This window comes from Streptomyces sp. NPDC017056, from assembly GCF_044332485.1.
GTDB lineage: Bacteria > Actinomycetota > Actinomycetes > Streptomycetales > Streptomycetaceae > Streptomyces.
Map to the genome: position 1 here is coordinate 164,673 of NZ_JBIRPD010000001.1, position 55,813 is coordinate 220,485.

Below are 55,813 nucleotides of genomic sequence, written 5' to 3' on the forward strand. Positions count from 1 at the left end.
AGGTCGGCGGCCGCCGCGAAGAGCCGCCGTCCGGCCGCCTCCCCGTAGGTGCCGCGGAGCATCGGCTCGACCTCGTGCTCCAGGTAGCGCACCAGTGCCTGGCGCGCGTGCCCGCCGCCGTAGGCGTGGTCCAGCGCGCGGAACAGTTCGCCGACCGACCTGAGCGCCTTGATGTCACCGGCGGACACCCGGTAGCCCGCCGACCGGTCGGAGCGTTCCGCGCGCTCCGGGCGCTCGGCGCGTTCCGTGCGCCCCGCGCGGTCCTGGTGACCGGGGCGCTCCATCTGCCGCTGCCGGGGCACCGACACCTGCATCCGGCCCGGCGCCGGCAGCCGGCCCGCGGCCTCCGCCGCCTCGCCGTGCGCGACCCGCTCGTCGGCCCGGCCGATCAGCCAGTCCCGGCTGGGCACCACCAGCCCGGCCGGGGTGAAGGCGATCTTGCGCAGCTCCGCGTGGCTGCCGGAGTCCTTGCGCCACAGACCGCTGACGATGTCCACCGCCTCGCTCGGCGTGGACGCGAATTCCAGCCCGGCGTACACCGGCGCGCAGGCGTCCAGGCCGAGATCCTGTGCCGACAGCCGCCGCCCCAGTCTGCGGGTGAAGACCTCGGCGATCAGTGCGGGCGTGGTGCCTCTGGGTTGCTGCCCGCGCAACCAGCGCGTGACCGACGTCTTGTCGTACCGGAGGTCAAGACCGTGCTCCAGTCCCAGCTGATCGACTCGCCGGGCCAGCCCGGCATTGGAGAATCCCGCCTCCGCGATGAGCGCGGCGAGCTGTCGGTTGGGCGTGCGCTGTGGGGGTCGTTCCGTCATCAGCTTTACCGGTCTCCTGCCTTCCGGGCTGAGCTGCCCGGGTTCGGCTGACCCTGTCCGGCGCTGCTCCCTGCCCTCGTGGAACGGCGTGAATGTAACGGCCCGCGACGGCTTTCTCGTCACCTTCGCCACGCGTTCATCCGATCGTGTGAGCAGGGCTCGCACTGTCCTCCACGACTCTCCGAGGGTTCCCGCCCCGAGGCCGCACCGGCGGCCCCACGAGCGCCTCCGGGGCTCCCGGGTCACGTGCGTGCGCCCGCGTACCGGGACCACGCGCCGGGCGCCTGCGGGGGCCGTCCGCCCCCGCCGTACAGTTGGCGTGGGCGCAAAGGACTCAACAAAAGTTCGAAGAGGAGCTGCCGTGACTGCGATCTCTCGGGGGGACACCCCCGCACCCGAGGGGCTGCGCTTTGTCCAGCTGGGCTTCGGCGCCGACGCCGTCGAGTACGAGGCGGCGTGGCAGGAACAGCGCAGGGTGCACGCCGCCCGGTTCGCCGACGAGATCCCGGACACCTGTCTGCTGCTGGAGCACCCGCCCGTCTATACGGCGGGCCGGCGCACGGACGACAGCGAGCGCCCCTTGGACGGCACCCCGGTCATCGACGTCGACCGCGGCGGCAAGATCACCTGGCACGGCCCCGGCCAGCTGGTCGGCTACCCCATCCAGAAGCTCCCGCGCCCGGTCGACGTCGTCGCGCACGTACGGCGCCTCGAAGAGGCCATCATCCGCACCTGCGCCGAGTTCGGCGTGGAGACCACCCGGGTCGAGGGCCGCAGCGGCGTCTGGGTGCTGGGCGACCCGGTCGCGGACCGCCCGTCCCTGGGCGGCCTCTCCCTCGACTTCGACCCGCGTACGGCGGACGAGGAGTTCGACGCCCGGCTGAACGGCCCGGAGTACGCGCCGTCCAACGCCGGCCAGCGCCGCGAGGACCGCAAGCTGGCCGCGATCGGCATCCGCGTCGCCAAGGGCGTCACCATGCACGGCTTCGCGATCAACGTGAACCCGGACAACACCTCGTTCGACAAGATCGTGCCGTGCGGCATCCGGGACGCCGGGGTGACCTCCCTGGCGAACGAGCTGGGCCGGGACGTCACCATCGCCGACGTCGTGCCCGTCGTGGAGAAGCACCTGCGCGACGTCCTGGAGGGCGCGGAGCTGCTGCCCCGGGCGGTCTGAGCCAGCGGTCCGATCCGGTCCGCGGACCGGCCGGTCCGGCCTCTTCGGACCGGCGAAACCGACCTCACGGAATGCGCCCCTGCCATACGGGGTTGGCCTGCACGTAAAGACGTGCGAATTGACGGGCGTACCCTGGTGTACGCCGAAGAAACGAAGTCGTAGGGAGCCGGACGTGTCCGCTGTCGCACCCGACGGACGCAAGATGCTGCGCCTGGAGGTCCGGAACAGCCAGACCCCCATCGAGCGCAAGCCCGAGTGGATCAAGACCCGGGCGAAAATGGGTCCCGAGTACAACCACCTGCAGAGCCTGGTCAAGAAAGAGGGCCTGCACACGGTCTGCCAGGAGGCGGGCTGTCCCAACATCTACGAATGCTGGGAGGACCGCGAGGCGACCTTCCTCATCGGTGGTGACCAGTGCACCCGCCGCTGCGACTTCTGCCAGATCGACACGGGCAAGCCGCAGGAGCTGGACCGCGACGAGCCGCGCCGGGTGGCCGAATCCGTCCAGACGATGGGGTTGAAGTACGCCACGATCACCGGCGTCGCGCGCGACGACCTGGAGGACGGCGGCGCCTGGCTGTACGCGGAGACCGTACGGCAGATCCACGCGGCGATGCCCGACACCGGCGTCGAGCTGCTGATCCCCGACTTCAACGCGGTGCCCGAGCAGCTCGCCGAGGTCTTCTCCTCGCGCCCCGAGGTGCTCGCGCACAACGTCGAGACGGTGCCGCGGATCTTCAAGCGCATCCGCCCCGGCTTCCGCTACGAGCGGTCGCTCGAGGTCATCACCAAGGCCCGCGAGGCCGGCCTGGTCACCAAGTCCAACCTGATCCTGGGCATGGGCGAGGAGCGCGAGGAGATCAGCCAGGCGCTCCGCGACCTGCACGACGCGGGCTGTGAGCTGATCACGATCACGCAGTACCTGCGCCCGTCGGTCCGCCACCACCCCATCGAGCGCTGGGTCAAGCCGGCCGAGTTCGTGGAGCTCAAGGAGGAGGCCGAGCAGATCGGCTACGCCGGCGTCATGTCCGGCCCGCTGGTCCGCTCCTCCTACCGCGCCGGCCGGCTGTACCAGCAGGCGGTCGAGCGCCGTCAGGTCGAGGAGTCGGCCCAGGCCGTCTGACCCGGACGAGGCCCGTCCGGCCCATGGACCGGAATGTGAAACGTGGCACAGAGTGTCATGACGCGGCCCGTACCTCCCCAGGCAGGGGCGGTGCGGGCCGCGTCAAGGTTTCATCGGTGTTTGACCGCTCGGTCATCAGTTGGTAACACCGATCCGTAACGATGGCTTCACACACCGCATCCATCATTCCTCCAGAAGGGGAACCCGTCATGCAGGCCGCGCCCGCTCGCGCCACCGCCGCACTCCCCCTCCCGTCGGTCACCGATGCCCTGCGCGCAGTGGAGTCACTGCTGATGCGCGGCGGGCAGCGCACCGCCCGCCGGAACGCCTGGACAGCGGTGCTGGAGGACCGGCGCCGCGCCATGGACCGGCGGGAGGCCGAACACGTACTGGAGGCCGTGGCGACCGAGGGTCCGAGCGACACGTAAACTGCGCCTCATGGCGAGGAAGGCAAAAGCAGACAGCGCTGACGGCGCTGCGAACACCGGGCGACTGAAGCAGATCGCCCAGACCTACAAGATGACCCGTCGGGTCGACCCCAAGGTCGGTCTTGTCGTCGCCGGCGTGGGCATCGTCGTATTCGGCGTTCTCCTCGCCCTCGGCTTCCTGATCGGCCACCCCGTCTACGCGGGCATCCTGGGCTTCGTGCTGGCCTTCCTCGCGATGGCGATCGTCTTCGGCCGGCGCGCCGAGCGAGCCGCCTTCGGACAGATGGAGGGCCAGCCCGGCGCGGCGGCCGCCGTACTGGACAACGTCGGCCGCGGCTGGACGGTCACCCCTGCCGTGGCGATGAACCGCCAGCAGGACGTCGTGCACCGCGCCGTCGGCAAGGCGGGCATCGTCCTCGTGGGCGAGGGCAACCCGAACCGCGTACGCGCCCTGCTGGCCGCCGAGAAGAAGCGGATGGCCCGCATCATCGCCGACGCGCCGGTCCACGACTACGTGGTCGGCGACGGCGAGGGCCAGATCCCGCTCAAGAAAATCCGTACGACCCTGCTGAAACTGCCGCGCACCCTGCCCGGCCCCCAGGTGACCGCCGTGAACGACCGCCTGCGCGCGCTCGGCGACCTGATGAGCAACATGCCGGTCCCAAAGGGCCCCATGCCCAAGGGCATGCGGATGCCGAAGGGCGGCGGCGGCAAGATGCGCTGACCCATGGCGCGCCGCACCACAACGGCGGAGGGGCCCGGGACCTGATCGGTCCCGGGCCCCTCCGGCTTTTCAGCTGTCCACTGCCACGGTGGTGCGCGTGCGCCGGGGCGGGCGGCCTCTACGGCCCCTCTGCGGGCTCCCGCCTACCCCGGCGGGCTCCCTCTCTGCGGGCTCCCGCCCGGCCTGCCCCTGCGGCTCAGATACGCACCTGTACGGCGCGGGCGAGGCGGTCGTGGAGGCCGCGGCCGTCGCAGTCCCAGATCACCGCCGGAATGATGATGACGAGCAGGACCGTGCGCAGGGCGACGCGCCACAGCGGCAGCCGCCCGCCGTCCTCGGCGACGACCCGCAGGCCCAGCAACCGCTTGCCCGGCGTGAAACCGACCGTGCCCACTGTCAGCAGGCTCAGTACGGCGAAGACGGCCAGCGCCCAGTTGCTGGTCGCGTTGGCCTTGCCGTCGCTGAGCAGCCCGTACGCCACGAGCATGCACAGCGCCCAGTCGACGAAGAGGGCGGCGAAGCGCCGGCCGGGACGCGCGATCGAGCCCGGCCCCTCCTCCGGGAGCCCGAGCCGCTGCCCGCGGTAGCCGAACTCGACACCCATGTCCTCGGCTGCCGCGCGGGGCCCGGAGATCCACGATCCGATTGCTTGCCTGTTGTCCACCCGTCCACGGTACTGCGACCGCATACGTTCCCCCTTTCGCGGGGCACCGCTGAGAGCCCTCTCACCCTCCGTACGCCCGCCCCTCCGGGCGGCGCGGCCGTACCGCCGCTCTCCCCGCCGCACCGCGCGCGTCCCGGCCCCCCTCCCCCGGAATGATCAATTCCGCCCGTCCCCTCCCCCGCACATCACGCCCCGAAAAGGGCCGCGCGGCGGTTAACCTCGGCGAAACAAATGGGTCATGCTTGGGAAATCCCGCCTGCCTATGGTCGGGCAAGCGCGCCACCGCACATGGTGCGCTCCGAGTAGCAATCCCGCGTCCGCCGACCGCCGGTGACCGGGCTAGGAGGAGTTGGATGTTCCAGAACGCCGATGAGGCCAAGAAGTTCATCGCGGACGAGGACGTCAAGTTCGTCGACGTCCGGTTCTGCGACCTGCCCGGTGTGATGCAGCACTTCACGGTTCCGGCAGAGGCGTTCGACCCGACCGAGGAGCTCGCCTTCGACGGCTCCTCGATCCGCGGCTTCCAGGCCATCCACGAGTCCGACATGGCGCTGCGCGCCGACCTCTCCACCGCCCGCGTGGACCCGTTCCGCCGCGACAAGACGCTCAACGTCAACTTCTTCATCCACGACCCGATCACCGGCGAGCAGTACAGCCGTGACCCGCGCAACGTGGCGAAGAAGGCCGAGGCGTACCTCGCCTCCACCGGCATCGCCGACACCGCGTTCTTCGGCCCGGAGGCGGAGTTCTACGTCTTCGACAACGTCCGCTTCGAGACGTCGGCGAACCAGTCCTTCTACCACATCGACTCCGAGGCCGGCGCCTGGAACACCGGCTCCGAGGTCAACAACCGCGGCTACAAGGTCCGCTACAAGGGCGGCTACTTCCCGGCTCCCCCGGTCGACCACTTCGCCGACCTGCGCGCCGAGATCTCCCTGGAACTGGACGCGGCCGGCCTCAAGGTCGAGCGCCAGCACCACGAGGTCGGCACCGCCGGCCAGGCGGAGATCAACTACAAGTTCAACACCCTCCTCGCCGCCGCCGACGACCTGATGCTCTTCAAGTACATCGTGAAGAACGTCGCCTGGCGCAACGGCAAGACCGCGACCTTCATGCCCAAGCCGATCTTTGGCGACAACGGCTCCGGCATGCACGTCCACCAGTCCCTGTGGACCGGCGGCGAGCCCCTCTTCTACGACGAGCAGGGCTACGCGGGCCTCTCGGACACCGCCCGCTACTACATCGGCGGCATCCTCAAGCACGCCCCGTCCCTCCTGGCCTTCACCAACCCCACGGTGAACTCCTACCACCGCCTCGTCCCCGGCTTCGAGGCCCCGGTCAACCTGGTCTACTCCCAGCGCAACCGCTCCGCCGCGATGCGCATCCCGATCACCGGTTCGAACCCGAAGGCCAAGCGCGTCGAGTTCCGCGCCCCGGACCCGTCCTCGAACCCGTACCTCGCCTTCTCCGCCCTCCTCCTCGCGGGCCTGGACGGCGTCAAGAACAAGATCGAGCCGGCCGAGCCGATCGACAAGGACCTCTACGAGCTCGCCCCCGAGGAGCACGCGGGCGTCCCCCAGGTCCCCACCTCCCTCCCGGCCGTCCTCGACGCCCTGGAAGCCGACAACGAGTACCTCCAGCAGGGCGGCGTCTTCACCTCCGACCTCATCGAAACCTGGATCGACTACAAGCGCACCCACGAAATCGCCCCGATCCAACTCCGCCCCCACCCCCACGAGTTCGAGCTTTACTTCGATCTCTAAGAGGCGGTGGCCTACGGGGGGACCCCGACAGGCCGCTTGATCCACATACGAGAGGGCCGTCATCCCGCGTCTCGCGGAATGACGGCCCTACGTCGTTCCAGGGTCACCTGCCCGGCTGGCCAAGAAGATCCGCAGCCAGACCGCGCTCACCCAGTCGACCGCCTCACGGCTGGCGAAACAGCTGCACACTTACACCGGCTCGCCCGTCGCCGATGCTCCGGATCACAAACACCGCAGGCTGGAAGCGCACGCGGCACACGTTCTGGCCACCGCCTTCCAGGATCGCCAGCTGAACGGGGCACTTCTCGGGGTAGCGAGTGCGCGCCCAGACGCCACCCACAACCTGGCGCTACGCCTCGAACCCGAAATGGCGGACGAGGTGCTCCACGTACTCTTCCCTTACTTCGACGAAGATTACGGCGGCCTGCGCGGCGCTCCTGGCTCAGGACTTCATAAAAAACGTGCCGCGACATGAAGCATGCAAGCTGATCCCCCCTCACGCGGCCCGATTGGGCGGTTACACCGTGGTACTACGCCGCCAGCCGGACTGCGTGCTCCCCTGTGACCTATTCGGCGAGCGCGAGATCGCCAAGAGGGTTCATGCAGGTTACGCCTCATGACCCTGGTGCTGGTCCTGTCGGCGGTCACGCTTTATGGAGTTTTCGCGGTCGCGATGCGCTACCGGCGTGACATGGCGGTACTCCGTCGACTTGATCATCTAATGGCCGGCTGCACCTCCGGCGAGCGCATCGAGGTCTGTCGCATTCTTGCCGCCTCGCTTACGCAAGGGGCTTGTTCCGTCCCTCCAGAAGGTCCACTCTCCGGCAGTGGCGCTGCTCAGGAGATGGCGGATCTGACACGCAGGTGAAGGCCTCAGCGCCTGGCATTTCCTTGGCGCCCCTCGCTTGCAGGCATGACCGACGACAAGTAATCAGGTCACTAGTTCGAATTTCGTTAGGGTGCCGACACGCGCGACCAGGCAGCCGTCACACGTACTTGCGTTCTGTCAAGACGATGGATAAGCGTCCGGCGGGATGGGTAGTGCTGCCCCGCCGGACGGGGCAGCGTGGGCGGTTGAGCGGGGGCTTGCCTGGCCTGGTGCGGGGGTGTCCCGTGGGGTGGAGAGTCGGACGAGGAAAGGATTTTGCAGTGGCAGCGCAGCCGTTTGAATTGCCGGGGTTTTATCTGCCGTATCCGGCTCGGTTGAATGCGCATGTGGAGGCGGCCCGGGAGCACTCCAAAGGGTGGGCCCGGGGGATGGGGATGCTGGAGGGGTCGGGGATTTGGGAGGAGGGGGATCTTGATGCGCATGATTACGCCTTGTTGTGCGCGTATACGCATCCGGATTGCTCGGCGGATGTGCTGGCGTTGGTGACGGACTGGTATGTGTGGGTGTTCTTCTTCGACGACCATTTCCTGGAGGCGTTCAAGCGGACGCAGGACCGGGTGGGCGGGAAGGCGTACCTGGACCGGCTGCCGTTGTTCATGCCGATGGATCTGGGGGCGGCGGTGCCGGAGCCGAGTAATCCGGTGGAGGCGGGGTTGGCCGATCTGTGGGCGCGTACGGTGCCTTCGATGTCGGCGGACTGGCGGGCGCGGTTCCGGGAGAGCACCGAGCATCTGCTGAACGAGTCGCTGTGGGAGCTTTCGAATATCAACGCGGGGCGGTTGCCGAATCCCGTCGAGTACATCGAGATGCGGCGGAAGGTGGGAGGCGCGCCGTGGTCGGCCGGGCTGGTGGAGTATGCGGCGGGGGCCGAGGTGCCGGCTTCGGTGGCCGGGTCGCGGCCGTTGCGGGTACTCAAGGACGCGTTCTCGGACGCGGTGCATCTGCGGAACGACCTGTTTTCGTATCAGCGGGAGACCGAGGAGGAAGGGGAGCTCAGCAATGGGGTGCTGGTGCTGGAGAACTTCCTCGGGTGCACGACCCAGGAGGCGGCGGACGCCGTCAATGACCTGATCACTTCACGGGTTCAGCAGTTCGAGAAGACGGTGGTGACGGAGCTGCCGGTGCTTTTCGCCGAGGAAGGGCTGACGCCGCAGGAGTGCGCGAGTGTGCTGGCCTATGCCAAGGGATTGCAGGACTGGCAGGCTGGTGGGCATGAATGGCATATGCGGTCCAGTCGGTATATGAATGGGGGTGGGGCGGCTGCTGAGGAGGGAGGCTGGTCGCGCTGGTCGCCGTTTGTGTTCGGAGGGGTTGGGACTTCGGCTGCTGATGTGCGTCGGGCGGTGGCGGTCACCGGGGCGAAGCGGGTGCGGAATTCCACGCATGTGCCGTTTCAGCGGGTGGGGCGCTCGCAACTGCCCGAGTTCTATATGCCGTTCAAGACGACGCTCAGCCCGCACTTGGACGGGGCGCGGGTGAACGCGGTGGAGTGGGCGCGGCGGATGGGAATGCTGCGGCCGCAGGCGGGGGTGCCGCTTTCGGATGTCTGGAGCGCCGAGAAACTGGCGGACTACGACTTTCCGTTGTGCGCCGCCGGCCTGCACCCGGAGGCGACACCGGAAGAGCTGGACCTCGGGTCGCAGTGGCTGACGTGGGGGACGTACGGGGACGACTACTACCCGGCGGTGTTCGGGGCGACGCGGGATCTGGCCGGGGCGAAGGCGTGCACCGCGCGGCTTTCTGCGTGTATGCCCGTGGAGGACGGTGCGGCCCCGCCGGAGCCGGCGAACGCGATGGAACGCGGGCTGGCGGACCTGTGGGCCCGTACGACGGAGGCGATGGATGCCGCCGCGCGGAGGGCGTTCCGGGACAGTGTGGAGGTGATGACGGCCGGGTGGATATGGGAACTGGAGAACCAGGCGCTGCATCACATTCCCGACCCGGTGGACTACATCGAGATGCGGCGGGCGACGTTCGGTTCCGAGATGACGATGAGTCTGAGTCGTATCGGGCATGGGCGGCGGGTTCCGGAGGAGATTTACCGCAGTGGGCCGATGCGTTCGCTGGAGAAGGCCGCCACCGACTATGCGACGCTGCTCAACGACGTGTTCTCGTACCAGAAGGAGATCGAGTACGAGGGCGAGGTGCACAACGGGATCCTCGTGGTGCAGAACTTCTTCGGCTGCGACTATCCGACAGGGCTCGCGATCGTCCACGACCTGATGACGTCCCGTATGCGGGAGTTCCAGCATGTGGCGGCGAACGAACTCCCGGTGCTCTACGACGACTTCGACCTGTCGGGTGAGGCGCGCGCCTTGCTGGACGGGTATGTGAAGGAGCTGGAGAACTGGATGTCGGGGATATTGACGTGGCACGAAGGGTGCCGGCGTTATCGCGAGGAGGATTTGGTCCGGCACAAGGGGTACGGAAAGGACTTGGGTGGGAGAGATGGTGCCGGGGTGCGGGAGTGGGTCGGGCGGCCTACCGGGCTGGGGACTTCGGCTGCCCGGCTGGTGCCGTGGCCGGCGGGTGTGAGCACCACCGTGAGCACCAGCGGGTAACCGTTTCCGCGCGCTGGACGGCGTGCGGGCACGCCGGAGGCCCCTCCCGGGTCGTGGCCGGGAGGGGCCGAACAGGTCAGGTCAGGTCTGGTCAGCTCTGGTCTGGTCTGGTCGGGCCCGGTCAGGTCAGGTCCGGAGGCCGGTCAGGGTCGGTTGGAGTCGTCACCCGTGGTTGCGCGCCGCTGCGGCGCCTGCCGCCTCAGCGGGCGTTCTCAATGATCAGGGAACGGACCATGCGGCAGGTCGTATTGGAGGGCGGGTGCACTCCGATACGGGCCGCGGTGGAGCGGATGGTGCGGTTGCGGGCGCGCTCCGGGGTGTAGACACCGCCGTCGAGCAGGGCTATCGCCAGGCGCATGGCCTTCAGGCGGCGGTTGTGGGCCTCGTACCACTCGCGCGGGAGGCCGGCGGGCAGCGGCTTCTTGGCCATGGGCCTGGCCGCCGCGGGGGTGCGGACCGTCCGTCGCGTGGCGGTCTTGCCGTACCTGCTCGGCTTCGGTACGGCGGGGTTCGTGGACAGTGTGGCTACGGCCATCGGCAACCTCCTGGGACGGTGAAGAAGCGGTCCTGGACAAGTCCGGGACTGCTTCCTTACTGCTGCCAATTTTAGTCGCCACCACTGACAAAGCCCCCTGGTCAGGCATTGCTTGGGGGCCGACGGGCGGGGGTTCCGTCAGCGCGTCGCGGGGCCGCCGGAGCCGCCGGGGGCAGGGGTGGACGCGGGTGGTGCGGAGGAGTCGGGGACGGCGGTCGGCAGGGCGATCCCGTTGCTGGAGCAGCGCAGCGTCCAGGGGGTGCTCCGGCTCGCCGGCTCGTACATGCGCACGTCCACTTCGGTGGCCGGGCGATCGCCGGGGAGGTCGGCGTTGGCGGCGGTGCAGGCGATCTGGTGGACGGCGGTCGCCTCCATGCGGGAGACCGGTACGGGGAGGAAGACGCTTACCGCGCCGCTCGCGGGGACGGCGGTGAGCCGGCCGGGCAGCGGCGGCAGCGCGCTGACCAGGCCGCGCGCCCGTTCGGCGGCGGTCGGCCCCTTCACCAGCATGTCCAGGGCCTCCTGGGGGGCGACCGGGCCGTCGGCGGGGCGGGCGGCGGCGTGGATGCCGACGGGCGAGAGGAAGAAGATGCGGGCGGTGTAGGCCGAGCTGCCCGGTTGCGGAACGCCCTGGGCGGGGGCGCCTGCCTGTACGTAGCCGGTGGGGGTGATGCCGCAGCCGGCGAGGAGGGACAGCAGGAGGGCCGCCGTGGCGGTGAAGAGGGCCAGGTACAGGGCCGCGGACGGGGTCGGCCGGGTCGGGCTGCTCCTCATGAGCGGTCCTCGGACGCGGGGTCGGGGGCGGGGACGGAGGCAGGCCCGGGACCAGTACCGGTACCGGTCCCGGGGACAGGGCCATTGGCGGAGCCGGGGTCGGGGGCGGAGGGGGGCTGTCCGGGTCCCGCCAGCGGATCGAGCGGCACGTCCACGCTGAACACCGCTCCCCCGTCCGGCGCGTTGGCCGCCCGCAGGGTTCCCCCGTGCAGCCGTACGTTCTCCATCGCGATGGCCAGGCCCAGGCCGCTGCCGCCGGAGCGTGCGCGGGCGGCGTCGGCCTTGTAGAAGCGCTCGAAGACGTGGGGCAGGGCTTCCGGGTCGATGCCGGGGCCCCGGTCGGCGACGTCGATACGCAACCGTCCCGTTCTGGCGTACGCCGTCAGCCGTACCGGCGTGCCGCCGTGCCGCAGCGCGTTGCCGACCAGGTTGGCCACGACCACGTCGATGCGGCGCGGGTCGAAGCGGGCCCGCAGGCCGTCGGGCAGCTCGGTGTCGACCTGGTCCTGCCAGCCGCGCAGCTGGAGCGTCTTGCGCAGCGCGACGGCCACGTCGATCTCGTCGAGGTGCAGGTCGGCGGCGCCCGCGTCGAAGCGCGAGACCTCTATCAGGTCCTCCACCATGCGGGCGAGTTTGGCGGTCTCGCTACTGATGAGGCGTACGGCGTCCGCCGTGTCGGGGTCCAGCCGGGCGGCGTCCTCGTCGAGGACCTCGGTGACCGCGGACATCGCGGCCAGCGGGGTACGCAGCTCGTGCGAGACGTCGGCGGCGAAGCGGCGTGCGTTGGCCTCCATGCGGCGCAGTTCGGCGTCGTCCTTCTCCAGGGCGCGGGCCATGTCGTTGAAGGTGGCGGTGAGGTCGGCGAGTTCGTCCCGGCCGGTCACCGGGGAGCGGGTGTCCAGCTCCCCCGAGGTGATGCGTTCGGCGGCCTCGCGCAGCCGACGTACGGGCAGCAGTACGCGGCGGGCGGCGAACAGCGCGGGGACGACGGCGAGCGCGAGGGCGGGCAGCGCGCCCGCCTGTGCGGCGGTGACCAGGGCGTCGACGTCGGCCTTCTCGTCGGCGAGGCTGAACTCGGCGTAGACCACGAGACCGGAGGGCTTGCCCTTGCCGGACGCGGCGGAAGGCTCGGAGGAAGGCGCAGGGGAAGGCGTGGGGGAAGGCTCGGAAGAAGACGCAAGGGAAAGCTCGGCGGAAGACGCAGGGGAAAGCTCGGAAGAACGCGCGGAAGAACGCGCCGCGGAGCCGGGCGGCCCCGCGCCCCGCTCGCCCTCCAAGGAGCGCCCTTCGCCCCCCGAGGAGGGCCCCTCGCCCTCCGGGGAACGCCCCCCGCCCCCCGAGGCCCCCGCGTCGGTGAAGTCCACCGGCATGCCGATCGCCAGCCAGGGTTTCCCCCCACGGTCCACGCGCTGGAAGACGGGCGCGTGGTGGTCGCGGACCGACTCGCGCAGCCCGTCGGTGACCGCGTCACGGCCGTCGCGCCACGGTTGCGGGACGACCGGGCCGTCCTCGTACTGCGCGTAGGTGCGCCAGTTGCGGGAACCGCCGGCCCGGTCGAGCTGCACGACGAGGTTCTGCAAATCCTCGCGCCGGGGCGGAAAGGGCAGGTCGGGTCCGAGGGACTCCATCTGGGCGCGCAGGTCGTGCACGGCCGTGTTCTGGGTGCGGGCCAGTATCGCGGTACGGGCCTGCCGGAAGGTGAGCGCCGCGGTGATCAGCGCGCTGAGCGCGGAGACGATGAGGAACCCGACGATGAGGCGGGTGCGCAGCCCGCGGAAGCGGGTGTACGCGGCGGCCAGCCGCTCCCGGCCGCGCGGCGGCGAAGGCCGTGCCGGACGGCCGTCCGGCGGCGTCTCCTCCGCGCGGGTGCTCAAAGGGGCCCGAAGCGGTAGCCGAATCCGCGTACCGTCTGGACGTACACGGGTGCGCGCGAGTCGTCCTCGATCTTGGCGCGGAGTCGCATCACGCACGCGTCCACCAGCCGCGCGTCCCCGTAGAAGCTGTGTTCCCAGACCTGTTCGAGGAGCTGCTGGCGGCTGAAGACCTGGCCGGGCGAGTCGGACAGGAAGAGCAGCAGCTTCAGTTCGCTGGGGGCCAGCACGACTTCCTCGCCGTTCTTGGCGACCAGCAGCGCCGAGCGGTCGACGGTGAGCGCCCCGTACGTCTGTGAGGAGGGGGCGGCGGCCGTGCCGGGTGGGCCGGGCTCCCGCGCGTCGGCCCCGGCCCGGTCCTCCTCCCCCGGCAGCGCCACGCGCCGCAGCACCGCGCGCATCCGCGCTTGGAGCACCTCTCCGCTCGCCGGCTTGACCACGTAGTCGTCCGCGCCGGCCTCCAGCCCGACGACCATGTCGATGTCGTCGCCGCGCGCGGAGAGGATGATGATCGGGATCTGCTGTGTCTCCCGGATGCGGCGGCACACCTCCAGGCCGCTCATGCCGGGCAGCATCAGGTCCAGCAGCACCAGCTCCGGCCGGAAGCGCTCCAGCGCGGGGAGCCCGGCCTCGCCGCTGGCGGCCGCCTCGACCTCGTGGCCTCGGCGGCGCAGCGCGAGGACGACGCCCTGGCGTACGGCGGGGTCGTCCTCGATCAGGAGCACTCGTGTCATGGGGCGGGTTCTCCGAAGCGGATGGCGAGGCGGACGCTCGTCGAAAGCGTACGGCGGGAGGGGTCGCCACCATGGTGCGCGACGCTCGTGACGCCGTGTCTCGCATTGTGTGAGGAATTGATGACGGGTGAGCAGCAGCCGCCCGCCCGACGGGTGAGCGCGCGCCGCCGCCCACCCGGCCCCGCCCCCGGGCCCTTCCCCTCCCCCAGCCCTTTCCCTCCCCCGGCCCCCGCCCTTACCGCACTCCGTCCCCCCGCCCCAGCACGTCCGCCTGGAGGCGCTTCTTGTCGGGCTTGCCGACGGAGGTGAGGGGGATGCTGCCGACCTGGTGCACGGCGCGCGGCGCGTACATGGCTCCCTTGTGCGCCACGACGAACTCGGTGATCGCCTCGGCGTCGACCGTGCGTCCCGGTGTGGGGACGACGGCGCAGTGCACCTCCTCGACCCGGTCCTCGGTGGCCACCCCGAAGACCGCGCAGTGCGCGACGTCCGGGTGGGTGTGCAGCAGGTCTTCGAGTTCACCGGGGTAGACGTGGCCGCCCACGACGATGATCACGTCCTTGACCCGGTCCATCAGGTAGAGGTAGCCGGCCTCGTCCAGGTAGCCGACGTCACCGGTGCGTACCCAGCCGTCGCGGATGACCTGCGCGGTCAGCTCGGGCTTCTTCCAGTAGCCGGTCATCATGCCCCGGGAGCGGACGTACACCTCGCCACTGGTGTCCGGCGGGAGGCGGTGTCCTTCCTCGTCGCGGATCTCGATGTCCACGCCGGGTACGGGCCGGCCGACGGTGATCTGGCCGCCGTGTCCGGTGATGCCGTGCTCCGCCGGGCCCATCTCGGTGAGCAGCAGTGCCTCGGACTGCCCGTACCAGCCGTACAGGACCGGGCCGAGCTGCTCCAGTGCCTGGCGCAGCCGGGCGGGGGACGACGGGGAGCCGCCATAGGTGATGCGGGTGAGGCTGCTGAGGTCGGTGGTGGCCAAGGAGGGGTGGTCAAGCAGTTGGTAGAGGAGGGGCGGCAGTAGCCACAGGTGGGTGATGCGCTCCCGCTCAATCGCGGCGAGGACCGCGCCGGGGTCGAAGCCTTCCTGGAGTACGACGCTGCCGCCGGCCGCCAGCGTCATGTCGGACAGCTGCCCGGCCAGGTGGGCGAGCGAGGTGCAGACGAGCAGGCGGGACGGGTCGCCGGCCGACTCGAAGGGGTAGGCCACCGCCTCCGCGTAGGGGCCGTGCGCCATCCGGATGCCTTTGGGCAGGCCGGTCGTTCCGCCGGTGTAGCGGATGCACCAGTCGTCGTCGGCGCGTGCCGCGCTCTCGACCGTATGCCCCGAGGGGCGGGCGGCGGCAGCGGCGGTGAGGTCTTCGGCGTCGAGGCCGGTGGCGCCGGGCCCCAGCGTCAGGGTCTTCGGTGCGGCGCCGTCCAGGTGGGAGAGCAACTCGGCGGCGGGCTCGGCCGATTCCGGGCCGACGAGCAGCAGCTCGGTCTCGGCGCTCGCCACGACGCGTGCCTGGGTTTCGGGGGCCTGGCCCTCGTAGAGCAGTACTATTCGGGCGCCCAGCAGGTTGACCGCGTACCTGGCGGACAGCGCCTCCGGCCGGTTCCCGGCCAGCATCGAGACCGTACGGCCGCGCACGAGGCCGCGGTCGGCCAGTTCCGCCGCCATCCGGTGCACGCTGTCGTGGAATTCGGCGGCGGTGATGTCCCGCCCTTCGGCCGTGGTCAGGACCCGGTGCCCGGGATCGGCCGCCAGTTTCTTGAGAATGTTTTCGACGTAACCCGTGAACGCTGTCATGTGTTGCGCCTCCTTGTCGTACAGCGCACTGCGCGCGGCGGCGGCGCGGCGCGCAGTGCGTGCGGATGGGGAGCGCCGAGGGCGCGATCACGACGTTAGCGGCGCGCCGCAGGGTTCGGCCTGTCCTTTCTTCCGGACCGCGATGGCCGGGTCATGCCTTCGGCCGTTCCCCGCTCCCTCCGGGCGGTGCGAACGACGCCTCCGCCGCCGCCAGCGCCTCCGTGACGCGCAGCCCGAAGTGCGCGTCGCAGGCGTGCCCTTCTCCGGTGCGTACGGAGGCGAGGAGCTCGTCCACGGCGCGCCGGTAGGCCACCTCGGGGCCGTCCTGGCGGCGCGGGAGCGTGGTGGTGCCCGAGGTGCCGTACAGCGTGACGGACACTCCGGAGGCCGCCCGCGGCGCGGTCAGGCTGACCGTCGCCGAACTCGCCGCGCCGCCCGCGTGCCGCAGCGCCAGCAGCACGGTGTCGCCGGGGCCGCGGACGGCCGTGACCTGCTCGACGTCGCCGAGGGCCGGGAGCAGCAGGGACAGCGCGTGCGGGCCGACGTCCCACAGGGCGCCCTTCTCGCGGCGCCAGGGCGAGGCCGCGTACGGGCTGTCGCTGTCGGCGCCGAAGACCGAGCCGAGCCAGTCGGCGTGCGCGGTGAACCAGCCGCCGGCCGCGGCCGCCCGGTCCACCCACTCGCCCTCCGCGACCCCGAAGCGCGCGGTGAAGAAGACGACCGAGGCGACGCCCGCCCGTTCCACCGCCTCGGCCACCGCCCGCGCCTCGGGGACGGTGGTGGCGACCGGCTTGTCCAGAAGGAGGTGCCGGCCGGCGTCGGCGGCCCGTACGGCGAGGTCTGCCTGAACGGCGGGCGGCAGGGCGATGGCGAGGGCGTCGGTGTCGGCGAACAGCTCTTCCGGGGTCGCGTACGGGCGGGCGCCGTGGCTCGCGGCCAGCGCGGCGGCCGCTTCCGGGCGCCGCCCCCATACGCCCGTGAAGGCGACGCCGGGGTGCGCGGCGAGGGCGGGGGCGTGCACCCGCTGCGCCCAGGGTCCGGTACCGAGAAGTCCGATGCGCAAGGTCGTCGTCATGCCCGCCAGTGTGCCTGCCAGAGGTTTGGGCTCCCTGTGGAGCAACCGTTTCAGGGCGCCGTGTCGGTGTGCCGGAGGCCGGGGAAACCGGGGAGGGCTGCGGGGGCCGCCCAGCCGCGCAGTACGGCGTCGATCGTCGACCGGAACGCGGTCTCGGCCGCGGCGCCTTCGAGGGCGCCGGCGAGTTCGAGGGTCACGAGCCCGTGCAGGGCGACCCACAGCGAGACGGCGATCCGTGTGGTGTCGCCCGCGAGGACGTGGTCCGCCACTGCGCGGTCGATCGCCGCGACGAGCGGCCGCACCGGGTCGCGGTCACCGACCCGGGACGAGGGGACGAAGGACTGCGCGCCGCCGAACAACACCGCGTACAGGTGGCGGTGTTCGCGTCCCCATCGGCGGTACGCCACGGCCAGCGCGTGCAGGTCCTCCAGGGCGGATTCCGAGCCGGGAGCAGCCGTCAGGTCCTGGAAGAGGCCGGCGACCGCCTGGTCGCGCACCTCGCGGACCAGCCCGTCCTTCCCTTGGAAGAGCGTGTAGACCGCCGCCGTGGACGTTCCGGCGGCGGCGGCCAGCGCGCGGACCGTCACGGACTCCTGGGGGCGGGTGGCGAACATCTCGGTCGCGCATGCCACGAGCCGGTCTCTGACGGCGGCGTCGTTCGTTCTCGGCCTTCCCACGCGGAACAGTGTACCCGTGCTGATAACATCGTTTCAAAACAGCGTTACAAAACATCGGGAGAGATCGCCATGCCACCGTCCGCCAAACGTCCCTTACGCTTCGCCGGCCTTCTGCTGGCGGCCACCGCCGCGGTGTCGGGGCTGGTCGCCTTCTTCCTGGCGCTCCTCGTCGCCACCGACGGCGCGGGGTCGGGGCTCCCCGCATGGGCCGCGACCGTCGCGGTCGCGGTCGTCGCGGCGCTGTGGCGGGGCCGCCGCCGCACCTGGCGGAGGCGGCTGGTGCCGTTCCTGCCGGTGCTCGTCGCCGCGGCCCTGACGCTGTCGGTGTGCGTCCCCACCGTCCCCACGACGCGCCGCCACCCGCCCGCCCTGTCGTTCGTGGCCACCGGGCACTGGCGCCTGTCCACCGGCAGCCGGGTCGCGGTCTACCACTACCCGCCCACCGGCACCGGCCCCCGGCACCACGTGCCGCTCGTCTACCTCAACGGCGGTCCGGTGCGCGGCATCTCGGTGCTCGACCACCGCTTCCTGCAACGCCTCGCGGGACAGGGCTACGACGTGTACGCGTACGAACAGGCCGGCGGCGGGCGCAGCGACCTGCTGCCCATGGACCAGTACTCGATCACCCGGTCCGTCCGTGACCTCGGCGCCTTCACCGAAAAGCTCGGCAAGGGCCAAGTCGACGTGCTGGGGTTCTCCGCGGGCGCGGTCGTCCTCACCCGCGCGCTGGCCGACCCGGCCGTCGCCGCCCGCCTGCACCGGGCGGTCATCGCCGAGCCGGGCCCGGTGGACGGCCCCGCCACCCGGTTCGCGGAGCAGAAGGGCCGGCCGTCGGCCCGCGGCATCGCACCGCCCGTGACCGGGCCGCGCTCCACGCATGTCCCGCGGTACGCGGTCGCGTTCGGCCTCATGCGGCTGGGACTGCTCAGCCCGGGCAACGGGCTGGTGGGACAGGCCGAGGGCGTCAACGCCTTCACCGCCGCCGACCTCGGCGGCGACACCGCGTCCGGCTACTGCGCGCGGGACGCGCACCGCATCCCGGTCGAGGACACGGCGGAGAACTTCACTTTCAGCGCCGCCGCCAGCCTCCGCATCCAGCAGACGATCAAGGACTCCCCGTCCCTCGCTCCCCTGCTGAGGCGCTCCCGGACACCCGCGATGCTGATGATCGCCGAGTGCACCTCCCAGGTCAGGCAGTGGCAGACGGCCGTCCTCGCGGACAACCCCGCCGTCCGGCGCACCCAGTACATGCCCGGCGTCGGCCACCACATGTGGAACGGCCTGGACGACAACGACCAGCGAGCCGCAGCCGTCATCACCGCGTTCCTCCAGGACGAGCCCGCACCGCTGCCCGACTACCCGACCCGGGCCGACATTCCGGCTTTCCTCCGGGACCACAAGTAGGCGGGACCACAAGTAGCCGGTGCCACAAGTAGGCGGGACCACAAGTAGGCGGCCTCCCACCGGCAGGCGGACCCGTATCTCCGTGTCGCGCCCATCTGTCTTTACGGGTCGCCTCGTGCTGTTGCCGGAACAGTTCGGGACGGAAGACGTAGTACAGGGCTATCCGCAAGAATTCGCCGCATCTTTCGTTGTCCGCTCCCGGTGACGGCAGTACAAGGAAGGAACTCCTTCGCGAAGGACTCCCTCAGTGCACCCCGAGAACCGAGAGGCTCGGTGACAGCAATGCCGATCGAGTTCCACACCGCCGTGTCGAACGAGCCGGAGGAACAGCAAGTCGTCTACACCGCCGAGGAGCTGGCCGTACAACCGCCGTCGGAGGGCCCGCAGGGCGACACGGCCAAGGGCACCGCGGACGGCCTGGAGAGCGTGCGCGGCTACAACCGTCCCGAAGGCACGCCCGAGCAGCTGTGGCAGCCGCCGACCGCCGCGCTGCCGGACATCGGCGAGGCGTCGTTCGGCCCGCCCCCGGTGGCCGCCGAGACCGTGCACGGCCCGGACGACCGGGTACAGATCACCGACACGTCCGTGTACCCGTGGCGGGTGCACTGCTCGCTGCTGATCACCGCGGCGGACAACTCCCGCTGGATCGGGACGGGCTGGTTCATCGGCCCGCACACCCTGGCCACCGCGGGGCACGTCGTCTACATCAAGAACAGCGGGGTCGCCGGGCGCGACGGCTGGGTCAAGAGCATCAACGTGATGCCGGGCCGCAACGGCAACACCCTCCCGTACGGCGTCGTCACCAGCACCAGCTTCCGTACGGTCAACGGCTGGGCGAACAACGGCGACGAGAACTACGACTACGGGGCGATCATCCTGCCCACCAACCTCGGCAACACCACCGGCTGGTTCGGCTTCGGCGTGTGGTCCGACGCCGACCTGCTCAAGACCGTCGGCAACATCTCCGGCTACCCGGGCGACAAGCCGGCCGGCACGCAGTGGTACGACGCGCGCGGCGTGGCCTCCGTCGGCCCGCGCAAGGTGTACTACGACATCGACACGGCGGGCGGCCAGAGCGGCAGCTCCGTCTACCACTTCTACAACGGCGGCCGGTACGGCATCGCGATCCACGCGTACGGCGGCGCGGTCACCAACTCCGGCACCCGCATCACCACGCCGGTGTACAACAACTACGTGGCGTGGAAGGCGTGACCGTACGGCAAGAGTGAACGAGTGAAAGGTCCCGGTATGGCGGTGATCTCCGGAGTCGTGGTGGACGCGGACGGCCGGGCCGTCCCGGACGCCCGGGTGTACCTGGCGGCGGGCCCCGGGGCCTTCCCCGACGTGGCCGCGCTCACCGACGCCGAGGGACGCTTCGCCCTCTCCGCCGGCCCCGACGGCAGCTACACCGTCGAGTGCCGGTCGGAGCGGGGCGGCGGCGTGGCGAGCGCCGCGGGCGCCGCCGTCACGGTGCGCGGCGGCGCGGCGGAGCCGGTCGAGATCCGGCTCGGCTGACCTCCCGCCGGGCCCGCCGGGGCCCGCCCCGGCGAGTGGCGGGAGGGGCCGGGGATGATGGAGGGCATGAAAGCGCCCTCCGCCTACGCTCCCTGGCTCACCCCGCTGTACGTCGGCGCCGTCCAGCTCGGCGCGTACGCCACCGCGCGGCTGCCCGCGCACCGGCGCGCCGAGCTGCTGCGCGCGCACTCGACGAACGTCGACAACCTGCGGGCGGGCCGCTGGCGGACGCTGGCGACCAGCGCCGTGTTCGTGGAGAGCCCGCTGCCCGCGCCGTACGGGCTGGCGCTGCTCGCGGCGCTGGGCACGGCCGAGGCGGCGTGGGGCACCCGGCGCGCGGCCGGCATGTTCGCCGCCGGGCACATCGGCGCCAGCGTGCTCGTGTACGGCGGGCTGCGGGCGGCCCGCGCGCTGTCGCACCAGGCCGTCACCCCGGAAACGGAACGGGCCGTGGACGTCGGCGCGAGTTACGGCTTCTACGCCACGGTGGGCGCGCTCGCCGTCTCCGTACCGCACCGCGGCGCGCGGGCCGCGGCCACCGCGGGGCTGCTGGCGCTCGGCGCGAGCCCGATGCTGAGCAGGCGGCGGGACTTCACGGACGCCGGGCACCTGACGGCGCTGGTGCTGGGTATGGGCGCGGGAGCCGTTTTCAGGAAGCGGCTGGGCCGTCGTCTTCGCGTCAATGCGCACGCCGCGTGAGGGACAGATCAAGAACGGTCTGGTTGAATAGGGGCATGGCCAGCCTTACAGACACCGCGACGGGTCGCAGCGACCTCGAGCCTTTCTGGCCGTCCCGGCAGGGGCATCACTTCGACCGTCTGTGTTGCCGCGCGCACTGAGCGCGGGCCCGCACACGCCTCACCGACGCCTTCCACCGCGTCCCCAGCCCTGCCCGCGCGCACGACGTCCCCGACGCCTCTCTGCGCGAAAGAGCTGACCCAGATGACGAACATCCGCACCCTGACGGCCGCTTCCGCTTCCACCGCGGCCGCCGCTCCCTCCGTCCCCGGCGTGCCCGGACGGCAGCGACAGCGCCTGCGCGCCGTGGCGCCCGACGAGCTGCCACCGGTCGCCGACCTGCTCACCTCGGGCGCGACCTGGCTTCCGGCGCCGCAGCACAGCCTGCCCGCCCTCCCGGGGCAGCCGCCGATGGTCGGCTATCTCGTCCTCGTGCCGGCGGAGCAGGTGCCGGGCGCGGTGCCGCCGGCCGCCGTACCGGTGCCGCCCGGCGGCACCGACAGCGCCGCGCCGGCCGTCACCGGCAACGAGACCGTACGGATCGACCCCGAGCAGCGGACGGTGCACGTGCACGGCCGCCCGCTGGACCTGACGTACCTCGAATTCGAGCTGCTCGCCCACCTCGTCGCCCACCCGCACCGGGTGCACACCCGCGACCAGCTGGTGACCACGGTGTGGGGGTACGGGCACGTCGGCGACGGCCGGACGGTGGACGTGCATGTCGCCAGGCTGCGCCGCAAGTTGGGCGCCGACCAGCGGTCGACGATCGTGACCGTGCGCCGCGTCGGCTACAAGTACGTGCCGACCGCCTGAACCCGGCTGCTGACGGCCGCGCGCGCGAGGTCCGCCAGCGCGCGCCGGTCGTCGGTACCGGGGCGCGGGTCCAGCGGCGGGTGCACGGTGACGCGCACCGTCAGGCCGCGCGCGCGGACCACCCGCCGTACGGAAGATAGGAATTCCTCGTCGCCGAGGAACCCCGCGACCGTACTGGGCTGCCCGAGCTGCTCGTACGAGAGCGTCACCGGCCGTACGGGAGCGCCCGCGTCCAGCGCCGCCTGGAACGTGGCCCGGCGGAAGGCACCGTACGCGCCCGAGCACCAGGTGCTGGCCTGCGGGAACACCGCCACCGACCGGCCGGAGCGCAGGACGTCCGCCAGACTTGCCACAGTCGCGGGAAGTTGGCGCGGTCGGCCGCGGTCGATGAAACGGGTGCCGGCGCGGCGGGCGAGGGTGCCGACGAGCGGCCATTCGCCGACCTCCCGCTTGGCGAGCAGGGTCACCGGCTCGACCGCGAGGAGGGCGGGGATGTCGAGCCAGGAGATGTGGTTGGCGACGACGAGGGTGCCGGGGGGAGGTCCCGCGGCGCCCGGCGGGCGCGCTTCCCGGACCACCAGGCCCGCCGTGTCCGGCGGGGTGTCGATGTCGAGCCGTACGCCGATCGCCGCGAGCACCGCGCGCGCGTGCGCCCGCAGCCGCGCCGGTTCGGCCATCCGCTCGCCGTCCCGCAGCGCCCGTCCCGCGGCGCGCGCGAACGCGGCGCAGCGCCGGGCCGCCTCGGCGGACGAGACGCGGGGCGCGGCGTGTACCGCGCAACCCGGCGTGCACTCGGACCGTACCTCCCAGGTGCTCACGCCCGGCTCCCGGCCGACGAGCCCTTCCGGCCCGCCCGGCCGGCCGGTTCGTCGCCGAGGAAGAAGCGGCGGTAGCGGTCGTTGAGGCGCTCCATGTCGAGCACCACGAAGAAGTCGGCCACGTCGAACTCGGGGTCGTGCGCGGGCGGTCCGCACACCCACGCGCCGATCCGCAGGTAGCCGCGCAGCAGCGGCGGGAGCAGCGAAGGGTCCGCGTCCGGCGCGGGCCCCGCGTACCGCCACGGCCTGTGCGGGGTGACGCGCAGTCCGGACGGTGCGGCGTGCCGGGTCCGGCCCAGTTCCCACGCGGCGGCCGCGGCGGCGCCGCCGTCGCCCAGCGGCACGGAGGCGCAGCCCGCCAGGTAGCGGTGGCCGGAGAGCAGGGTGTAGCGGGCCAGCGCGGCCCACATGAGGTTGATGACCGCGCCGCCGCGGTGGTCGGGGTGGACGCAGGAGCGCCCCGCCTCGATCATCGAGGGGCGCAGCGCGGCGAGCGCCGTCAGGTCGAACTCGCCGTCGGAGTAGAGGCGTTCGCTGCGCCCCGGGGGCAGCAGCCGGTAGGTGCCGACCACGTCGCCGGTGGCGGTCTCCGTGACGATCAGGTGGTCCGCGAGGTCGTCGACGGCGTCGATGTCGTGGCCCGCCAGGGGCGAGTGCAGGGTGGCGCCCAGTTCCTCGCCGAAGACGCGGTGGCGCAGGCGCTGAGCGGCGCGAATCCGGTCGGGCGCGTCGGCGATCGAGGTCTCGTAAGCGGCGGGCACGGTCAGGGGCACGGTTGCGGGGACGCTCATGGATCTCTCCGTCCGGGGAGGTCGAGAGGTGTGGGGCCCGGCAGGGGCCGCGGAGACGGCGGCACAGGGGGGACACCGGGTCCTGCGGGGTGCGGGTGGCGGTGGTCCGCGGCCCGCACCGGTGGTGCCGGATACACCTCCGTTCCGGGGGTGAAACCCCATGACCTGGTCTTCTCCACGCGGCAGACTGTTCCCGTGCCCGACGTCCGGGCGCGTGAAGCGCAGGGAGCGTACGGATGAGGGTCCGCCGAACACTGGTAGCCGCGGCGCGGGGATTCGGGCTCGCGCTCGTGATCCTCGTGGGGTCGGCCCTGCTCTTCTCGTTCACGGCCGTCTCGCTCGCCCTGCTGCCCGTGGGGCTGGGGTTCCTGCTCCTCCCGTTCGTGGTTCCCCTGACCCGCCGCTACGCCGACCTCCGGCGCGCGCTGGCCCAGGACTGGGCCGGTATCCGGATACCGGCGGGCTACCGGCCCCTGCCCGCGTCGCAGCACGGCGTGCCCGGCCAGGTGCAGCGCTGCCTGCACCTGCTCCGCGACCCGGCCACCTGGCGGGAGCTGCTGTGGCTGCTGGTGGACATCCCCGCGGGGCTCCTGACGGCGCTCCTGCCCGCCGTGGTGATCGCTTTCGGCGTGGAGGGCTTCGTCTACCCGGCGCTGATCTGGTCCGGCGTGGACGCGTCCGAGACGCTCCAGTACGGGTTCCTGTCCGCCTCGGACCCGACGGCCGTGTTCTCCATGCCGCTGCTGGGCGCCCTGGTGCTCGCCGCCTCCGTCTACAACGAACGGCTGCTGGCGCTGCACTTCCGGCTCTGCTCGGTCTTCCTCGCCCCGTCGAAGAACCAGCTGGCCGCCCGGGTGGCGCGGCTGACCGAGACCCGGCACGACGCGGTGGACGCCTCGGCCGCCGAACTGCGCCGCATCGAGCGGGACCTGCACGACGGCGCGCAGGCCCGGCTGGTCGCGGTGGGCATGGACCTGGGCACCATCGAGGCGCTGATCGAGCGGGACCCGGCCAAGGCCAAGGAGCTGGTCGCGCGGGCCCGTACGTCCTCGGCCGAGGCCCTGACCGAGCTGCGGGACCTGGTGCGCGGCATCCACCCGCCGGTGCTGGCCGAACGCGGCCTGGCCGACGCCGTGCGGGCGCTGGCGCTGCGCATGCCGCTGCCGGTCGAGGTGTCGGGGCAGCTGCCGGGCCGGCTGGCGGCGCCGGTGGAGTCGGCGGCGTACTTCGCCGTGAGCGAGCTGCTCGCCAACACCGCCAAGCACGCGGGGGCCGCGCGGGCGTGGGTGGACATGGAGTACGCGGACGGGCGGCTGCGGATCAGCGTGGGCGACGACGGCCAGGGCGGCGCGGCGTTGCTCCCTCCGCCGTCCCCCGCGCCGGACGGTTCCGGCTCCGGCCTGCGCGGTCTCGAACGCCGGCTCGGTACATTCGACGGCATCTTGGCCGTCAGCAGCCCGGCAGGCGGTCCGACCCTGGCCACGCTGGAGATCCCGTGCGCGTTGTGCTCGCCGAAGACCTCTTCCTCCTGAGAGACGGTCTGATACGGATGCTGGAGGCGTTCGACTTCGAGATCGCCGCCGCCGTCGACAACGGCCCCGATCTGGCGCGGGCGCTGGCGGAGGAGCGGCCGGACGTCGCCGTGGTCGACGTACGGCTGCCGCCCTCCTTCACCGACGAGGGCCTCCAGTGCGCGCTGGCCGCCCGCCGCGAACGGCCCGGCCTGCCGGTGCTGGTGCTCTCCCAGCACGTGGAGCAGCTGTACGCGCGCGAGCTGCTGGCCGACGGCACCGGCGGCGTCGGCTACCTCCTCAAGGACCGGGTCTTCGACGCCGGGCAGTTCGTCGACGCGGTCCGCCGCGTGGCCGCCGGCGGCACGGCCATGGACCCGCAGGTGATCGCGCAGCTCCTGTCCCGGCGCTCCCAGGACCGGCCGCTGGCCCGGCTGACGGCACGCGAGACCGAGGTGCTGGAGCTGATGGCCGAGGGCCGCTCCAACACGGCCATCGCCGGCAAGCTCGTCATCACCGAACGCGCCGTCGCCAAGCACACCTCGAACATCTTCGGGAAGCTGGCCCTGCCGCCGTCCGACGACGACAACCGCCGGGTGCTGGCGGTCCTGGCGTACCTGGACCGGGGCTGATCTTTGCACCTTGCACCATGGCTGGTAGGCCGCCCGGCCACCGCGTACGCTGACGATCCGTACGCAGAACCGTACGGAACGCGAGCGAGGAGTTCACCGTATGAGTGCCGCAGCTGACAAGGAGTGGCTCTACGCCCTCGACATCTCCGACGCCACCTGGCAGCGCGCCCCCGGCGAGTCCGAGGAGGCCGTGGAGATCGCCTTCCTGGAGCAGGGGGCGGTGGCGATGCGGAACTCCAAGGAGCCGGACGTGGTGCTGCGGTACACCGAGGCGGAGTGGCGCGCGTTCGTCCTGGGCGCGCGGGACGGCGAGTTCGACATCGACAACACGGTGAGCCCGGAGTAGGAAGCCGTTCGGGCCGCGGGGGCCGGGGCGGGGTGACCGTCCCAGGATTCACTCGTTTCACGGAACGTGGAGCAGCAGCAGGCAACAGCCCCCCGCCCGGACGGCCGCCGCACCGGCGCCGGTGACGGCCCGGCCGCCTTCGTCGACGTCGAGCAGGCCGAGGCGGCCCTCGTGGAGCACTATCCGCGTCTGGTGCGCCTCGCCTATCTGGTGCTGCCTGCGGCACTCGGGCGCAACCGGCGCGTGGTGACGGCGCATTCGGTCGTCCAGCGCGCTCTGCCGCGCCGGCGCACCCGCGTGCAGGCCCCCGCCCTGCCGGCCCAGCGCCGTCCAGGGCAGCCGGTCACCGCCCCCGGTTACGCGTTCGTACGGCTGCGGGTGCTGCGCGCGGCCCTCGCCGCCGAACGGCCGCGCGTGCGCATCCCGGTGGTGCGCCGCGACGTACCGCTGCCGCCGCTGCCCCCGCTGCTTCCGCAGGTCTGGGGGCTGCGGCTGTTCCCGCGTGCCGGCGGCGCCGACGAACTCGCGCTGGACCGGACGCTGTCGGCGCTGCCGGGGCCGGCCCGCGCGGCGTTCGTGCTGCGCGATCTGGAGGGGCTGGGCGACGCGGACGTGCGGGCGGTCCTGGAGGCCGCAGGCGCCGAGGACGTCGCGGACGCGCTCGCGACGGCGGCCGGGACGGCACCGCCCGCCGGCAGCCGCGACCGGTCGCTGCTGGAGTCCCCCGAGTTCGACCCCTGCTCGCTCCAGGCCAGGCCCACCGACCTGATGCGCCGCCGCCGGTACGCCCAGGCGGCGCTGGCGGCGGGTGCGGCGGTGCTGGCCAGCGGTGTGCTGCTGGGGCTGCCGGGCGGCGGCTGGGGCCCCGACGGCGCGGCGGCTCCCCCGTACGCCCAGAACGCGGCCGCGCAGGCCGCCCTGGACCCTTCCCAGGTCACGGGGACGGCCGCCGGGACGTGGCGGACCGCGGTGCGGCGGGACTTCGCCGCGTGGCCCGCGCGCGGCAACCGCACGCAGGACCGGGACCTGCTGCGGCGCGCGCTGGCCGTGTGGGCGAGGCCGGGCCCGGACGTACAGGTGTCGGCGACGCCGGGCACCGCCAAGGGCCCCGCGGCCGGCCCGCCGCAGTTGCTGTACGCGGGTGTGGTGGACCGGGCCGCGGTGGTGCTGCTGTACGACGGGCTGCGCGTGGTGCGCTATGCGGAACCGGCGGACGGTTCGGGCGCCGGGCAGGACACCGGGCCCGGCGCGGCGCTGGACTTCGCCCGTACCGACGGCGCGGAGGACGGGTCGGCCGCGGCCCTGGTGCTCAGCCGCTCGGACGGCAACGTCCGCTACCTCACCGCCCCGTGGGTCCAGAACGCCGGGCTGGCCGACCTGATGAAGCCCGCCGGCGCGGCCCGGCCGCTGCCCATCGGCGAGGACGGCTCGACCGGCCCGGTACCGTCCCCGGCCCGGACCACGGACTGCACCTCCTGGCAGGCCCTGCGGATGGGCGGCGGCCTCCTGACCGACCTGGGCGAACTGCTCCCTGCGCGGCTGACGTACGGCCCTCCGGAGCGGCCCGGCGACCCCGCGGGGCCACGGGCGCGTTCGGCTTGGGCGCGGACCGCGTGCCACTTGGGCACGCTGCGCGGCCAGGGCGTACGAACGGTCAACGACTGGGAGTTCGCGCGGCAGCAACTGCCCGCCGGCGGCGGCAGCGCGGCGTGGGTGTGCACCCGCGCCGACACCTGGCGGGGCGCGGGCAGCCGCACGTTCGCGCAGATCCAGGCGCCGGCGGCGAGCGGTCGGCCGTACGGCCCCGGTGCCGTGGTGGCGCGCTCCGAAGGCGGCCCGGGGTGCGGCCCGCGCCATCCGCAGGCGCTGGCCGGGGTGCTGTGGAAGGCGCCCGGCGGGCAGTGGTGGCTGGTGGCCGCGGGCAGCGGGCAGCTCACGGAGATCACCGCGAGCGGCGGGGTGACGGGCCGGGCAGCGGGCTCGCAACTGGCCGTTCCGGCCACGGCGGGCGCCCAGGTCGAGCTGTCGGGACGGCTGGGGAACGGGGTCCAGGTGTCGGGGCTGGAGTAGTCCCGTGTGGCGGGCGGGAGAAATCCGGGTGCCGGGGCTGTTGCCGATCGTCTACCCGCCAGTACATTGACGCCATGTCTAATACGGCCTCGTTGCGGCCCCGGCCGGTCGCGTCCGAGCACACCCCGCTGAAAGCACGCAACGTCGCCTTCGACTGGGCGGACACCCCCCTGCACTGGATTCCCGGCGACCCGGACAGCACCCACACCATCAACGTGCTGCACCTGCTCCTGCCCGCGGGCGAACGCTGGTTCGTACACGTCTACAAGCAGGTACTGCCGCAGATCCGGGACGCGCGGCTGCGCGAGGACGTGATCGGGTTCATCGGCCAGGAGGCGATGCACTCCCGGGCGCACGACGACGTCCTGCCCCACCTCAAGCGGCTCGGCCTGGACCCGGCCCCGTACACCGCGCAGGTCGACTGGCTCTTCGAGAAGCTGCTCGGAGACCGCACCCTGCCACCGGGCCGGGCGCGCCAGTGGTGGCTGATGGAGCGCGTCGCGATCATCGCCGCGATCGAGCACTACACCGCCTTCCTCGGCGACTGGGTGCTCAACGCGGAGGCGCTGGACGCCCGGGGCGCCGACCCGACGATGCTGGACCTGCTGCGCTGGCACGGCGCCGAAGAGGTCGAGCACCGCTCGGTCGCCTTCGACCTGTTCCTGCACGTCGACGGCGGGTACCGGCGGCGCGTGCGGACCTGGGCCACCGCGTTCTCCGCGCTGGTCTTCCTCTGGCAGCGCGGCGCCCGCTACTTCATGGAGCACGACCCCTCGCTCCCGGACGGCAAGGCCAGCTTCCGGGAGTTCTTCCGCGCGGGGCGGCAGGGCGTGCTGCCCGCCCCCGGCGCCATGGCCCGCTCCATCCCCCAGTACCTGAGCCGCACCTATCACCCCTCGCGCTACGGCAGCACCGAACAGGCCGCCGCCTATCTCGCCGGGTCACCGGCCGCGACCGCCGCCGAGGCCGACCCGGCGAAGGCCCGACCGACGAAGGCCCGACCGACAGGAGCCGCCTGAGATGCCGTCCCTCCCCCGGATACGTACGGTCCTGATCACCGCTGCTGCCGCGCTGGCCGTCCGGCGGGCCCTGCGGCACCGCGTCCGGCGGTCGCCGCTGTGGCCGCTGCCCGCGCTGGACAACCCCACCTCGGGCCAGGGGCGGGACCGCTCGGGCGGCCCCCGGCGCCTCCTGGTCGTGGAGCGCGCGGAGGAGGCCGAGGGTGTCGTACGGCTGCGCCTGGAGGGCGACGGGCTGCCGGGCTGGGAGCCGGGCGCACACGTGGACGTGGTGCTCCCGTCGGGTGCCGTGCGCCAGTACTCGCTGTGCGGCGACCCGGCCGACACCGGCTCGTACACCATCGCGACGCGCCTGATCGCGGACGGCCGGGGCGGCTCGCGGGAGGTGCACGAGCAGCTGCACGAGGGCACGGCCGTCGAGGTGCGCGGGCCGCGCAACCGCTTCCGGCTGGAGGAGTGCCACGCCTACCTGTTCATCGCGGGCGGCATCGGCATCACGCCGATCCTGCCGATGCTGCGGCAGGCCGAGTCCGAGGGCGTGCCGTGGCGGCTGGTGTACGGCGGGCGGTCGCGCGCCTCGATGCCGTTCCTGGCGGAGGTCGAGAAGCTGGCGGGCGCGGCTTCGGACCGGGTGACGGTGGTCGCCGAGGACGAGGACGGGCTGCCCGACCTGGCGGGCGCGCTGGCCGGCGCCCCGCCGCACGCCGCCGTCTACTGCTGCGGCCCCGACCCCCTGATGGACGCGGTAGCCGGACTGCTTCCCCAGGGGGCACGCGGGCTGACCCTCCACATCGAACGGTTCGCGCCCGCCGCGGCGCTGCCCGCCGGCGAGAACGCGGAGTTCGAGGTGGAGCTGCGGCGCACCGGCCGCACGGTCACCGTCCCGGCGGACGGCAGCGTCCTGCGCGCCATCCGCGAGCAGGCGCTGCCCGACCTTCCGTACTCCTGCGAGCAGGGCTTCTGCGGCACCTGCCAGCAGCGGGTGCTCTCCGGCGAGGTGGACCACCGCGACGAGCTGCTCACCGACGCCGAACGCGACGACTCCCTGCTGATCTGCGTCTCGCGGGCGCGTGGGGAACGGTTGGTGCTCGACCTCTGACGCGCTCCGGAGGCCGGTGTCCGATCTCCGGGCAGCCGATTCCGCGGTGCGGCCCCGGTGGTTAGGGTGTTGCGCATGACCAACGGGGCGCGCCGCAGGATGGGTGTCGAGCAACGACGTGAGCAGCTGATCGCCGTGGCGCTGGACCTGTTCAGCCACCGGTCGCCGGAAGAGGTCTCGATCGACGAGATCGCCGAGGCGGCGGGCATCTCGCGGCCGCTGGTCTACCACTACTTCCCCGGCAAGCAGAGCCTGTACGAGGCGGCGCTGCGCCGGGCGGCCGACGAGCTGGCCGCCCGGTTCGTGGAGCCGCACGAGGGCCCGCTCGGTGCCCGGCTGCTCCGCGTGATGGAACGATTCTTCGACTTCGTCGAGGAGCACGGCCCCGGCTTCTCCGCGCTGATGCGCGGCGGCCCTTCCATCGGAGCCATGGAAGCCGTCGGGTCGGGCCGGACGAGCGCGATGATCGACGGGGTGCGCCAGGCGGCGTACGAGCAGATCCTCGCCCACCTCGGCGTGCGGGGCCCGGCTCCGCGCATGGAACTGGTGGTCCGCTCCTGGATCTCGCTCGCCGAGACGACGGCGCTGATCTGGCTCGACAGCCGCGCCATCCCGCGCGGCGAGCTGGAACGCCAGCTGGTGCACGACTTCGCGGCGCTGGCGGCGGTGAGCGCCGCGTACGACGAGGGGATGGCCGGCGTGCTGGCCCGCGTCCTGGCCGACGAGCCGTCCGACGGCCCGTTCGGCGACCTGCTGACCCGGCTGATGGCCCTGGCGCCCCAGCCGTTGTGACGCGCGCGGGGTGGCATGGGCGGGGCCTTCCTGGCGGCGTGAGACGGACGAGCCCGTTCCGGCCCTGCTCCGGCACAATCCGCGCATGGACATGATCACCTTCCGGCTCGCCGAGGACACCGAAGCCGACGTGGCCGCCCTCGTCGCGCTCTACGACGGCGCCGCCCGCTGGATGCAGGGCCGCGGAATCGACCAGTGGACGCCCGGCGAGCGCGACGCGGAGCACTTCCGGCTGCGCATCAAGCAGGACGAGGTGTGGTTCGCCGAGGCGGGCGGCGCGGTCGCCGGCGCGTGGGAACTGTGGTGGGAGGACCTGCCCGCGTGGGGCCCGCAGCCGCCCGTCGCGGGTTACCTGCACCGCCTGATGACCGACCGCCGCCTGGCCCCCGCGGGCACGGGGCGCGCGATGCTGGCCCGTGCCGAGCAGCGGATCGCCGAGGCGGGCCGCGAGCTGAGCCGCCTGGACTGCAAGACGAGCAACCCGCACCTGCGCCCGTACTACGAGAGCGCCGGCTACCGGGTCGTCGGCGAGCAGCCCCACAAGGAGGGCTCGGACGGCAGCAACTACGGCGTCACGCTGCTGGAGAAGCGGGTGGGGCCGAAGCGCGTGTTGTGACCGATCGGTCATATCGGGCGCACCATACGCACACATCCGTGCCCTGCACTTGCCCCATGACCTCGCACACCGCCCGCCCCCGCACCGCGGCCCTCCCCCTCGGCCTCCCCCGTGGCGTCCTCCGCACCCTCGCCACCCTGGCCACCGGAACCGCCGCGGGCGCCCTCTCCGCCTACGTGGCGATCGCCGGTGACGGAGACGGCAAGACCGTGGACACGGCCTCCCGCCTCGCCTCCGGCTACCTCCCGTACGCGGCGGTCGTCTTCGTGCTCGGCATCACCGCGCCCAGCGCCGTGCACGCCGTGGTCCGCGCGACCCTGTCGCAGGTGATCATGGTGTTGGCGTACTACACGTGGAAGCCGATGATCTCCTTCAGCAGCACCCCGACGATGGCCACGCACTACGCGCAGCAGTGGCTCCTCGTCGCGGTCACCGGCGTCCCCCTGGCCGCGCTCGCGGCGTACGCCCCCCGTATGGCGCTGCGTTACGCACGTACGCGCGCGGGGCGGGCGTCCGGCGCGAGCCGGGGGCGCGCGTAGGTGTGCCGCGCAACCACCAGCGCCGAACGGCTCTTTGTCCGATGCTTCCAGGGCTTTCGGACAACTCCCCGGCGCCGCACAGTGGTATCACCGAGGGCCTGACAACGAGGGATCACGGGGGCCATGGAGTCCGCCACGGCGGACGGATGGGGGAACCATGGGAGATCCACGGGGGACGTCGGGCCCGCGGGGCCGCCAACGGCGGTTGTGGGCCGTCCATGGGCGGGGCGGCCCATGGACGGCCCCACAAGGCGCTGCCCTGCTTGGCCGCACCCGGCCCTAGCGCGCGGCGAACACGGCGACGGTACGCGCCGGTACGGCGAACTTCCCCGTCCGCTTCTCGTAGGACGCCGACTTCACGACCGGGTCGGTGCCGCGCGCCTGGACGCGGTGCAGCGCGTACCGCTTGCCCGCCAGCGACGGGACGTGCTGGAGCTGCCGCCGCGGAGTGGCGTTGAAGACCACGACCAGCTTGCCCAGGCGCATGGTCACGACGCCCGGCGTCTCGCCCTTGCCCGACAGCGGGAAGGACAGGGCGGCCTGTACGGCGTCGGTGCCGGTCAGGCCGAAGGACGGTTCGGTGGCGTGGATGCGGAGCAGGTCGCGGTAGGCGGCGGAGGCGGCGGTGATCTGCGCGCAGCCGGGGCGCAGCGCGGGGTCGGCGAGCAGGGGCCGGGCGTACGGCCACTTGTCCTTGTTGTCGGCGGCGGGCGGCAGGCCGCGACCGAAGCCGTTGCCGTCCCGGCAGTCCCAGTGCACGGCGTTGAACCAGTCGCCGCTGTCGAAGGAGTTGCGGTCCAGGGACTTGGAGCGGAGCAGGTCCGTACCCGCCTGGGAGAGGGCGGGCCCCTGGGAGAGCGCGGCGGTGGCCATGGCGAGGACCTGCATACGGGCGCGGTCGGCGGCGGACGTGCCCTGCGGGAGCTTGTAGGCGAGGGCGTCGTACAGCGTCTCGTTGTCGTGGGCGTCGGCGTACGCGAGGGCGTCGCCGGGCGCGGCTGCGTACCCGGCGGGCGCGCCGTTGTAGTCGACCTGCGAACCCTTGACCGTACGGCCGGAGGAGTCCGTGAAGGTGTAGTCGGCGAGGTTGCCGGTGAGGCCGACCTTGAGCAGGTCCTGGTAGTGGAGCAGGCGCGCGCGCTGTTCGGCCTGGGTGCCGTTGGCGGGCGAGGGGTTGGGGTCCGTGTAGAGGCCGGAGGCGAAGCCCTGGACGCGCGGGTCCTGGTCGAAGGGGCCGCCGCCGCGTACCGCGTCGCGTGAGCGGTCGTTGAAGGTGGCGATCCCGGTGCCCGCCATGTTCCGCTGGGTGGCCTGTACGAAGCGCGCGTCGTCCGCGACCTCGCCGAAGTTCCAGCCTTCCCCGTAGAGGATGATCGCCTTGCCGTCCACGCCGTCCTTGGCGACGGTCAGCGCGTCCAGCGCCTTGCGTACGGCCAGGATGTTGGCCTTCGGGTGGTGTCCCATCAGGTCGAACCGGAACCCGTCGACCTTGTACTGCTTCGCCCAGGTGACGATCGAGTCGACGACGAGCCGCCCCATCATCAGGTGCTCGGGCGCGGTGTTCGCGCAGCAGGTGGAGGTGGCGACGGAGCCGTCGTCGAGCAGCCGGTGGTAGTAGCCGGGCACGATGCGGTCCAGGACGGACAGCGCGTCCTGGCCGCTGGCGGCGGTGTGGTTGTAGACGACGTCCATGACGGTGCGCAGTCCGGCCCCGTTCAGGCCCTGCACCATGCGGCGGAATTCGACGGTCCGGGCTCGCGGCGAGTCCGGGTCCGAGGCGTACGAGCCTTCCGGCACGGTGTAGTGGAACGGGTCGTACCCCCAGTTGTAGGCGTCGCGCGCAGCCGTCTTGCCGACGCACTCCTGCTGCCGCTCGGAGTCCGCGGGCAGCGCGGCCAGGTCGCAGCCCGGCCGCGCCTGGTCGGCGCGCCGCTCCGGGATGGTCGCGATGTCGAAGGCGGGAAGGAGATGGACGTACGAGGTGCCGGCGTCCGCGAGGGCTTTCAGGTGCCGCATGCCGTCCGACCGGCGGTCGGTGAACGCCAGGTACCGGCCCGGGTGGCGCGACGTGCGGTCCTCGGCGGAGAAGTCCCGGATGTGCAGCTCCTGGATACGGGCCCGGTTCAGCGGGACGGCCGCGGGCTTCTTGAGCCCGGCCCATCCCCTCGGCGCGAGACGCGGGTCGGCGAGGTCCAGGACCACGCTCCGCGCGGAGTCGGCGGTCAGGGCCGTCGCGTACGGGTCGGTGACCTTGTTGGTGACGAAGCGGCCGGCGCCGGGCGCCCAGACGTCCACGACGTACCGGTACGGCTTGCCCGCCCAGCCACGCGCGCCCCGCGCCCGCCACACGCCGCTCGCGTCGTCCCGCCGCATCGGCACGGTCCGGCCGTCGAGTTCGAGGGCGACCGTGCGGGCGGTCGGCGCCCAGACGGAGAGCGTGGGGCGGCCGTGCCGGAAGACCGGCCCGAGCGGGGCCTCGGCCGCGCTCGGACCGTACAGGTCGTCCAGTACGCCGGGTAGCTGCACGCCGGTGGTGACGCGCCGCCCGTCCGCGTCCCGCTGCGTGGCGACCAGCCGGTCCCGCAGCGCGGCGCGGGCCAGGCCGCGGTCGCGCGGATCGACGGTGAACGCCGGGAAGTTCCTCAGGTGCGGGTACGCGGCCTGCTCGGCGGGGGTGAGCGCGCCGGGCGTGAGCCGTATCCGGCCCTCGCCCTCCGCCCCGTACTCCAGCTGGGCGTCCGCGTGCCGGGCGCCCTTCCAGACCACGGTGTCGCGGTCGATCCACTGCGCCGCCGCCCCGGCGGGTGCCGGCGGCGGCCCGGCGGTCGCGGAGGGCGGGGCGGGCAGGGCCGCCGCGCACAGGGCCATGGCCACGGCTGCGACGGTACGGCGGAGGGTGCGCCTCACGTAAGGACTCCTTCAAGACGTTCGGGGAAGCAGAGCCGGTGTCAGCCGCAGCTACGGGCGCCGACGTGCAGCGCGAGCGCCGTGTTCGGGGCGAGCGTCGCCGTGAACCGCCCGTCCCCGCCCACCGTCACCGGCTTGCGGCTCTGTACGTCGCAGTACGTACCGGCGGGCAGCGAGGTCTGGAAGGTGCGGTTCAACGCGGTGCCCTCGTGGTTGACCACGGCGTAGCCCTTGCCGCCGCGCCCGAAGGCGATGGCGTCGTTGCCGTTGTCCCACCAGTTGGTGACGGCCGCGCCGTGGGTCGCGTTGCGGAAGCCGACCATGGCGCGAATCTCGGGCCAGTCGTGCTGGCACTTCCACCCGTCCTGCCAACAGGCCCGCACCGTCCCTCCGTTGGGCGGCCCCGCGTCATGATCGGTGAACTCGTACCCGGAGTGCACGTCCGGCGCCCCGTACGGCCACGCCAGCATGAAGACGTTGGCGAGGGTGTAGTCCGCGCCGTTCTTGTAGCTGAGCGTCGTGCCGTTGCGCTCGGTGTCCCAGTTGTCGACAAAGACCCCGGACAGACCGGAGGGCAGATACGCCCACCCCTCCCCGAAATTCTTCAGGTACGCCAGCTTCTCGTTCTGGAAGACCCGTTTCAGGTCCCGCCCGTAGCGGAATTCCTGCACATCGCCGTTGCCGAGGTACTCGGTGGGCGAAACCGCCTCGCCCTCCCCGTAGATCGCCTCTTGCTTCCAGTACACCGACGGATTCTTCAACTGCCCCTTGATCGCGGCCAGGTCCTCCGCCGGGATGTGCTTGGCCGCGTCGATCCGGAACCCGTCCACACCGAGCGACAGCAGGTCGTTGAGGTACGTGGCGATCCGGGACCGCACGTACGGCTCGGCGGTGTCCAGGTCGGCCAGGCCCACCAGTTCGCAGTGCTGTACGTTCCAGCGGTCGCGGTAGTCGGTGACCTGCGCGGTGCAGTCGTCCATGTCCGCGGAGCGGTAGACCCCCGGGTAGTCGTACTTCGTATACGGCGACCCGCCCGTGCCCGTGCCCGACCCGGCCGACATCTGGTTGACCACCGCGTCCGCGACGACCTTCACACCGGCCGCGTGGCAGACGTCCACCATGCTCTTGAAGGCCGCCCGGTCGCCGAGCCGCCCGGCGATCTTGTAGCTGACGGGCTGGTACGAGGTCCACCACTGGCCGCCCTGGATGTGCTCGGTGGCCGGCGACACCTCCACGTAGCCGTAGCCCGCGGGACCCAGGACGTTCGCGCACTCGTGGGCGACCGACTCGTAGCGCCACTCGAACAGTTCGGCGGTCACGTCCTTCGCCCCGGGCGGCGCCGCGTTCGCGGCCTGCGGCGGCGGCGCGAGGACGGCCGCCGCCGCGCCGGTCAGAAGGGCGAGGGCGGCGGCCACGGGTCTGCGCGCGGGCCGGCGCCGGCGGGTGGGGGTCATGGTGCCTCCTGAGGGAGTGGGAGGGGTTCGCCCGCTGTTCTATCCGCCGTGGTTGATTGTTGCAAGAGTTTGCGCAAGAGATTGCAACGGCGTTACGGCCCACGGCGTCACGGCGGCCCCCACCACCAAATCGCCGCGCCCGGCGGGGCGTACACCCCTGAGGCCGCACACGTGACAGCAGCCCCCAGCGGCCGAAGCTGCGGCCCGCGCCGGAAACGCCACCAGAACCGACCGGCTCCTAGACGCCGCCCCCCGGTGCGAGGTCCAGCTCCGCGCGCACGGTCTTGCCGACCGAGGCCCGGTCGAGGACCGCCCACCGGGTGGCGAGCGCCGCCACGACGACCAGGCCGCGCCCGCCCTCGTCGTCGCCCCGCGCCGCCACGACCCCGCCCGGGCCCGGCGGCCGCCGCTCGCTCCGCGTGTCCGTCACGTCGATCCGCAACGTCCCGCTCCGCGCGAGCCCACCCACAACGGCGAGCCGCAACTCGAAATCCCGCCCGGGCACACGCCCGTGCGTCACGGCGTTCGCCGCCAATTCCCCGACCACCGCCCCGACATCATCGGAAAACGGGGTCCCATACGGAAACCCCCAGGCATCAAGCCGATGCACGGCCAAATGCCGCGCCAGACGTGCACCCAGCCGCGTACTGCTGAAGCGTTGCGTGAACACACGTACGGTGACGGGTGGCTGGGGCGTGGTGGAGATCAGTTGGGCTTGCATGGACACCACGGTCGCGGCCGGACGCCGGGGTGACCAGGGTTTCCGCCCGTACGGAGAGGGAGCGTACGAGTACGGAGGGTGGACAGTACGCCTTACTCAACGTGACCATGGCTGAGTCGAGCACGTCGGGCTGCTGGAGGAGGCTGGAAATGTCGGACAGCACAGGGAGCAGCGAGCCAGAATCCACTGACAGCCTGCGGGCGTTCGGAGCCGTGGTCAAGGTTTTCAGGGAGCGGGCCGGACTCACGCAGGAAGAACTGGCTCCGATGGTGCGATTCTCACCGCAAACCGTCGCCTCCATCGAACAAGGACGACGGCTCCCCCCGCCGGAGTTCATCGACCGGGCAGAAGTGGCGCTGGACGCATTCGGGGCGCTGAAGGCTGCTGCGCGGCATCTGTCCCGTAAGCCTGGATTGGCAGCTTGGTTTCGGCACTGGGCAGCGATGGAAGAACGGGCAATCAGCCTGCGGACGTACGAATGCCGATTGGTACCGGGCCTGCTGCAAACCGAGGCGTACGCGCGGACGCTCTTCGAGAACCGCGTGCCTCCGCTGACCGACGAACAGGTCGACTCCCAAGTGTCCGCCCGCCTGGAGCGTCAGAAGCTGTTGCGAGAGAGGCCAGGCACGCTGTTCAGCTTCATCCTCGACGAGCATGTGTTCCTGCGTCGGACCGGCGGCACGGAGGCTTCCCGCCAGCTCATCGAACACGTCCTGGAATGTGCGAGTCTGCGGAACGTCGAGCTGCAAATCATGCCGCTGGAAGAGCCCGTCCACCCCGGGTTGGACGGGCCGATTTGTCTCCTGGAGACCCCGGACAACAAGTGGTTCGGATACTGCGAGGCGCAGGAAAGCGGGCAGTTCGTCTCCGATCCCAAGACGATCAGCACACTGCACATGCGCTATGCAAGACTGCAATCGCAGGCTCTCTCTCCCGAAGACTCCAGGAGCCTGCTGGAGCGGATGCGAGGAGCCCTATGAGCACCACCACCGAGCTGACCTGGACCAAGAGCAGCTACAGCGGTAGCTCAGGGGACAACTGCGTCGAAGTTGCCGCCTCCCCCACCACCATCCACATCCGCGACTCCAAGCACCCACACGGACCGGCGCTCAGCGTCGCGTCGGACTCATGGGCGGCGTTTGTCACGTTCGCCGCCGGCCGGGCAGTCTGAGGCGCCGACGACTGCGCCGAAGTCGCCGAATCGGCCCCCGCCGTCCACACCCGCGACTCAAAGAATGCGCGAGGCCCTCGCCCCATCATCCCGGCGGATGTCTGGGCCGCCTTCCTGCCCTACGCCGTCCGGTGCTCAACCACTCAACCTGACCCGATCCGTCGTTGACCGGCGCCCCCGGCGGCAGTTGCATGGGCGTGGCCGTGACGTGGCGTCGAAGGACGGTGGGGTCGATGGCGTATGACGCGCTTGAGCGTAAGTTCAGCATTCTTTTCGACTGGTTCGACCAGACCGACGACGGGTGGTTGACCAGCGAGGACTTCGAGCGGATGGCCGGGTTGTTCGCGGCGGTGGCGCGGCCTGAGGATCATGCGAACAGGACCGCGTTGCGGGAGGCGTTCGTACGGTGGTGGGACGTGTTGCGCGACGCGGGCGGGGTGGACGAGGAGGGGCGGGTGGGGCGTCAGGCGTTCGTCGACCTGATGCGTTCACACGTCACCGATCCGAAGACGTTCGAGCATGTCGTGCTCCAGATCGTCGACGCGCTCATGCGGGCTCTGGACACCGACGGCAACGGCAGGCTCACCGCCGACGAGTACGTACGGATGTACGACGCGCTGGGCATCGACGCGGCGACCTCGGCCCCCGCCTTCCAGCGGCTGGACCGGGACGGTGACGGTGCCATCAGCCATGCGGAGTTCCGTACGGCCATCGAGGAGTTCTACCTGAGCCCCAACCCGGAGGCTCCCGGCAACTGGTTGCTCGGGTCGCCGCTCGCGCCGGGTTAGGGCGTGGTCTCAGGCGGCAGGTTCGTGCACCGTCACGACGACGCCGCGGATCCGCTGTCCCGACGGCTGCTCGGTCCAGGTGGCGCTGACGTGGCCCAGCGCCGGCGCGGCGGGCTCGTCGCCGCCGGTCAGGACGCGGCGGACGCGCAGGATCAGCGGCCGGGTGGACCGGATGAGGATGTCGCTCGCGTCGGCACTCTGGACCACCGCTTCCGGTCCCGGCACCGCACCGTGGGCCGCTTCCGCGAGCTGCGCTCGCACCGTGGGGTCGAGGGTGTCGTTCTCGCTCTGGGCGTGCGCCTCGGCCTGGCCGGTGAGGAGGGCGAAGAGCTGGGCCACCAGGACCGGGTCGTGGGTGCCGTCGTAGACCCAGCGCTTGCCGAGTACGCCGTGTTCCAGGGTGCCGACGAGGGCGTGGTCGGCGCCGGGCAGCGGTGCGCCGCGGTAGGTGAGCGGCGTGAAGTACGTGATCGGCTCGGGCCCGGAGGCGTCGGTGGACACCATGAATTCCATGCCGACCTCGCCGTCGGGGTCGTCGAGGCGGAAGCCGCCTGCCTTGGCGAGGTCCGGGGCCGGCCCGTCGCCGGCGTACCAGGGCTGGGCAGGGAGCCAGGCGGCGAGCAGTTCCTGCTTGGTGGGCGAGAGGGTGGTGTTGTGGATGATGGCCATGGTTCAGCGCCTTCCCGCTGTGAGTGGTGGGGCTAGAGGGTTCCGGTTCCCTGGGCATCCTGCCACCGGGCCGTCGATCCTCGTACCACCAGCTCCGGTTGGAAGACGAACTCCGTGTGGCGGTCCGGCGGGCGGTCGCCGTCCGCGCGGGCGCGGATCTCTTCGATCAGCGCGTCCACGGCCGCCGAGGCCATCGCCCGTACCGGCTGGCGCACGGTCGTCAGCGGCGGGTCGGTGAAAGCGATGAGCTGGGAGTCGTCGAAGCCGACGACGGAGATCTGGGCGGGTACGCCGAGGCCGCGTTGGCGCGCTGCCCGTACGGCGCCGAGCGCCATCAGGTCGCTGCCGCAGACGACCGCCGTGCAGCCCGCGTCCAGGAGGGACACGGCCGCCGCGTGGCCGCCTTCGACTCCGAAGAGGGTGTGGCGGACGAGGAGTTCGGCCGCGCCCTTCCGTAGGCCCAGTTCCTCTTTCAGCGCCGCGGTGAAGCCTTCGGCCTTGCGGCGCGAGGGTACGTAGCGGGCCGGGCCGACGGCCAGGCCGATGTCGCGGTGGCCGAGTTCGGCGAGGTGGCGTACGGCCATGCGGGCCGCGGCCCGGTCGTCGGGAGAGACGAAGGGCGCGGCGATGTCCTCGTGGTAGCCGTTGATGAGGACGTACGGGACGCCGCGGTCGGTGAGGCGGGTGTAGCGGGCGGGGTCGGTGGTGCTGTCGGAGTGGAGGCCGGAGAGGAAGATGATGCCGGTGACGCCGCGCGCCTCCAGCTGCTCGACCAGTTCGTCTTCCGTGGCGCCGCCGGGGAGCTGGGTGCACAGGACCGGGGTGTAGCCGTGGCCCGCGAGAGCTTGCTCTATGAGCTGGGCGAAGGCCGGGAAGATCGGGTTGGTGAGTTCCGGGACGATCAGGCCGACCAGGCCGGCGCTGGTGCGGCGCAGGCGTACGGGGCGTTCGCCGCCGAGTAAGTCGAGGGCCGCCAGGACCCGCTGGCGGGTGCCGCGGGCCACGCCCGCCCTGCCGTTCAGCACCCGGCTGACGGTCGCCTCGCTGACCTGGGCCTGCGCGGCGATGTGTGCCAGGCGGGGGCCGTTGCCCCCGCCCGGCGGCACGTCGGGTCGGTCGGTCACGCTTCCCACCACACGGCGGAGTCCGCCGGGAGGGTCAGCTCGTCGTCGATGGTGGGGAGGTCGGCGGAGGACAGCAGCGGCCGCCAGGTCGGGTGGGCGTGGGCGCGTACCGGTTCCGGTGTCGTGTTGACCGTGCAGACGAAGCCGCCGGGTCGGCGGAACGCCAGGACGCCTTCGGGGGCTTCCAGCCACTCGATCTGGTCGCCCGCTCCCAGGCCGGGGTGGGTGCGGCGCAGCTTGAGCGCGGCGCGGTACAGCTCCAGCGTGGAGGCCGGGTCGCCGGTCTGGGCGGCGACGCTCAGGCCCGCCCACTCCGGCGGCTGCGGGAGCCAGCTGCCGCCCGTACCGAAGCCGTACGGGGCGGTGTCGCCGGACCACGGGATCGGGACGCGGCAGCCGTCGCGCAGGCCGTCCTGGCCGTCGCCGCGGAAGAAGGCCGGGTCCTGGCGGGCCTCGTCGGGCAGGTCGGTGACCTCGGGGAGGCCCAGTTCCTCGCCCTGGTAGACGTAGGCGGAGCCGGGCAGGGCGAGCATGAGGAGGGCGGCGGCGCGGGCGCGGCGGACGTCGCCGCCGAGGCGGGTGGCGTGCCGGACCACGTCGTGGTTGGAGAGGACCCAGGTGGTGGGGGCGCCGACCGGGCGCATCGCGTCGAGGGAGGCGTCGATGACGGTGCGCAGCGCTGCCGCGTCCCAGCCGGTGTTGAGGTAGTGGAAGTTGAATGCCTGGTGGAGTTCGTCGGGGCGGAGGTAGAGGGCGGTGCGGTCGGCGCTGGGCGTCCAGGCTTCCGCGACGCCGATGCGGTCGCCCGCGTACTCGTCCAGGACGCGGCGCCAGGAGCGGTAGATCTCGTGGACGCCGTCCTGGTCGAAGAAGGGGAGGACCTGGTTGCCGAGGAGTTTGAGCTGGTCGGTGCGGCCCATGTCGGGCAGACCGGGGGCCTTGACCAGGCCGTGGGCGACGTCGATGCGGAAGCCGTCCACGCCGAGGTCGAGCCAGAAGCGCAGGATGGAGCGGAACTCGTCCTGGACCGCCGGGCTGTCCCAGTTGAAGTCGGGCTGTTCGGGGGCGAACAGGTGGAGGTACCACTCGCCGTCGGCGACGCGGGTCCAGGCGGGGCCGCCGAAGACGGACTCCCAGTCGTTGGGCGGGAGTTCACCGTTCTCGCCGCGGCCCTTGCGGAAGTGGAAGCGGTCCCGGAGCGTCGAGCCGGGGCCTTCGTCCAGCGCCTGCCGGAACCAGGCGTGCTGGTCGGAGCAGTGGTTGGGGACGACGTCGACGATGACGCGCAGGCTCAGGGCGTGGGCGTCGCGGATGACCGCTTCGGCGTCGGCGAGGGTGCCGAAGGCCGGGTCGATGACGCGGTAGTCGGCCACGTCGTACCCCGCGTCGGCCTGCGGGGAGGAGTAGAAGGGGCTGAGCCAGACGGCGTCGACTCCCAGGTCCTTGAGGTAGGGCAGGCGGCTGCGGATTCCGGGGAGGTCGCCCATGCCGTCGCCGTTGCCGTCGGCGAAGCTGCGCGGGTAGACCTGGTAGATCACCGCGTCGCGCCACCACTGGGTGGCACCTGCCGCGGTCGCTGCGGTGGCGTTGTGCTGGGTGGTCATGTCATCCCTTGGTGGTACCGGAGGTCAGCCCGGCGACGAGGTGGCGCTGGGCGAAGGCGAAGACCAGGGCCGCGGGCACCGCGATGATCACGGCGGCGGCGGTCATCGATCCCCAGTCGTTGACGTACTGGTTGACGAAGGTCTGCAGGCCGCCGGCGAGGGTCAGGTTCTCCTCGCCGGTCATGAAGGCGGAGGCGTACGCGACCTCGGCCCAGGCCGTCACGAAGGTGTAGAAGCCGGTGACGGCCAGGCCGGGGCGGGCCAGCGGCAGGACCAGGCGCCAGAAGGTGCCGAAGGGGTTGAGACCGTCGACGCGGCCTGCTTCGTCGATCTCCACCGGGATGGTGTCGAAGAAGCCCTTCATCATCCAGGCGCAGAAGGGGACGGCGATGGTCAGGTAGGTGACGACCAGGCCGGCGGGCTGGTTGAGCAGGCCCAGGCCCGCCAGCAGGTTGTACAGCGGCACGATCAGTACGGCCACCGGGAACATCTGCGTGATCAGCAGCAGCCACATCAGCGGGCGCATCCCGGGGAACCGGAAGCGGCTGACGGCGTAGCCGGTGGTGGCCGCGACGAAGACGCCGAGGACGGTGGTGACGCCGACGACGACCACGGAGTTGCCGAACCAGGTCAGGAACTGGGTGTCGGCGACCACGTGCCGGTAGTTGGCGAAGGTGAAGTGGGTGACCAGCTCGGTGGAGAAGGCGTCGTTCTTCGGCTTGAAGGAGGTGACGAGCAGCCACAGCGGCGGGAAGACCGCGACGGCGGCGGCGATCAGGAGGGTCAGGTGCAGCCCGACGGAGGCCAGCGGGCTCCTCGTGCCGCGCGGGGACTTGGCCATCACCACACCTCTCCCTGCTTGCGGAGCGCGCGCCGGTAGACCACCGCGACGACGGACAGCAGGAGCAGGATCAGTACGCCCCAGGCGGCCGAGCCGGCGAAGTCGCGCGGGCTGTCGACGAAGGAGAGCCGGTAGGCGTACGTCACCAGGATCTCCGTGGCGTCGCCGGGGCCGCCCCGGGTGAGCAGGTAGATCACCGGGAACATGTTGAACGTCCAGATGGTGGAGAGCAGGATGACGGTGCTGCTCACGCCGCGCAGGCCGGGCAGGGTGATGTTGCGGAACCGCTGCCAGGCACCGGCGCCGTCCATCTCGGCGGCCTCGTACAGCTCGCCGGGGATCGACTGGAGGCCGCCGAGCAGCGCGACGAGCATGAACGGTACGCCCAGCCACACGTTGACGGCGATGACCGACAGCTTGGCCCAGGCCGGGTCGTTGAGCCACGGCACCGCGTCGATGCCGCCGCCCGCCAGCACCTTGTTGAGCAGGCCGTTCTTCTCGTTGTAGAGCAGCCGCCAGGTGAAGACGGAGACGAAGGCGGGGATGGCCCAGGGCAGGATCAGCGCCAAGCGGTAGAAGGTGCGGCCGCGCAGCTTGCGGTTGAGCAGGTTGGCGAGGGCCAGGCCGATGGCGAAGGTGAGGCCGACGCAGGCCACCGTCCACAGCACGGTCCAGCCGAGCCGGCCCCAGAAGACGCCGTCGCCGAGGATCGCCGTGTAGTTGTCCAGGCCGGTGAACTCGTACGTGGCCGGGATGTGGTTCATGCCGATGTGGCGCTCGACGTTGGCCTCGTTGGCGTCGGTCAGCGACAGGTACAGGCCGCGGACCAGGGGGTAGCCGATGATCACGCCGATGACGAGCACCACCGGGGCGACCATGGTCCAGGCGTACCAGTGGGTGCCCAGGGCTCTGCGTACCCGGCCCGGCGGCGAGGTGCGCCGGGCCGCGGGTATCCGTACGGCGTCCGTCACTTGTAGTCCTTGAGGATCTTGCGGTAGCTGTCGCCGACGGCCTTGGCGGCCTGCTCGGGCGTGCTCGCGCCGGTCAGGACCTTGTTCATCTGGACCTTGATGGGCTCGAAGAGCGCGTTGCCCTCGGCGATCCAGGGGCGCTGCACGGCCTTGTCGACGGCGGGCTTGAAGAAGCCGACCATCTCGTTGTTCTTGACGGCCGGGACCTCGTAGACGGACTTGCGGGTGGGCAGCAGGCTCAGCTTCTCGGTGGTCTGCTGCTGGATCTTCGCCGAGCTCAGGTACTTCACGAAGGCGTAGGACGCCTGGAGGTTCTTCGAGCCCGCGTAGACGGAGAGGTTCCAGCCGCCCTGCGGGGAGCCCTGGGAGGCGCTGCCGCCGGGCACGGGCGCGACGCCGAGGTTCGCCTTGTCCTTGAACTCCTTGCCCGCGCGTACCCCTTCGATGTCCCAGGGGCCGCTGATCGCCATCGCGACGCTGCCGTCCTTGAGGGCCTTGAGCTGGTTCTCCTGGCCGTCGGTGGCGTCGGTGACGGCGGCCTTGGAGTCGACCAGGTCCTTGATCAGCTTGAATGCCCGGACGCCGGCGTCGTCGTCGATCGTGACGATCTTGTCGCGCGCGTCGACCATGTCGCCGCCCTCGCCGTAGAGGTACGGCAGGAACCAGTACGGGTCGTCGCCGCGCAGGTACAGCGCGGTGGCGCCGGTCTTCTCCTTGATCTGCTTGGCGGCGGCGGCCAGCTCGGCGAAGGTCTTGGGGACCGGGACGCCCGCCTCTTTCAGGAGCCGCTTGTTGTAGAAGAGGCCGAGCGTGTCGGTGACCTGCGGCGCGGCGTACGTCTTGTCCTTGAACTTGGTGCTGCCGAGGGCCTGCGGGAGGTAGTCGCCCGTGTTGTCCAGGGCGGGGGTGCCGTCCAGCGGTGCGAGGTAGCCGAGGTTGGCGAAGTCGGCGACCCAGGCGACCTCGGTGCGCATCACGTCGGGCGCTCCGGCGCCGGCGCCGGCCGCGTTCTTGAACTTGGCGTTGGCCTCGCCGAACGCCACGCTGACGTACTTCACGTCGACCTTGGGGTGCTCCTTCTCGAAGCTCTCGGCCAGCTGCTTGTACGTCGCCTTCTCGGCGTCGTTGGAGGTGTCCCAGAAGGTCACGGTGCCCGACAGCTCGCCCCCGCTCTGCTGGTCGCCCCCGCCGCCGTCACCCCCGCACGCTGTCGCTGCCAGTGCCAGACCCGCGACCAGCGCGGTGGCCGCTATGCCACGCCGCATGTGAACTCCTTAGGGAAACGCCCGAGATGGCGCCGGAACGCCTCGCTCGGCCGTTCGGAACGCCTGTGATGGCGGACAGGAACGTAACAGCGCGGAAATGAAACCGAAAGACCTTGCGGCAATTTTCTGCAAGCTCGCTGGAAGAATTTGCAGGGGGCGGCGCCCGCGCATCCCGCGCCCACCGCGCGCCATCAGGCCGCTCACCAGGGCCCTCGCGAGCCCCCGTGCCGTCACCCGGGGTGTACCCCGAGCGTTGAGCCGGTGAACGACCGTCCGTCCTTCGATGCCCGGACCCTGCAAGACGACGCATGGACGCTCCGCCCGAAACACCCCACTCTCGAACAGGGATGCCAGATGCCCCAGGAGCTCACTTCCACCGGCCCCGCCCCCGCGCCGACCGGCCGCGGCGATCGGCCGGGCTGGTGGCGCGACGCCGTCATCTACCAGGTGTACGTCCGTTCCTTCGCCGACTGCGACGGCGACGGCATCGGTGACCTGCGCGGCGCCAGGGAGCGCCTGCCCTACCTCAAGGAGCTGGGCGTGGACGCCGTCTGGCTCACCCCGTTCTACGCCTCGCCGCAGGCCGACGGCGGCTACGACGTCGCCGACTACCGCTCCGTCGACCCGCTGTTCGGCAACCTCCAGGACGCCGACGACCTGGTGCGGGCCGCCCACGCGCTGGGCCTGCGGGTGATCGTCGACATCGTGCCCAACCACACCTCCGACCAGCACCCCTGGTTCCGGGACCCAGAGCTGGCCCGGCAGCGCTACGTCTTCCGCCCCGGCAAGGGCGCGTCCGGCCAGCTGCCGCCCAACGACTGGGAGTCGGTCTTCGGCGGGCCCGCCTGGACGCGTACGGACCGCGGCGACTGGTACCTGCACCTGTTCGCCCCGGAACAGCCCGATCTGGACTGGGAGAATCCGGACGTGCACGCCGAGTTCGAGTCCATCATGCGGTTCTGGCTCGACCTCGGCGTCGACGGCTTCCGCGTCGACGTGGCGCACGGCATGATCAAGGCACCGGGCCTGCCCGACATCGGCCACAAACAGCAGGCCAAGCTCATCGGCAGCCAGGTACTGCCCTTCTTCGACCAAGACGGCGTCCACGAGATCCACCGCGCCTGGCGCCGCCTGCTGGACTCCTACCCCGGCGAGCGCATCGGCGTCGCCGAGGCATGGGCCCCCACCCCCGAACGCCTCGCCCTGTACGTACGCCCCGACGAGCTGCACCAGGCGTTCAACTTCCAGTTCCTGACCGCCGACTGGTCCGCCGCCTCGCTGCGCGCCGTCATCGACGCCTCCCTCGCCGCGACCACCTCGGTCGGCGCCACCACCTCCTGGGTGCTGTCCAACCACGACGTGGTCCGGCACACCACCCGCCTCGGCGGCCTGCACCGCGCCCGCGCCGCCACGCTCACCATGCTCGCGCTGCCCGGCTCCGCCTACCTCTACCAGGGCGAGGAACTGGGCCTGCCGGAGGTCACCGACCTGCCCGACGAGGTGCGCCAGGACCCGGCGTTCTTCCGCGGCGACGGCCAGGACGGGCACCGCGACGGCTGCCGGGTGCCGATGCCCTGGTGCGGCGACTCGGCCGCGTACGGCTTCGGCCCCGGCGGCAGCTGGCTGCCGCAGCCCCGCGCCTGGAAGGACCTGTCCGTACGGGCCCAGACCGGCGACCCCGGCTCCACCCTGGAGCTGTACCGGGCGGCGCTCGCCCTGCGCCGCGACCACCCCTGCCTCGGCGACGGCGGCCTGGCCTGGGCCCAAGCCCCCGACGGGCTGCTGGCCTTCACCCGCACCGGACGCACCGGCCGCACGGGACTGCTGTGCACCCTCAACACCCTGGACCGCGCCGTCGAACTCCCCCGCCCCGGGCGGCTGCTGCTCGCCTCCGCCACCGTCCCGGCCGAGGGCGGCGTGGTCCTGCTGCCCGGCGACTCCTGCACCTGGTGGGCCGTCTGACCGACGGTCCGGTACGGCCCGCCGGGCGCGGCAGGGACGACGGGCGGTGCGGGCAGCGTGGGCAATCCGACAGGCGACCGGTACAGTCCCCTCCATGACCGCCCGGCTGGCCGACATCGCAGCGCAGGCGGGTGTCAGCGAGGCCACCGTCAGCCGGGTGCTCAACGGGAAACCCGGTGTCTCCGCCACCACCCGCCAGTCCGTGCTGGCCGCGCTCGACGTGCTCGGGTACGAGCGGCCCGTGCGGCTGCGGCAGCGCAGCGCCGGGCTGGTCGGCCTGATAACGCCGGAGCTGGAGAACCCGATCTTCCCGGCCTTCGCGCAGGTGATCGGCCAGGCGCTGACCCGCCAGGGCTACACGCCGGTGCTGGCCACCCAGACACCGGGCGGCTCCACCGAGGACGAGCTGACCGAGATGCTGGTGGACCGCGGCGTCGCCGGGATCATCTTCGTCTCCGGGCTGCACGCCGACACCTCCGCCGACATGCAGCGCTACGAGCAGCTGCGCGGCCAGGGCGTGCCCTTCGTCCTGATCAACGGCTTCTCCGACAAGGTGCAGGCGCCCTTCGTCTCGCCGGACGACCGGGCCGCGATCCGCCTGGCCGTCACCCATCTGGCGGCACTGGGCCACCAGCGGATCGGGCTGGCGCTCGGACCGAAGCGCTTCGTGCCCGTCCAGCGCAAGATCGAGGGCTTCCTGCACAGCATGGGCGAGCAGCTCGGCCTGGGCCGGGACGCGGCCCAGGAGCTGATCCAGCACTCCCTGTACACCCTGGAGGGCGGGCAGGCGGCGGCCGGCTCGCTGATCGACCGCGGCTGCACGGCGGTGGTGTGCGCCAGCGACATGATGGCGCTGGGCGCGATCAGGGCCGCCCGGCAGCGGGGCCTGGACGTGCCCCGCGAGGTCTCCGTCGTCGGCTTCGACGACTCCCCGCTCATCGCCTTCACGGACCCGCCGCTGACCACGATCCGGCAGCCGGTCACCGCGATGGGGCAGGCGGCGGTGCGGGCCCTGCTGGAGGAGGTCGGCGGCACCCCGGCCCCGCACAGCGAATTCGTCTTCCACCCCGAGCTGGTCGTCCGCGGCTCCACCGCCTCGGCGCCGAAAGCGGGCCGGATTCCCGGTCCGGCCGTCTCCTCTGATACGGATGGAAGCCGTACGGGTTCTCAGGGGGCCGCCTCCCCCTGAGGTGCTACACGGGGCCCCTCGGTACCCGACCAGAGGGTGATCGGCCGCCGACCCCTTTCTGGCAGACTGTCTGCCTATGGGTGAAGCGCATGTGAAGACTCTTGACGGCCGTACGGCCGTGCCGCCACCCACCGAGGAACGCGTGCCGAACGCGTCCTCCGGTGGCCGGCTGGCCCGCCTGCGCTCTCCCCGGTCCCCGCGGCTCTGGTTCGAGATCCTCCTGATCGCGGTCAGCTACTGGGTGTACTCCCTCATCCGCAACGCGGTGCCCGAGCAGAAGGCCCAGGCGCTCAAGAACGCGGACTGGATCTGGCAGGCCGAGCAGGCCCTCGGCATAGCGGTGGAGAAAACCGTCAACCATGCCGTGGACTCGGTGACCTGGCTCATCGTCTCGATGAACTATTACTACGCCACACTGCACTTCATACTGACCATCGGCGTGCTGGTCTGGCTCTACCGCTGGCACCCCGGCCGGTACGCGGCCGCCCGCCTCGCGCTCTTCGCCACCACGGGCGTCGCCCTCCTCGGGTACTACTTCTACCCGCTGGCACCGCCCCGCCTGATGGACGGCGGCGGCTTCATCGACACCGTCATCGTCCACCACACGTGGGGCTCTATGGCCTCCGGCAACCTGGCCTCGATGTCCAACCAGTACGCGGCCATGCCGTCGATGCACATCGGCTGGTCGCTGTGGTGCGGCGTGATGATCGCGCTGATCGCCAAGCCGGTGTGGGCCAAGGCCCTGGGCCTGCTCTACCCGGCCACGACCCTGATGGTCATCGTCTCCACCGCCAACCACTTCTGGCTCGACGCGGTGGGCGGCATACTGTGCCTGGCCTTCGGGATCGGCCTGGCCTTCGCCTGGTACGCGGCGCTGCCGCACCGGCTGCCGCGGCTGCCTCAGCCCGCCGCACCGTAGAAGATCTCCTCGACCACCGCGCGGGCCCTGCGGGTCGTCCGACGGTAGTCGTCCAGCATCTCCCCGACGTGCCCCTCCTCGTACCCGAGGTAGCGGCCGACCGCCGCCAGCTCGCGCGCGTCCGAGGGGAACGTGTCGCCGGGGCGGCCCCGCACCAGCATCGCCGCGTTGCGCACCCGGGAGGCCAGCACCCACGCCTCGTCGAGGATCTGGGCGTCCTCGGTGGTGAGCAGCCCCGCGGTGCGGGCCGCGGCCAGGGCCTCGCGGGTACGGGTCGTGCGCAGGCCCGGCTCGGCCCAGGCGTGCTGCATCTGGATCAGCTGCACGGTCCACTCGACGTCGCTGAGTCCGCCGCGGCCCAGCTTGGTGTGCGTGGTCGGGTCGGCGCCGCGCGGCAGCCGCTCCGTCTCCATGCGGGCCTTGAGCCGCCGGATCTCCCGTACGGCGTCCTCGCCCAGGCCCTCCACCGGGTAGCGCAGTGGGTCGACCAGCTCGATGAACCGCTCCCCCAGCTCCGCGTCGCCCGCGACCGGCTCGGCGCGCAGCAGGGCCTGCGCCTCCCACACGAGCGACCAGCGCCGGTAGTAGGCGGCGTAGGAGGAGAGGGTACGCACCAGCGGGCCGGTCTTGCCCTCCGGGCGCAGGTCGGCGTCGATCGGCAGCGGCGGGTCGGCGGACGGCAGCTGGAGCAGGCGGCGCATCTCGTTGGCGACGGCGTGCGCGGCCTTGGCGGCCTCGTGCTCGTCGGCGCCCTCGCGCGGCTCGTGCACGAAGAGCACGTCGGCGTCGGAGCCGTACCCCAGCTCCCGGCCGCCGAAGCGGCCCATCCCGATCACGGTGAAGCGGGTGGGCAGGGTGTCGCCCCACTGGTCGCGCACGGCGGCGCGCAGCGCGCCCGCGATGGTGGCGGCGGTCAGGTCGGAGACGGCGGTGCCGACCACGTCGGCGGCGTGCCCGCGGTCCGCCTGGGCCGGGTGGCCCTCCGTGCCGTACGCGCCGATCAGGTCCGCTGCGGCCGTACGGAACAGCTCGCGGCGGCGTACCCCCCGGGCCGCGGCGGCAGCCTGCTCGGCGCCCTCCGCGCGGCCGACGGCGGCCAGCACCTCCTGCTCCAGCGCGGCACGGCCGCGCGGCTGCAAGCCGTCCTTCGCGCCGAGCAGCGCGACCGCCTCGGGGGCGCGCAGCAGCAGGTCGGGGGCGAAGCGGCCGGCCGACAGTACGCGGGCCAGGTTCTCGGCGGCGGCGCCCTCGTCGCGCAGCAGCCGCAGGTACCAGGGCGTCTTGCCGAGCGCGTCGGAGACCTTGCGGAAGTTCAGCAGGCCCGCGTCGGGGTCGGCGGAGTCCGCGAACCAGGCGAGCAGGACCGGCAGCAGGGTGCGCTGGATGGCGGCCTTGCGGGTCACGCCGGAGGCCAGTGCCTCCAGGTGGCGCAGCGCGGCGACCGGGTCGGCGTACCCGAGCGCTTCGAGGCGCTGGCCCGCCGCCTTGGCGGAGAGCCGGGTGCTGCCGGGCTCCAGGTGGGCCACGGCGTCCAGCAGCGGCCGGTAGAACAGCTTCTCGTGCAGCCGCCGCACCTCGCGGGCGTGCCACTTCCACTCCTTGCGGAGCGTCTCCACCGGCTCGGTGCGCATCCCCATGGAGCGGGCCAGGCGCCGCAGGTCCGGGTCGTCCTCCGGCATCAGGTGCGTACGGCGCAGCTTGTAGAGCTGGATGCGGTGTTCGAGCGTGCGCAGGAAGCGGTACGCGACGTCGAGCGCCTTGGCGTCCTCGCGGCCGACGTAGCCGCCCGACGCGAGTGCCGAGAGTGCGTCCAGGGTGGTCGAGCTGTGCAGGGTCGCGTCGCCGCGGCCGTGCACCAGCTGGAGGAGCTGCACGGCGAACTCCACGTCGCGCAGGCCGCCGGGGCCCAGCTTCAGTTCGCGGTCGACCTGGGCGGCGGGGATGTTCTCCACGACGCGGCGGCGCATCTGCCGTACGTCGGACACGAAGTTCTCGCGCTCGGAGACCTGCCAGACCAGCGGGGTGACCGCCGCCACGTACTCCTTGCCCAGCTCCTCGTCGCCCGCCATCGGCCGGGCCTTGAGCAGCGCCTGGAACTCCCAGGTCTTGGCCCAGCGTTCGTAGTAGGCGAGGTGGCTGTTGAGGGTGCGCACGAGCGGCCCGTTGCGGCCCTCGGGGCGCAGGTTGGCGTCCACCGGCCAGATCGTGCCCTCGGCCGTGACGTCGGAGCAGACCCGCATCAGCCGGCCCGCCAGCCGCGTCGCGGCCTGGAGCGCCTTGGCCTCCTCCGTCCCGTCGCGCGCCTCCGCGACGTAGATGACGTCCACGTCCGAGACGTAGTTCAGCTCCCGGCCGCCGCACTTGCCCATGCCGACGACCGCCAGCCGGCAGGCCGCGGCGTCGGTGGGCTGCTCCTCGCAGGCGATCTCCAGCGCGGCGCGCACCGTCGCGGTCGCCAGGTCGGCCAGCTCCGCCGCGGTCTCGGCCACGTCGGTCGTGCCGCACACGTCGCGCGCCGCGATGCCCAGCAGGCACCGCCGGTAGGCGGCCCGCAGCGCGTCGGGCCGCGGCCGGTCCCGGCCCCGCTCGCCCCAGATGCCCTCGGCGAGCGCCGCCTCGAACTCGGGCGTGGTCGGGTGCAGGTCCGCCGCCTCGTAGGTGACCAGCGAGTGCCAGTCGTGCGGGTGCCGCACGAGGTGGTCGCCGAGCGCCTCGGAGGCGCCGAGCACGCCCAGCAGCCGGTCGCGCAGCGGCTTGGCGGTGATCAGGGTGCTCAGCAGCTTCTGCCGCTCGTCCGGGTCCTGCGCCTCCGCCATGCGCACCAGCGCGGTCAGCGCCAGGTCGGGGTCGGCGGTGGCGCCCAGCGCCTCCAGAAGCACCGAGTCGTCCCGTACGGCGGCCAGTTCGGGCGCGTCCAGCAGGCGCCCGGCCGCCGACGGGTCGGTGAAGCCGTACCGCAGCAGCCGGGAGAAGGCGCTGCTGCGCCGCCCCTGGCCCTGCGGAGCGGGGTGCGCGGTCACAGGACCGGCAGCATCTTGCGCAGCTCGAACGCGGTGACCTCGGAGCGGTATTCCTCCCATTCCTGCTTCTTGTTGCGCAGGAAGAAGTCGAAGACGTGCTCGCCGAGGGTCTCCGCGACCAGTTCGCTGCGCTCCATCAGGTCGATGGCCTCGCCGAGGTTCTGCGGCAGCGGCTCGATGCCCATGGCGCGGCGCTCGGAGTCCGACAGCGCCCACACGTCGTCGTCGGCGCCGGCCGGCAGCTCGTAGCCTTCCTCGATGCCCTTGAGGCCGGCGGCGAGCAGTACCGCGTACGTGAGGTAGGGGTTGGCGCCGGAGTCGATGGAGCGGACCTCGACCCGGGTGGAGCCCATCTTGCCCGGCTTGTACATGGGCACGCGGATGAGCGCTGAGCGGTTGTTGTGGCCCCAGCAGATGTACGAGGGGGCCTCGCCGCCGGCGCCCGCGGTGCGGTTGGCGCCGCCCCAGATGCGCTTGTAGGAGTTGACCCACTGGTTGGTGACGGCGGAGATCTCGCCCGCGTGCCGCAGCAGGCCCGCGATGAAGGAGCGGCCGACCTTGGAGAGCTGGTACTCGGCGCCGGACTCGTGGAAGGCGTTGCGGTCGCCCTCGAAGAGCGAGAGGTGGGTGTGCATGCCCGAACCCGGGTACTCCGAGAACGGCTTGGGCATGAACGTCGCCTGGACGCCCTGCTCCAGCGCGACCTGTTTCATCACCAGCCGGAACGTCATGATGTTGTCGGCGGTGGACAGCGCGTCGGCGTAGCGCAGGTCGATCTCCTGCTGTCCCGGCGCGCCCTCGTGGTGGCTGAACTCCACCGAGATGCCCATCGATTCGAGCATGGTGATCGCCTGGCGCCGGAAGTCCATGCCGACGTTCTGCGGGGTGTGGTCGAAGTAGCCGGAGGAGTCCGCGGGGCTGGGCCGGGTGCCGTCCACCGGCTTGTCCTTGAGCAGGAAGAACTCGATCTCGGGGTGGGTGTAGAAGGTGAAGCCGAGGTCGGAGGTCTTGGCCAGGATGCGCTTGAGGACGTAGCGCGGGTCGGCGTAGGAGGGCGAGCCGTCCGGCATGAGGATGTCGCAGAACATCCGGGCGGTGCCGGGGGCCTCGGCGCGCCACGGCAGGATCTGGAAGGTGCCCGGGTCCGGCTTGGCGATCATGTCGGACTCGTACACCCGCGCGAAGCCTTCGATCGCGGAGCCGTCGAAGCCGATGCCTTCGTCGAAGGCCTGCTCCAGTTCGGCGGGGGCCACCGCCACCGACTTCAAGAACCCCAGCACATCGGTGAACCACAGTCGTACGAAGCGGATGTCGCGCTCCTCCAGCGTACGGAGCACAAACTCCTGCTGCTTGTCCATGGCTCACCATTCCTTGCAGGTCAATCGGCCTGTCCACGCCCCGTCGGACAACGAGGTGTGGCACACCAGTATCACGGGAGGGGGTTACCGTCACATTACGCACCCTCGGCCGAGATCAGAACTGCCGGGCGCGGAGGCGGCGGCAGCAGGTTTGCCCGGGAGCGGCGGGCGGTACCCCGGGAGAAGAAGATCCGGACCGTCCGGTTCCGCGAGGAGTGCCCCGTGCCCGACCGCTTCGACGTCACGGCCGTGACGTTCCACTTCGACCCCGTGTGCCCCTGGACCTGGCGCACCGCGCAGTGGCTTGTGGACGTCACAGGGCGGCGGGGCATCCCGCTCTTCTACCGGGCCTTCGACCTGACCGGCGGGGCCCCGCTCGGCGAACTGCCCGAAGGGCGGCGCGCGGCGGCGGCCGCCGGACGCTGCCTGCTGCGGGTGACCGAGGCCGCGCACGCCGACGGCCGGGACGCGCTGGCCGGCGCCGCGTACGCCGTCTACGGCGCGGCGGTCCACGACGGCGGCGCCGACCCGACGCCGGAGCTGGCCGAGCGGGCCCTGTCGGAGGCGGGCGGCACGGCGTACGCGGCGGCGCTGCACGACACCGCGCTGGACCGGCCGGTGGCACGGGCCCGCGAGGAGGCGCAGGAGTTCTCCGGCGAGGACGCGGGCTCGCCGGTCACGGTCCTCACCACGGCCGCCGGCGCACGCGGCTTCTTCGGCCCCGTGGTGGCGCCGGCGCCCACCGGCGCGGACGCCGACCGCCTGTGGGACGCGGTCGCCGGCGCGGCGTCCGTACCGCAGTTCTTCGAGGTGCGGGCGCGGCGGACCGCGAAGCCCTAATCAGGGCGGCGTTCGCGCGGGCCGCCCTCCAGGTCCGGGTCGGTGGCCAGGGACAGGACGGCCGTGGCGACCGCATCCGGGGCGTCGGCCATCACCAGGTGACCGGCCGGGGCGGCCACCGCGAAGGCGCCGCCGAGCTGGGTGGCCAGCCCGCGCTGGCGCTCCAGCCAGCGCAGCTCGCGCGGGGTCTCGCTGCCGTCGTACGCGGCCAGGACCGTCACCGGCACGCCCCGCAGCGGATGCCCGGAGCGCAGCGCGGCGACCTCAGCGGCCTGGTAGGAGTACGTGGCGTTCTCCAGGACGCAGGCGCGCAGCACCCGGCTGGTGCGGTAGGTGCCGGACTCGTACGGGTCCGGCGGGTGGTTGCGCACGGTCGAGGCCCGGGTGGTCAGGCGGCGCGCGGCGGGGCCGAGGGCGCGCGGCAGCCCGGCCGCCGAGAGCACGGATGCCAGGCCGCCGGCCCAGGCCGTACGGACGGTGCGCGGCAGCCGCGGGCGCGGGTCCTCCTCCACGCTCCCGTCGACGAGGACCAGGCCGGCGGCGCGGTCCGGGTACAGCCGGGCGAACGCCTCGGCGTGGAAGGCGGCCAGCGAGTGGCCGACCACGGTGCACGGCCCCGGCAGCCCGAGCGCGTCCAGGACGTGCGCGATCCGGGCCGCCTCGCCCGCCGCGGTGGGCGGCCCCTGGGCGGGCGCGCTCAGCCCCAGC

The 55,813-nt window shown here is 72.1% G+C and carries 51 protein-coding genes and 1 pseudogene (2 of these 52 only partly in view); 29 read left to right on the forward strand and 23 right to left on the reverse strand.

What is annotated here, in order from left to right; translation table 11 throughout:
* Nucleotides 1-812, reverse strand: partial view of a regulator gene (locus ACH4OW_RS00725; RefSeq protein WP_360134973.1) — the 5' portion only. The gene continues 712 nt to the left of window position 1, outside the view; the window shows 812 of its 1,524 coding nt (coding positions 1-812); it begins with the start codon at nucleotides 810-812; its stop codon lies off the left edge, out of view.
* A gap of 361 nt (nucleotides 813-1,173) precedes the next feature.
* On the opposite strand from ACH4OW_RS00725, the gene lipB reads away from it, so the two are divergent.
* The 4 genes from lipB to ACH4OW_RS00745 all read left to right on the forward strand — a co-directional run bounded on the left by lipB (nucleotide 1,174) and on the right by ACH4OW_RS00745 (nucleotide 4,264).
* Complete coding sequence (gene lipB / locus ACH4OW_RS00730) at nucleotides 1,174-1,989, forward strand: lipoyl(octanoyl) transferase LipB (RefSeq protein WP_360134976.1); 816 nt, start codon at nucleotides 1,174-1,176, stop codon at nucleotides 1,987-1,989.
* Between the two features lie 172 nt (nucleotides 1,990-2,161).
* Nucleotides 2,162-3,112, forward strand: coding sequence for a lipoyl synthase (gene lipA, locus ACH4OW_RS00735; protein ID WP_360134979.1), 951 nt, complete (start codon nucleotides 2,162-2,164; stop codon nucleotides 3,110-3,112).
* Between the two features lie 209 nt (nucleotides 3,113-3,321).
* Nucleotides 3,322-3,540, forward strand: coding sequence for a hypothetical protein (locus tag ACH4OW_RS00740; RefSeq protein WP_360134982.1), 219 nt, complete (start codon nucleotides 3,322-3,324; stop codon nucleotides 3,538-3,540).
* A gap of 10 nt (nucleotides 3,541-3,550) precedes the next feature.
* Nucleotides 3,551-4,264 carry a DUF4191 domain-containing protein gene (locus ACH4OW_RS00745; RefSeq protein WP_360134985.1) on the forward strand — a complete coding sequence of 238 codons (714 nt, stop codon included), beginning with the start codon at nucleotides 3,551-3,553 and terminating at the stop codon, nucleotides 4,262-4,264.
* A gap of 196 nt (nucleotides 4,265-4,460) precedes the next feature.
* Here ACH4OW_RS00745 and ACH4OW_RS00750 read toward each other — a convergent pair whose 3' ends face one another.
* Nucleotides 4,461-4,928 carry an RDD family protein gene (locus ACH4OW_RS00750; protein WP_398023860.1) on the reverse strand — a complete coding sequence of 156 codons (468 nt, stop codon included), beginning with the start codon at nucleotides 4,926-4,928 and terminating at the stop codon, nucleotides 4,461-4,463.
* Nucleotides 4,929-5,281: 353 nt separating this feature from the next.
* On the opposite strand from ACH4OW_RS00750, the gene glnA reads away from it, so the two are divergent.
* The 3 genes from glnA to ACH4OW_RS00765 all read left to right on the forward strand — a co-directional run bounded on the left by glnA (nucleotide 5,282) and on the right by ACH4OW_RS00765 (nucleotide 10,141).
* Complete coding sequence (gene glnA / locus ACH4OW_RS00755) at nucleotides 5,282-6,691, forward strand: type I glutamate--ammonia ligase (protein ID WP_360134992.1); 1,410 nt, start codon at nucleotides 5,282-5,284, stop codon at nucleotides 6,689-6,691.
* 616 nt (nucleotides 6,692-7,307) lie between these two features.
* Entirely contained in the window at nucleotides 7,308-7,559 is a 252-nt protein-coding gene (locus ACH4OW_RS00760; protein WP_360134998.1) for a hypothetical protein, read from the forward strand.
* A 281-nt stretch (nucleotides 7,560-7,840) separates the two neighbouring features.
* On the forward strand, nucleotides 7,841-10,141 hold the full coding sequence (locus tag ACH4OW_RS00765; protein WP_398023863.1) for a germacradienol/geosmin synthase: 2,301 nt from the start codon (nucleotides 7,841-7,843) through the stop codon (nucleotides 10,139-10,141).
* Between the two features lie 199 nt (nucleotides 10,142-10,340).
* Here ACH4OW_RS00765 and ACH4OW_RS00770 read toward each other — a convergent pair whose 3' ends face one another.
* The 7 genes from ACH4OW_RS00770 to ACH4OW_RS00800 all read right to left on the reverse strand — a co-directional run bounded on the left by ACH4OW_RS00770 (nucleotide 10,341) and on the right by ACH4OW_RS00800 (nucleotide 17,599).
* Nucleotides 10,341-10,676, reverse strand: a complete 336-nt coding sequence (locus tag ACH4OW_RS00770; protein WP_398023866.1) for a hypothetical protein — start codon at nucleotides 10,674-10,676, stop codon at nucleotides 10,341-10,343.
* A 138-nt stretch (nucleotides 10,677-10,814) separates the two neighbouring features.
* Nucleotides 10,815-11,450 (reverse strand): hypothetical protein, encoded by a 636-nt coding sequence (locus ACH4OW_RS00775; protein ID WP_398023868.1) that lies wholly within the window; start codon nucleotides 11,448-11,450, stop codon nucleotides 10,815-10,817.
* Complete coding sequence (locus tag ACH4OW_RS00780; protein ID WP_398023870.1) at nucleotides 11,447-13,324, reverse strand: sensor histidine kinase; 1,878 nt, start codon at nucleotides 13,322-13,324, stop codon at nucleotides 11,447-11,449. The genes ACH4OW_RS00775 and ACH4OW_RS00780 overlap by 4 nt, the downstream gene beginning before the upstream one ends.
* Nucleotides 13,321-14,055, reverse strand: a complete 735-nt coding sequence (locus tag ACH4OW_RS00785; RefSeq protein ID WP_398023872.1) for a response regulator — start codon at nucleotides 14,053-14,055, stop codon at nucleotides 13,321-13,323. The genes ACH4OW_RS00780 and ACH4OW_RS00785 overlap by 4 nt, the downstream gene beginning before the upstream one ends.
* A 235-nt stretch (nucleotides 14,056-14,290) precedes the next feature.
* Entirely contained in the window at nucleotides 14,291-15,847 is a 1,557-nt protein-coding gene (locus ACH4OW_RS00790) for an AMP-binding protein (RefSeq protein ID WP_398023874.1), read from the reverse strand.
* A gap of 151 nt (nucleotides 15,848-15,998) precedes the next feature.
* Nucleotides 15,999-16,922 (reverse strand): Gfo/Idh/MocA family protein, encoded by a 924-nt coding sequence (locus tag ACH4OW_RS00795; protein ID WP_398023877.1) that lies wholly within the window; start codon nucleotides 16,920-16,922, stop codon nucleotides 15,999-16,001.
* Nucleotides 16,923-16,972: 50 nt separating this feature from the next.
* A complete protein-coding gene (locus tag ACH4OW_RS00800) occupies nucleotides 16,973-17,599 on the reverse strand; it encodes a TetR/AcrR family transcriptional regulator (protein WP_398023879.1) in 627 nt (208 codons plus the stop codon).
* A gap of 69 nt (nucleotides 17,600-17,668) precedes the next feature.
* On the opposite strand from ACH4OW_RS00800, the gene ACH4OW_RS00805 reads away from it, so the two are divergent.
* The 5 genes from ACH4OW_RS00805 to ACH4OW_RS00825 all read left to right on the forward strand — a co-directional run bounded on the left by ACH4OW_RS00805 (nucleotide 17,669) and on the right by ACH4OW_RS00825 (nucleotide 22,069).
* Nucleotides 17,669-19,003, forward strand: coding sequence for an alpha/beta fold hydrolase (locus tag ACH4OW_RS00805; protein WP_398023881.1), 1,335 nt, complete (start codon nucleotides 17,669-17,671; stop codon nucleotides 19,001-19,003).
* Nucleotides 19,004-19,285: 282 nt separating this feature from the next.
* Nucleotides 19,286-20,215 carry an endopeptidase gene (locus ACH4OW_RS00810; protein ID WP_360135017.1) on the forward strand — a complete coding sequence of 310 codons (930 nt, stop codon included), beginning with the start codon at nucleotides 19,286-19,288 and terminating at the stop codon, nucleotides 20,213-20,215.
* 36 nt (nucleotides 20,216-20,251) lie between these two features.
* Nucleotides 20,252-20,518 carry a carboxypeptidase-like regulatory domain-containing protein gene (locus tag ACH4OW_RS00815; RefSeq protein ID WP_360135020.1) on the forward strand — a complete coding sequence of 89 codons (267 nt, stop codon included), beginning with the start codon at nucleotides 20,252-20,254 and terminating at the stop codon, nucleotides 20,516-20,518.
* A 66-nt stretch (nucleotides 20,519-20,584) separates the two neighbouring features.
* Entirely contained in the window at nucleotides 20,585-21,217 is a 633-nt protein-coding gene (locus ACH4OW_RS00820; RefSeq protein ID WP_398023884.1) for a rhomboid-like protein, read from the forward strand.
* A 243-nt stretch (nucleotides 21,218-21,460) separates the two neighbouring features.
* Complete coding sequence (locus tag ACH4OW_RS00825) at nucleotides 21,461-22,069, forward strand: winged helix-turn-helix domain-containing protein (RefSeq protein WP_398023887.1); 609 nt, start codon at nucleotides 21,461-21,463, stop codon at nucleotides 22,067-22,069.
* On the opposite strand, the gene ACH4OW_RS00830 is transcribed toward ACH4OW_RS00825, so the two are convergent.
* Nucleotides 22,045-22,887: a lysophospholipid acyltransferase family protein gene (locus ACH4OW_RS00830; RefSeq protein ID WP_398023889.1), complete on the reverse strand. Its 843-nt coding sequence runs from the start codon at nucleotides 22,885-22,887 to the stop codon at nucleotides 22,045-22,047. The genes ACH4OW_RS00825 and ACH4OW_RS00830 overlap by 25 nt on opposite strands.
* Nucleotides 22,884-23,678, reverse strand: coding sequence for a GNAT family N-acyltransferase (locus ACH4OW_RS00835; RefSeq protein WP_360135031.1), 795 nt, complete (start codon nucleotides 23,676-23,678; stop codon nucleotides 22,884-22,886). Before ACH4OW_RS00835 ends, ACH4OW_RS00830 begins: the two co-directional genes overlap by 4 nt.
* 236 nt (nucleotides 23,679-23,914) lie before the next feature.
* On the opposite strand from ACH4OW_RS00835, the gene ACH4OW_RS00840 reads away from it, so the two are divergent.
* From ACH4OW_RS00840 to ACH4OW_RS00880, 9 genes are all read left to right on the forward strand, one after another.
* The gene (locus ACH4OW_RS00840) at nucleotides 23,915-25,210 is read left to right on the forward strand and encodes a sensor histidine kinase (protein WP_398023891.1); all 1,296 of its coding nucleotides are present in this window, start codon (nucleotides 23,915-23,917) and stop codon (nucleotides 25,208-25,210) included.
* Entirely contained in the window at nucleotides 25,174-25,821 is a 648-nt protein-coding gene (locus ACH4OW_RS00845) for a LuxR C-terminal-related transcriptional regulator (RefSeq protein WP_398023893.1), read from the forward strand. The genes ACH4OW_RS00840 and ACH4OW_RS00845 overlap by 37 nt, the downstream gene beginning before the upstream one ends.
* Before the next feature lie 100 nt (nucleotides 25,822-25,921).
* Entirely contained in the window at nucleotides 25,922-26,167 is a 246-nt protein-coding gene (locus tag ACH4OW_RS00850; protein ID WP_360135040.1) for a DUF397 domain-containing protein, read from the forward strand.
* Nucleotides 26,168-26,233: 66 nt separating this feature from the next.
* The gene (locus tag ACH4OW_RS00855) at nucleotides 26,234-28,237 is read left to right on the forward strand and encodes a hypothetical protein (protein ID WP_398023895.1); all 2,004 of its coding nucleotides are present in this window, start codon (nucleotides 26,234-26,236) and stop codon (nucleotides 28,235-28,237) included.
* A gap of 74 nt (nucleotides 28,238-28,311) precedes the next feature.
* Nucleotides 28,312-29,256 carry a metal-dependent hydrolase gene (locus ACH4OW_RS00860; protein ID WP_398023897.1) on the forward strand — a complete coding sequence of 315 codons (945 nt, stop codon included), beginning with the start codon at nucleotides 28,312-28,314 and terminating at the stop codon, nucleotides 29,254-29,256.
* Between the two features lies 1 nt (nucleotide 29,257).
* Nucleotides 29,258-30,355: a PDR/VanB family oxidoreductase gene (locus ACH4OW_RS00865; RefSeq protein ID WP_398023900.1), complete on the forward strand. Its 1,098-nt coding sequence runs from the start codon at nucleotides 29,258-29,260 to the stop codon at nucleotides 30,353-30,355.
* Nucleotides 30,356-30,430: 75 nt separating this feature from the next.
* Nucleotides 30,431-31,147 carry a TetR/AcrR family transcriptional regulator gene (locus ACH4OW_RS00870; RefSeq protein WP_398023903.1) on the forward strand — a complete coding sequence of 239 codons (717 nt, stop codon included), beginning with the start codon at nucleotides 30,431-30,433 and terminating at the stop codon, nucleotides 31,145-31,147.
* Between the two features lie 85 nt (nucleotides 31,148-31,232).
* A complete protein-coding gene (locus ACH4OW_RS00875) occupies nucleotides 31,233-31,763 on the forward strand; it encodes a GNAT family N-acetyltransferase (protein ID WP_360135055.1) in 531 nt (176 codons plus the stop codon).
* A 56-nt stretch (nucleotides 31,764-31,819) separates the two neighbouring features.
* Entirely contained in the window at nucleotides 31,820-32,302 is a 483-nt protein-coding gene (locus tag ACH4OW_RS00880) for a hypothetical protein (protein WP_360135058.1), read from the forward strand.
* Nucleotides 32,303-32,581: 279 nt separating this feature from the next.
* Here the strand turns inward: ACH4OW_RS00880 and pulA are convergent, their stop codons facing one another.
* The 3 genes from pulA to ACH4OW_RS00895 form a co-directional block, all read right to left on the reverse strand.
* Nucleotides 32,582-35,209: a pullulanase-type alpha-1,6-glucosidase gene (pulA, locus tag ACH4OW_RS00885; RefSeq protein WP_398023906.1), complete on the reverse strand. Its 2,628-nt coding sequence runs from the start codon at nucleotides 35,207-35,209 to the stop codon at nucleotides 32,582-32,584.
* 41 nt (nucleotides 35,210-35,250) lie between these two features.
* On the reverse strand, nucleotides 35,251-36,663 hold the full coding sequence (locus ACH4OW_RS00890) for an alpha-amylase family protein (RefSeq protein ID WP_398023908.1): 1,413 nt from the start codon (nucleotides 36,661-36,663) through the stop codon (nucleotides 35,251-35,253).
* A 238-nt stretch (nucleotides 36,664-36,901) separates the two neighbouring features.
* Nucleotides 36,902-37,384: an ATP-binding protein gene (locus tag ACH4OW_RS00895; protein WP_360135064.1), complete on the reverse strand. Its 483-nt coding sequence runs from the start codon at nucleotides 37,382-37,384 to the stop codon at nucleotides 36,902-36,904.
* A 149-nt stretch (nucleotides 37,385-37,533) separates the two neighbouring features.
* On the opposite strand from ACH4OW_RS00895, the gene ACH4OW_RS00900 reads away from it, so the two are divergent.
* From ACH4OW_RS00900 to ACH4OW_RS00915, 4 genes and pseudogenes are all read left to right on the forward strand, one after another.
* Entirely contained in the window at nucleotides 37,534-38,364 is an 831-nt protein-coding gene (locus ACH4OW_RS00900) for a Scr1 family TA system antitoxin-like transcriptional regulator (protein WP_398023911.1), read from the forward strand.
* Nucleotides 38,361-38,555, forward strand: coding sequence for a DUF397 domain-containing protein (locus tag ACH4OW_RS00905; RefSeq protein WP_398023913.1), 195 nt, complete (start codon nucleotides 38,361-38,363; stop codon nucleotides 38,553-38,555). Before ACH4OW_RS00900 ends, ACH4OW_RS00905 begins: the two co-directional genes overlap by 4 nt.
* Nucleotides 38,556-38,573: 18 nt before the next feature.
* Nucleotides 38,574-38,723: pseudogene (locus tag ACH4OW_RS00910) on the forward strand (DUF397 domain-containing protein); the annotation flags it as partial.
* 65 nt (nucleotides 38,724-38,788) lie between these two features.
* Entirely contained in the window at nucleotides 38,789-39,343 is a 555-nt protein-coding gene (locus ACH4OW_RS00915) for an EF-hand domain-containing protein (protein WP_360135076.1), read from the forward strand.
* Nucleotides 39,344-39,352: 9 nt separating this feature from the next.
* Here the strand turns inward: ACH4OW_RS00915 and ACH4OW_RS00920 are convergent, their stop codons facing one another.
* From ACH4OW_RS00920 to ACH4OW_RS00945, 6 genes are all read right to left on the reverse strand, one after another.
* The gene (locus ACH4OW_RS00920; protein ID WP_398023915.1) at nucleotides 39,353-40,012 is read right to left on the reverse strand and encodes a 1,4-alpha-glucan branching protein; all 660 of its coding nucleotides are present in this window, start codon (nucleotides 40,010-40,012) and stop codon (nucleotides 39,353-39,355) included.
* Nucleotides 40,013-40,044: 32 nt separating this feature from the next.
* Nucleotides 40,045-41,148, reverse strand: a complete 1,104-nt coding sequence (locus tag ACH4OW_RS00925; protein WP_398023917.1) for a LacI family DNA-binding transcriptional regulator — start codon at nucleotides 41,146-41,148, stop codon at nucleotides 40,045-40,047.
* Nucleotides 41,133-42,740, reverse strand: a complete 1,608-nt coding sequence (locus ACH4OW_RS00930) for a glycoside hydrolase family 13 protein (RefSeq protein ID WP_398023919.1) — start codon at nucleotides 42,738-42,740, stop codon at nucleotides 41,133-41,135. Before ACH4OW_RS00930 ends, ACH4OW_RS00925 begins: the two co-directional genes overlap by 16 nt.
* A gap of 1 nt (nucleotide 42,741) precedes the next feature.
* Nucleotides 42,742-43,581 (reverse strand): sugar ABC transporter permease, encoded by an 840-nt coding sequence (locus tag ACH4OW_RS00935; protein ID WP_398023921.1) that lies wholly within the window; start codon nucleotides 43,579-43,581, stop codon nucleotides 42,742-42,744.
* Complete coding sequence (locus ACH4OW_RS00940; RefSeq protein WP_398024423.1) at nucleotides 43,581-44,459, reverse strand: carbohydrate ABC transporter permease; 879 nt, start codon at nucleotides 44,457-44,459, stop codon at nucleotides 43,581-43,583. The genes ACH4OW_RS00935 and ACH4OW_RS00940 overlap by 1 nt, the downstream gene beginning before the upstream one ends.
* 89 nt (nucleotides 44,460-44,548) lie before the next feature.
* A complete protein-coding gene (locus ACH4OW_RS00945) occupies nucleotides 44,549-45,817 on the reverse strand; it encodes an extracellular solute-binding protein (RefSeq protein WP_360135091.1) in 1,269 nt (422 codons plus the stop codon).
* 354 nt (nucleotides 45,818-46,171) lie between these two features.
* Between ACH4OW_RS00945 and ACH4OW_RS00950 the strand changes: the two genes are divergently transcribed.
* The 3 genes from ACH4OW_RS00950 (at nucleotide 46,172) to ACH4OW_RS00960 (ending at nucleotide 49,887) form a co-directional block, all read left to right on the forward strand.
* Nucleotides 46,172-47,779 carry a glycoside hydrolase family 13 protein gene (locus ACH4OW_RS00950; protein ID WP_398023923.1) on the forward strand — a complete coding sequence of 536 codons (1,608 nt, stop codon included), beginning with the start codon at nucleotides 46,172-46,174 and terminating at the stop codon, nucleotides 47,777-47,779.
* A gap of 94 nt (nucleotides 47,780-47,873) precedes the next feature.
* Nucleotides 47,874-48,968 (forward strand): LacI family DNA-binding transcriptional regulator, encoded by a 1,095-nt coding sequence (locus ACH4OW_RS00955; protein WP_398023925.1) that lies wholly within the window; start codon nucleotides 47,874-47,876, stop codon nucleotides 48,966-48,968.
* A gap of 76 nt (nucleotides 48,969-49,044) precedes the next feature.
* The gene (locus ACH4OW_RS00960) at nucleotides 49,045-49,887 is read left to right on the forward strand and encodes a phosphatase PAP2 family protein (protein ID WP_398023927.1); all 843 of its coding nucleotides are present in this window, start codon (nucleotides 49,045-49,047) and stop codon (nucleotides 49,885-49,887) included.
* On the opposite strand, the gene ACH4OW_RS00965 is transcribed toward ACH4OW_RS00960, so the two are convergent.
* Nucleotides 49,869-52,907: a bifunctional [glutamine synthetase] adenylyltransferase/[glutamine synthetase]-adenylyl-L-tyrosine phosphorylase gene (locus ACH4OW_RS00965; RefSeq protein ID WP_398023929.1), complete on the reverse strand. Its 3,039-nt coding sequence runs from the start codon at nucleotides 52,905-52,907 to the stop codon at nucleotides 49,869-49,871. The genes ACH4OW_RS00960 and ACH4OW_RS00965 overlap by 19 nt on opposite strands.
* Nucleotides 52,904-54,265, reverse strand: coding sequence for a glutamine synthetase family protein (locus tag ACH4OW_RS00970; protein WP_030670291.1), 1,362 nt, complete (start codon nucleotides 54,263-54,265; stop codon nucleotides 52,904-52,906). Before ACH4OW_RS00970 ends, ACH4OW_RS00965 begins: the two co-directional genes overlap by 4 nt.
* A gap of 222 nt (nucleotides 54,266-54,487) precedes the next feature.
* Here ACH4OW_RS00970 and ACH4OW_RS00975 point away from each other — a divergent pair, with 222 nt between their 5' ends.
* Complete coding sequence (locus tag ACH4OW_RS00975) at nucleotides 54,488-55,105, forward strand: hypothetical protein (RefSeq protein WP_398023932.1); 618 nt, start codon at nucleotides 54,488-54,490, stop codon at nucleotides 55,103-55,105.
* Here ACH4OW_RS00975 and ACH4OW_RS00980 read toward each other — a convergent pair.
* Nucleotides 55,102-55,813: the 3' portion of an alpha/beta fold hydrolase gene (locus ACH4OW_RS00980; protein WP_398024425.1), read on the reverse strand. It continues 158 nt past the right edge of the window; the window shows 712 of its 870 coding nt (coding positions 159-870); the start codon falls outside the window, past its right edge — the gene reads right to left on this strand; it ends in the stop codon at nucleotides 55,102-55,104. The genes ACH4OW_RS00975 and ACH4OW_RS00980 overlap by 4 nt on opposite strands.

Coding starts and splice junctions, on each gene's coding strand:
- ACH4OW_RS00740 (WP_360134982.1), top strand. CDS start 3,322: ATGCAGGCCGCGCCCGCTCGCGCCACCGCCGCACTCCCCCTCCCGTCG.
- ACH4OW_RS00745 (WP_360134985.1), top strand. CDS start 3,551: ATGGCGAGGAAGGCAAAAGCAGACAGCGCTGACGGCGCTGCGAACACC.
- glnA (WP_360134992.1), top strand. CDS start 5,282: ATGTTCCAGAACGCCGATGAGGCCAAGAAGTTCATCGCGGACGAGGAC.
- ACH4OW_RS00760 (WP_360134998.1), top strand. CDS start 7,308: ATGACCCTGGTGCTGGTCCTGTCGGCGGTCACGCTTTATGGAGTTTTC.
- ACH4OW_RS00770 (WP_398023866.1), bottom strand. CDS start 10,676: ATGGCCGTAGCCACACTGTCCACGAACCCCGCCGTACCGAAGCCGAGC.
- ACH4OW_RS00775 (WP_398023868.1), bottom strand. CDS start 11,450: ATGAGGAGCAGCCCGACCCGGCCGACCCCGTCCGCGGCCCTGTACCTG.
- ACH4OW_RS00785 (WP_398023872.1), bottom strand. CDS start 14,055: ATGACACGAGTGCTCCTGATCGAGGACGACCCCGCCGTACGCCAGGGC.
- ACH4OW_RS00790 (WP_398023874.1), bottom strand. CDS start 15,847: ATGACAGCGTTCACGGGTTACGTCGAAAACATTCTCAAGAAACTGGCG.
- ACH4OW_RS00795 (WP_398023877.1), bottom strand. CDS start 16,922: ATGACGACGACCTTGCGCATCGGACTTCTCGGTACCGGACCCTGGGCG.
- ACH4OW_RS00805 (WP_398023881.1), top strand. CDS start 17,669: ATGCCACCGTCCGCCAAACGTCCCTTACGCTTCGCCGGCCTTCTGCTG.
- ACH4OW_RS00810 (WP_360135017.1), top strand. CDS start 19,286: ATGCCGATCGAGTTCCACACCGCCGTGTCGAACGAGCCGGAGGAACAG.
- ACH4OW_RS00815 (WP_360135020.1), top strand. CDS start 20,252: ATGGCGGTGATCTCCGGAGTCGTGGTGGACGCGGACGGCCGGGCCGTC.
- ACH4OW_RS00820 (WP_398023884.1), top strand. CDS start 20,585: ATGAAAGCGCCCTCCGCCTACGCTCCCTGGCTCACCCCGCTGTACGTC.
- ACH4OW_RS00825 (WP_398023887.1), top strand. CDS start 21,461: ATGACGAACATCCGCACCCTGACGGCCGCTTCCGCTTCCACCGCGGCC.
- ACH4OW_RS00835 (WP_360135031.1), bottom strand. CDS start 23,678: ATGAGCGTCCCCGCAACCGTGCCCCTGACCGTGCCCGCCGCTTACGAG.
- ACH4OW_RS00840 (WP_398023891.1), top strand. CDS start 23,915: ATGAGGGTCCGCCGAACACTGGTAGCCGCGGCGCGGGGATTCGGGCTC.
- ACH4OW_RS00850 (WP_360135040.1), top strand. CDS start 25,922: ATGAGTGCCGCAGCTGACAAGGAGTGGCTCTACGCCCTCGACATCTCC.
- ACH4OW_RS00860 (WP_398023897.1), top strand. CDS start 28,312: ATGTCTAATACGGCCTCGTTGCGGCCCCGGCCGGTCGCGTCCGAGCAC.
- ACH4OW_RS00865 (WP_398023900.1), top strand. CDS start 29,258: ATGCCGTCCCTCCCCCGGATACGTACGGTCCTGATCACCGCTGCTGCC.
- ACH4OW_RS00870 (WP_398023903.1), top strand. CDS start 30,431: ATGACCAACGGGGCGCGCCGCAGGATGGGTGTCGAGCAACGACGTGAG.
- ACH4OW_RS00875 (WP_360135055.1), top strand. CDS start 31,233: ATGGACATGATCACCTTCCGGCTCGCCGAGGACACCGAAGCCGACGTG.
- ACH4OW_RS00880 (WP_360135058.1), top strand. CDS start 31,820: ATGACCTCGCACACCGCCCGCCCCCGCACCGCGGCCCTCCCCCTCGGC.
- ACH4OW_RS00890 (WP_398023908.1), bottom strand. CDS start 36,663: ATGACCCCCACCCGCCGGCGCCGGCCCGCGCGCAGACCCGTGGCCGCC.
- ACH4OW_RS00895 (WP_360135064.1), bottom strand. CDS start 37,384: ATGCAAGCCCAACTGATCTCCACCACGCCCCAGCCACCCGTCACCGTA.
- ACH4OW_RS00900 (WP_398023911.1), top strand. CDS start 37,534: ATGTCGGACAGCACAGGGAGCAGCGAGCCAGAATCCACTGACAGCCTG.
- ACH4OW_RS00905 (WP_398023913.1), top strand. CDS start 38,361: ATGAGCACCACCACCGAGCTGACCTGGACCAAGAGCAGCTACAGCGGT.
- ACH4OW_RS00915 (WP_360135076.1), top strand. CDS start 38,789: ATGGCGTATGACGCGCTTGAGCGTAAGTTCAGCATTCTTTTCGACTGG.
- ACH4OW_RS00920 (WP_398023915.1), bottom strand. CDS start 40,012: ATGGCCATCATCCACAACACCACCCTCTCGCCCACCAAGCAGGAACTG.
- ACH4OW_RS00930 (WP_398023919.1), bottom strand. CDS start 42,740: ATGACCACCCAGCACAACGCCACCGCAGCGACCGCGGCAGGTGCCACC.
- ACH4OW_RS00935 (WP_398023921.1), bottom strand. CDS start 43,581: ATGGCCAAGTCCCCGCGCGGCACGAGGAGCCCGCTGGCCTCCGTCGGG.
- ACH4OW_RS00940 (WP_398024423.1), bottom strand. CDS start 44,459: ATGGTCGCCCCGGTGGTGCTCGTCATCGGCGTGATCATCGGCTACCCC.
- ACH4OW_RS00945 (WP_360135091.1), bottom strand. CDS start 45,817: ATGCGGCGTGGCATAGCGGCCACCGCGCTGGTCGCGGGTCTGGCACTG.
- ACH4OW_RS00950 (WP_398023923.1), top strand. CDS start 46,172: ATGCCCCAGGAGCTCACTTCCACCGGCCCCGCCCCCGCGCCGACCGGC.
- ACH4OW_RS00955 (WP_398023925.1), top strand. CDS start 47,874: ATGACCGCCCGGCTGGCCGACATCGCAGCGCAGGCGGGTGTCAGCGAG.
- ACH4OW_RS00960 (WP_398023927.1), top strand. CDS start 49,045: ATGGGTGAAGCGCATGTGAAGACTCTTGACGGCCGTACGGCCGTGCCG.
- ACH4OW_RS00970 (WP_030670291.1), bottom strand. CDS start 54,265: ATGGACAAGCAGCAGGAGTTTGTGCTCCGTACGCTGGAGGAGCGCGAC.